The 57,378-nt window shown below is 71.4% G+C and carries 49 protein-coding genes and 2 pseudogenes (1 of these 51 cut by a window edge); 28 read left to right on the forward strand and 23 right to left on the reverse strand.

Annotated features, from left to right (window positions below; translation table 11 throughout):
• The first annotated feature begins 500 nt into the window (after positions 1-500).
• Positions 501-1,052: a winged helix-turn-helix domain-containing protein gene (locus OHA89_RS32335; protein WP_266611280.1), complete on the forward strand. Its 552-nt coding sequence runs from the start codon at positions 501-503 to the stop codon at positions 1,050-1,052.
• A 29-nt stretch (positions 1,053-1,081) separates the two neighbouring features.
• Here OHA89_RS32335 and OHA89_RS32340 read toward each other — a convergent pair whose 3' ends face one another.
• A complete protein-coding gene (locus OHA89_RS32340) occupies positions 1,082-1,657 on the reverse strand; it encodes a rhodanese-like domain-containing protein (RefSeq protein WP_406367721.1) in 576 nt (191 codons plus the stop codon).
• A gap of 391 nt (positions 1,658-2,048) precedes the next feature.
• On the opposite strand from OHA89_RS32340, the gene OHA89_RS32345 reads away from it, so the two are divergent.
• The 10 genes from OHA89_RS32345 (at position 2,049) to OHA89_RS32390 (ending at position 13,122) form a co-directional block, all read left to right on the forward strand.
• Complete coding sequence (locus tag OHA89_RS32345) at positions 2,049-3,011, forward strand: amino acid ABC transporter permease (RefSeq protein WP_266612538.1); 963 nt, start codon at positions 2,049-2,051, stop codon at positions 3,009-3,011.
• Positions 3,008-3,784: an amino acid ABC transporter ATP-binding protein gene (locus OHA89_RS32350; RefSeq protein WP_257557722.1), complete on the forward strand. Its 777-nt coding sequence runs from the start codon at positions 3,008-3,010 to the stop codon at positions 3,782-3,784. The genes OHA89_RS32345 and OHA89_RS32350 overlap by 4 nt, the downstream gene beginning before the upstream one ends.
• A gap of 65 nt (positions 3,785-3,849) precedes the next feature.
• Complete coding sequence (locus tag OHA89_RS32355) at positions 3,850-4,866, forward strand: ABC transporter substrate-binding protein (protein WP_257557724.1); 1,017 nt, start codon at positions 3,850-3,852, stop codon at positions 4,864-4,866.
• Between the two features lie 43 nt (positions 4,867-4,909).
• The gene (locus OHA89_RS32360) at positions 4,910-5,716 is read left to right on the forward strand and encodes a GNAT family N-acetyltransferase (protein ID WP_406367722.1); all 807 of its coding nucleotides are present in this window, start codon (positions 4,910-4,912) and stop codon (positions 5,714-5,716) included.
• Between the two features lie 152 nt (positions 5,717-5,868).
• Complete coding sequence (locus OHA89_RS32365) at positions 5,869-7,092, forward strand: LLM class flavin-dependent oxidoreductase (RefSeq protein ID WP_406367723.1); 1,224 nt, start codon at positions 5,869-5,871, stop codon at positions 7,090-7,092.
• Between the two features lie 23 nt (positions 7,093-7,115).
• Positions 7,116-8,498, forward strand: coding sequence for an NtaA/DmoA family FMN-dependent monooxygenase (locus tag OHA89_RS32370; RefSeq protein WP_406367724.1), 1,383 nt, complete (start codon positions 7,116-7,118; stop codon positions 8,496-8,498).
• On the forward strand, positions 8,495-9,541 hold the full coding sequence (locus tag OHA89_RS32375) for an LLM class flavin-dependent oxidoreductase (protein WP_266611290.1): 1,047 nt from the start codon (positions 8,495-8,497) through the stop codon (positions 9,539-9,541). The genes OHA89_RS32370 and OHA89_RS32375 overlap by 4 nt, the downstream gene beginning before the upstream one ends.
• Before the next feature lie 11 nt (positions 9,542-9,552).
• Complete coding sequence (locus OHA89_RS32380) at positions 9,553-10,665, forward strand: LLM class flavin-dependent oxidoreductase (RefSeq protein WP_406367725.1); 1,113 nt, start codon at positions 9,553-9,555, stop codon at positions 10,663-10,665.
• A gap of 65 nt (positions 10,666-10,730) precedes the next feature.
• Positions 10,731-10,943 (forward strand): hypothetical protein, encoded by a 213-nt coding sequence (locus OHA89_RS32385; protein ID WP_266611293.1) that lies wholly within the window; start codon positions 10,731-10,733, stop codon positions 10,941-10,943.
• 187 nt (positions 10,944-11,130) lie between these two features.
• On the forward strand, positions 11,131-13,122 hold the full coding sequence (locus OHA89_RS32390) for a collagenase (protein ID WP_406367726.1): 1,992 nt from the start codon (positions 11,131-11,133) through the stop codon (positions 13,120-13,122).
• A gap of 196 nt (positions 13,123-13,318) precedes the next feature.
• On the opposite strand, the gene OHA89_RS32395 is transcribed toward OHA89_RS32390, so the two are convergent.
• The gene (locus tag OHA89_RS32395) at positions 13,319-13,699 is read right to left on the reverse strand and encodes a LysR substrate-binding domain-containing protein (protein ID WP_406367727.1); all 381 of its coding nucleotides are present in this window, start codon (positions 13,697-13,699) and stop codon (positions 13,319-13,321) included.
• 144 nt (positions 13,700-13,843) lie between these two features.
• On the opposite strand from OHA89_RS32395, the gene OHA89_RS32400 reads away from it, so the two are divergent.
• From OHA89_RS32400 to OHA89_RS32415, 4 genes and pseudogenes are all read left to right on the forward strand, one after another.
• Positions 13,844-14,521 (forward strand): CatB-related O-acetyltransferase, encoded by a 678-nt coding sequence (locus OHA89_RS32400; RefSeq protein ID WP_406367728.1) that lies wholly within the window; start codon positions 13,844-13,846, stop codon positions 14,519-14,521.
• Positions 14,518-15,429, forward strand: coding sequence for a virginiamycin B lyase (locus OHA89_RS32405; RefSeq protein WP_406367729.1), 912 nt, complete (start codon positions 14,518-14,520; stop codon positions 15,427-15,429). The genes OHA89_RS32400 and OHA89_RS32405 overlap by 4 nt, the downstream gene beginning before the upstream one ends.
• Entirely contained in the window at positions 15,426-15,773 is a 348-nt protein-coding gene (locus OHA89_RS32410; protein WP_266946724.1) for a YciI family protein, read from the forward strand. Before OHA89_RS32405 ends, OHA89_RS32410 begins: the two co-directional genes overlap by 4 nt.
• Positions 15,774-15,786: 13 nt before the next feature.
• Positions 15,787-16,073, forward strand: a pseudogene (locus tag OHA89_RS32415) (GNAT family N-acetyltransferase); the annotation flags it as partial.
• Positions 16,074-16,373: 300 nt separating this feature from the next.
• On the opposite strand, the gene OHA89_RS32420 reads toward OHA89_RS32415, so the two are convergent.
• From OHA89_RS32420 to OHA89_RS32435, 4 genes are all read right to left on the reverse strand, one after another.
• Positions 16,374-16,781, reverse strand: coding sequence for an FKBP-type peptidyl-prolyl cis-trans isomerase (locus tag OHA89_RS32420; protein ID WP_406367730.1), 408 nt, complete (start codon positions 16,779-16,781; stop codon positions 16,374-16,376).
• 551 nt (positions 16,782-17,332) lie between these two features.
• Positions 17,333-18,208 (reverse strand): SAM-dependent methyltransferase, encoded by an 876-nt coding sequence (locus OHA89_RS32425; protein WP_406367731.1) that lies wholly within the window; start codon positions 18,206-18,208, stop codon positions 17,333-17,335.
• A 418-nt stretch (positions 18,209-18,626) separates the two neighbouring features.
• Positions 18,627-19,181 (reverse strand): EF-hand domain-containing protein, encoded by a 555-nt coding sequence (locus OHA89_RS32430; protein WP_406367732.1) that lies wholly within the window; start codon positions 19,179-19,181, stop codon positions 18,627-18,629.
• A 263-nt stretch (positions 19,182-19,444) separates the two neighbouring features.
• Positions 19,445-20,227 (reverse strand): hypothetical protein, encoded by a 783-nt coding sequence (locus tag OHA89_RS32435; protein ID WP_406367733.1) that lies wholly within the window; start codon positions 20,225-20,227, stop codon positions 19,445-19,447.
• Positions 20,228-20,385: 158 nt separating this feature from the next.
• On the opposite strand from OHA89_RS32435, the gene OHA89_RS32440 reads away from it, so the two are divergent.
• Together OHA89_RS32440 and OHA89_RS32445 are read left to right on the forward strand one after the other, a co-directional pair.
• Positions 20,386-21,864: a methyltransferase domain-containing protein gene (locus OHA89_RS32440; RefSeq protein ID WP_406367734.1), complete on the forward strand. Its 1,479-nt coding sequence runs from the start codon at positions 20,386-20,388 to the stop codon at positions 21,862-21,864.
• 35 nt (positions 21,865-21,899) lie between these two features.
• Positions 21,900-23,201 (forward strand): cytochrome P450, encoded by a 1,302-nt coding sequence (locus tag OHA89_RS32445; protein WP_406367735.1) that lies wholly within the window; start codon positions 21,900-21,902, stop codon positions 23,199-23,201.
• A 578-nt stretch (positions 23,202-23,779) separates the two neighbouring features.
• Here OHA89_RS32445 and OHA89_RS32450 read toward each other — a convergent pair.
• The 5 genes from OHA89_RS32450 to OHA89_RS32470 form a co-directional block, all read right to left on the reverse strand.
• Positions 23,780-24,184: an FKBP-type peptidyl-prolyl cis-trans isomerase gene (locus OHA89_RS32450; RefSeq protein WP_406367736.1), complete on the reverse strand. Its 405-nt coding sequence runs from the start codon at positions 24,182-24,184 to the stop codon at positions 23,780-23,782.
• A gap of 451 nt (positions 24,185-24,635) precedes the next feature.
• Positions 24,636-26,159 carry an aldehyde dehydrogenase family protein gene (locus tag OHA89_RS32455; protein WP_406367737.1) on the reverse strand — a complete coding sequence of 508 codons (1,524 nt, stop codon included), beginning with the start codon at positions 26,157-26,159 and terminating at the stop codon, positions 24,636-24,638.
• Between the two features lie 55 nt (positions 26,160-26,214).
• Positions 26,215-27,543: a GAF domain-containing protein gene (locus tag OHA89_RS32460; protein WP_406367738.1), complete on the reverse strand. Its 1,329-nt coding sequence runs from the start codon at positions 27,541-27,543 to the stop codon at positions 26,215-26,217.
• Between the two features lie 99 nt (positions 27,544-27,642).
• Positions 27,643-28,890, reverse strand: a complete 1,248-nt coding sequence (locus OHA89_RS32465) for an SWF or SNF family helicase (RefSeq protein WP_406367739.1) — start codon at positions 28,888-28,890, stop codon at positions 27,643-27,645.
• On the reverse strand, positions 28,887-31,838 hold the full coding sequence (locus OHA89_RS32470) for a DEAD/DEAH box helicase (RefSeq protein ID WP_406367740.1): 2,952 nt from the start codon (positions 31,836-31,838) through the stop codon (positions 28,887-28,889). Before OHA89_RS32470 ends, OHA89_RS32465 begins: the two co-directional genes overlap by 4 nt.
• Before the next feature lie 182 nt (positions 31,839-32,020).
• Between OHA89_RS32470 and OHA89_RS32475 the strand changes: the two genes are divergently transcribed.
• Complete coding sequence (locus OHA89_RS32475; protein WP_215150480.1) at positions 32,021-32,203, forward strand: hypothetical protein; 183 nt, start codon at positions 32,021-32,023, stop codon at positions 32,201-32,203.
• 97 nt (positions 32,204-32,300) lie between these two features.
• On the opposite strand, the gene OHA89_RS32480 is transcribed toward OHA89_RS32475, so the two are convergent.
• The 3 genes from OHA89_RS32480 to OHA89_RS32490 form a co-directional block, all read right to left on the reverse strand.
• Positions 32,301-33,332, reverse strand: a complete 1,032-nt coding sequence (locus tag OHA89_RS32480; protein ID WP_406367741.1) for a polyprenyl synthetase family protein — start codon at positions 33,330-33,332, stop codon at positions 32,301-32,303.
• A gap of 165 nt (positions 33,333-33,497) precedes the next feature.
• Positions 33,498-33,959: an SAM-dependent methyltransferase gene (locus OHA89_RS32485; protein WP_257559539.1), complete on the reverse strand. Its 462-nt coding sequence runs from the start codon at positions 33,957-33,959 to the stop codon at positions 33,498-33,500.
• 26 nt (positions 33,960-33,985) lie between these two features.
• Positions 33,986-34,765, reverse strand: a complete 780-nt coding sequence (locus OHA89_RS32490) for a hypothetical protein (RefSeq protein WP_215150478.1) — start codon at positions 34,763-34,765, stop codon at positions 33,986-33,988.
• Positions 34,766-34,899: 134 nt separating this feature from the next.
• Between OHA89_RS32490 and OHA89_RS32495 the strand changes: the two genes are divergently transcribed.
• A complete protein-coding gene (locus tag OHA89_RS32495; RefSeq protein ID WP_266611317.1) occupies positions 34,900-35,814 on the forward strand; it encodes an oxygenase MpaB family protein in 915 nt (304 codons plus the stop codon).
• A gap of 52 nt (positions 35,815-35,866) precedes the next feature.
• Here the strand turns inward: OHA89_RS32495 and OHA89_RS32500 are convergent.
• Positions 35,867-36,465: pseudogene (locus OHA89_RS32500) on the reverse strand (class I SAM-dependent methyltransferase).
• A 177-nt stretch (positions 36,466-36,642) separates the two neighbouring features.
• Here OHA89_RS32500 and OHA89_RS32505 point away from each other — a divergent pair.
• The 5 genes from OHA89_RS32505 (at position 36,643) to OHA89_RS32525 (ending at position 41,696) form a co-directional block, all read left to right on the forward strand.
• Entirely contained in the window at positions 36,643-37,422 is a 780-nt protein-coding gene (locus OHA89_RS32505; protein WP_215146927.1) for an MHYT domain-containing protein, read from the forward strand.
• 155 nt (positions 37,423-37,577) lie between these two features.
• Positions 37,578-40,211, forward strand: a complete 2,634-nt coding sequence (locus tag OHA89_RS32510) for a nitrate- and nitrite sensing domain-containing protein (protein WP_266611318.1) — start codon at positions 37,578-37,580, stop codon at positions 40,209-40,211.
• Complete coding sequence (locus OHA89_RS32515; protein ID WP_266611320.1) at positions 40,211-40,657, forward strand: roadblock/LC7 domain-containing protein; 447 nt, start codon at positions 40,211-40,213, stop codon at positions 40,655-40,657. Before OHA89_RS32510 ends, OHA89_RS32515 begins: the two co-directional genes overlap by 1 nt.
• 17 nt (positions 40,658-40,674) lie before the next feature.
• A complete protein-coding gene (locus tag OHA89_RS32520) occupies positions 40,675-41,055 on the forward strand; it encodes a DUF742 domain-containing protein (RefSeq protein ID WP_215146896.1) in 381 nt (126 codons plus the stop codon).
• Positions 41,055-41,696, forward strand: coding sequence for an ATP/GTP-binding protein (locus tag OHA89_RS32525; RefSeq protein WP_215146897.1), 642 nt, complete (start codon positions 41,055-41,057; stop codon positions 41,694-41,696). Before OHA89_RS32520 ends, OHA89_RS32525 begins: the two co-directional genes overlap by 1 nt.
• A 35-nt stretch (positions 41,697-41,731) precedes the next feature.
• Here OHA89_RS32525 and OHA89_RS32530 read toward each other — a convergent pair whose 3' ends face one another.
• Positions 41,732-42,169, reverse strand: coding sequence for a PPOX class F420-dependent oxidoreductase (locus OHA89_RS32530; protein ID WP_266611324.1), 438 nt, complete (start codon positions 42,167-42,169; stop codon positions 41,732-41,734).
• Positions 42,170-42,275: 106 nt separating this feature from the next.
• On the opposite strand from OHA89_RS32530, the gene OHA89_RS32535 reads away from it, so the two are divergent.
• Both OHA89_RS32535 and OHA89_RS32540 read left to right on the forward strand, forming a co-directional pair.
• Positions 42,276-42,674 carry a roadblock/LC7 domain-containing protein gene (locus tag OHA89_RS32535; protein WP_215146928.1) on the forward strand — a complete coding sequence of 133 codons (399 nt, stop codon included), beginning with the start codon at positions 42,276-42,278 and terminating at the stop codon, positions 42,672-42,674.
• A gap of 83 nt (positions 42,675-42,757) precedes the next feature.
• A complete protein-coding gene (locus tag OHA89_RS32540) occupies positions 42,758-43,648 on the forward strand; it encodes a DUF6397 family protein (protein ID WP_406367742.1) in 891 nt (296 codons plus the stop codon).
• Here OHA89_RS32540 and OHA89_RS32545 read toward each other — a convergent pair.
• From OHA89_RS32545 to OHA89_RS32555, 3 genes are all read right to left on the reverse strand, one after another.
• Positions 43,612-44,013, reverse strand: a complete 402-nt coding sequence (locus OHA89_RS32545) for a YchJ family protein (protein ID WP_215146900.1) — start codon at positions 44,011-44,013, stop codon at positions 43,612-43,614. The two genes, OHA89_RS32540 and OHA89_RS32545, sit on opposite strands and share 37 nt — an antisense overlap.
• A 50-nt stretch (positions 44,014-44,063) precedes the next feature.
• Complete coding sequence (locus OHA89_RS32550) at positions 44,064-44,972, reverse strand: acyl-CoA thioesterase II (RefSeq protein WP_257557772.1); 909 nt, start codon at positions 44,970-44,972, stop codon at positions 44,064-44,066.
• Between the two features lie 88 nt (positions 44,973-45,060).
• Entirely contained in the window at positions 45,061-47,583 is a 2,523-nt protein-coding gene (locus OHA89_RS32555) for an RNA helicase (protein WP_215146902.1), read from the reverse strand.
• A 157-nt stretch (positions 47,584-47,740) separates the two neighbouring features.
• Between OHA89_RS32555 and OHA89_RS32560 the strand changes: the two genes are divergently transcribed.
• On the forward strand, positions 47,741-48,532 hold the full coding sequence (locus OHA89_RS32560; RefSeq protein ID WP_215146903.1) for a metal-dependent hydrolase: 792 nt from the start codon (positions 47,741-47,743) through the stop codon (positions 48,530-48,532).
• A 75-nt stretch (positions 48,533-48,607) separates the two neighbouring features.
• Here OHA89_RS32560 and OHA89_RS32565 read toward each other — a convergent pair whose 3' ends face one another.
• The 4 genes from OHA89_RS32565 to OHA89_RS32580 all read right to left on the reverse strand — a co-directional run bounded on the left by OHA89_RS32565 (position 48,608) and on the right by OHA89_RS32580 (position 55,817).
• The gene (locus OHA89_RS32565; RefSeq protein WP_406367743.1) at positions 48,608-50,389 is read right to left on the reverse strand and encodes an ABC transporter ATP-binding protein; all 1,782 of its coding nucleotides are present in this window, start codon (positions 50,387-50,389) and stop codon (positions 48,608-48,610) included.
• Positions 50,386-52,218, reverse strand: coding sequence for an ABC transporter transmembrane domain-containing protein (locus OHA89_RS32570; protein WP_406367744.1), 1,833 nt, complete (start codon positions 52,216-52,218; stop codon positions 50,386-50,388). Before OHA89_RS32570 ends, OHA89_RS32565 begins: the two co-directional genes overlap by 4 nt.
• Positions 52,219-52,378: 160 nt before the next feature.
• On the reverse strand, positions 52,379-55,315 hold the full coding sequence (locus OHA89_RS32575; RefSeq protein ID WP_406367745.1) for an FAD-binding and (Fe-S)-binding domain-containing protein: 2,937 nt from the start codon (positions 55,313-55,315) through the stop codon (positions 52,379-52,381).
• 49 nt (positions 55,316-55,364) lie between these two features.
• Complete coding sequence (locus tag OHA89_RS32580) at positions 55,365-55,817, reverse strand: MarR family winged helix-turn-helix transcriptional regulator (protein WP_266611337.1); 453 nt, start codon at positions 55,815-55,817, stop codon at positions 55,365-55,367.
• A gap of 95 nt (positions 55,818-55,912) precedes the next feature.
• Here OHA89_RS32580 and OHA89_RS32585 point away from each other — a divergent pair, with 95 nt between their 5' ends.
• Positions 55,913-57,378 carry the 5' portion of an ABC transporter ATP-binding protein gene (locus tag OHA89_RS32585; RefSeq protein WP_266611338.1) on the forward strand. 400 nt of this gene lie beyond the right edge of the window, so the window shows 1,466 of its 1,866 coding nt (coding positions 1-1,466); it begins with the start codon at positions 55,913-55,915; its stop codon lies off the right edge, out of view.

Raw genomic sequence — 57,378 nt, forward strand, 5'->3', positions numbered from 1 at the left:
GGTCGCCGGCGGATCCTCTGTCAGGGAGTGCGTGCACTCAGGGGGTTCGCCTGATGTGATGCCTGTCGGCGAGCCTTCGCCGAGGCGGAGATCCGCTGTGGCGGCAGGGGTGGCCAGGCCCTCGCCCGGACATTCCCTATGTAATCAGTAGGGAAGTATTGACGCGTGCCCGCCGCGCACCTCACGATGTGACCATGTCCCCGTCGCAGCCATTGCTCGTACGCCGCAGGCACGTTGACTTCCGTCTCGTCGCCAGCGCCGTCTGCCGACCTGTTTAGGGCTTCTTCGCCAGGGCATTTCCTCGACGCGCTCCGGTGTTCCGGTTGCCGCTTCTCTCCGCGTCGCGCGTCTTCGTGCCCCCGGCCCTGTGAGCCGTACGGGTCCTCCCGGCCCGCGACGCGCCGACTCTCCCGGTCGAATCCGGCACGGAGACCCCATGCCCTGTCGTGTCCGAACACCCGGCATCCGTACCTCACTCCGAGCAGCCGAAGGGGCTCATCGTGACCACCGCAATTCCCGCACCCGCCGTCCGCCGTTCCCCAGCCCTCCGCCTCCAGCTGGTCGGCGACCGTCCGCCCGGTGTTCCCGCCGGCGGGACGGATGGCGGCCGCGTCGGATACCTCGTGTTCCTGCCGGCGAACGTCGACCCGGTGGCACTGATGACGGCGCACGGTGTGCGTCCGGAGGTCCACCCCCTCGAGCCCAGGACGCTTCCGGTTCCCGAGCCGGAACCGGCCCCGCACCCCGACCCCGTCCAGCTCGACGACGCCATCCGGGTCGACCGCGCACGTCGGCTGGTCGAGGTCGACGGGTGCGAACTGGATCTCACCTACCTGGAGTTCGACCTCCTGGCCCATCTCGTGGCCCATCCGTACACGGTTCACACGCGTGATGCCCTCATCTCGGGCATCTGGGGTTACGGGCACATCGGTGACGGCCGTACGGTCGATGTCCACGTAGCCCGGCTGCGCCGCAAGCTCGGTCCCGCCTACCGGGACCGCATCTCCACCGTGCGCCGCGTCGGCTACAAGTACGTTCCCGACCACCAGTAGCGCCCAGGGCCGGCTCGTTGGCGGCGGGGTCAGCCCCGCAGCGTTTCCCGTGCGGTGTCCAGGGCATCCTTCCCCCGCTGGTTGAACGGCAGTTTGCCGAGTACGACTGCCATGCCGCAGGTGTTGGTGAGGGCGGAGAACACCAGACCGGCCGCGATAGCGGCGGACAGCAGCTGGAACGCCGGACGGACGAACAGGCCCAGGGCCAAGCCCAGTAGCACGATACTGCCCGCGGTGAAGCGGACCTGGCGCTCCATGGCCCAGACGGCCCGCGGCCGGCCGTCCGGGTACTGAAGCCCGTGACCATCGGCAACCCAGGCCGTGGTGCCGCCGGTCAGACTCGCCGCGCGGATGCCATGGGAAGCCAGGGTCCCGGCGGCGTTGTCCGAGCGGGCGCCCGAGGCGCACACCAGGAGAAGCGGCTTGTGCCCGGCGGCCTGCCGGAGCTCCGGCAGCGCCCGCCCGATGCGGTCGAGAGGGACGTTGACGGCGTCCGGCAGATGGCCGGACGTGAACTCGGCCGGAGTGCGGACATCGACGACGGTCAGTTCGTGGAGGCGGGACTGCGCCTCGCTGACGCTCAGCGTGGTGACGGAGTCACTCATGGCGGATCAGATCCTTGGCAGAGGGGGGTAGCGAGGGTGGCACCGTCGACGGTCCGGGACCCGTCCGCGGTGCGGTGGGCCTGCTGCCGTCCCGCTTCGGCCCTGCCTCGGGCGTGGGTTCGGGGCGAGGCACGCTGGCGAACGTACCTCATCACCAATCAAGGATCGGGAGCCCCGGCGAGGTTTCGCACGGCTGCAACACACCCGTCATGAGCGTGCCAATTTCCGGTACTCCGCCGACCAGCTCTCCTGGCTGCGAACGGAACCCCGGATTTATTTCAACGGCAGGCGTTTTGTGTACGGCGGATGAAATTGCCGCACGCTTGTGTGGATATCGATATCGGGACCGTTGACAGCGATTCTTCGGTTTATCGAAGCTGCTCACGTGTCCGTGACCGAATCGAATGTCCTCACCGCGCCCGCAGGGTCCTCGGGACCGCCCGGGCCGGCCGAGCGGGTACTCCCGCTCCGCCGGCCCGGGCGGTGGATCGCCACGGCCATCGTGCTGGTGCTGGTCTCCCAGGCCGCCCACGGGCTGCTGACCAATCCCTTCTACCAGTGGGACCGGTTCGCGTACTGGTTCGTGCGGCCGGTCATCCTGGAGGGCCTGTTCATCACCCTCCAGGTGGCCGCGTACAGCGCGGTCCTGGGCCTCGCGGGCGGCATCCTGCTCGCCCTCGGCAGGCTGTCCACGAACCCCGTACTGCGGTCGGTGAGCTGGACGTACATCTGGCTGCTGCGCTCAGTGCCGCTGATCGTGGTCCTGCTGTTCCTCTACAACCTCAGCGCCCTCTACCCCACCCTGAGCATCGGGGTGCCCTTCGGGCCCGCCTTCTTCACCTTCGACGAGTCGCGGCTGGCCACCGACATCGTCGTGGCGGTCGTGGGACTGAGCCTGAACGAAGCGGCGTACGCGGCCGAGGTGGTACGGGCCGGTGTGCTCTCCGTCGACCAGGGCCAGCACGAGGCGGCGGCCGCGCTGGGGCTGCCCAAGCGGTACCAGTTCGCCCGGATCGTCCTCCCCCAGGCGCTGCGCTCCATCGTCCCTGCCTACGTCAACCAGCTGATCGGGCTGGTCAAGGCCACCTCGCTGGTCTTCTACGTGTCGCTGCTCGACCTGTTCGGCTCCGTGCAGAGCCTGGGCAGCACCTACCCGGGCGACGTGGTGCCGCTGCTGCTGGTGGCCACCTTCTGGTACGTGGTCCTCACCAGCGTCGTGTCGGTCATCCAGTTCTACGTCGAGCGGTACTACGCGCGCGGCGCGCTGCGCACCGTACCGCCCACCCCCCTGCAGCGGGCCCGGACGGGCCTGCGTGACCTCCGGGACCGCTTCCGAAAGGAGACGGCGCGATGACCACCATCACGCGGGCCGCCGCGATCGAGGTCCACGACGTGCACAAGTGGTACGGCGACCAGCAGGTCCTGGACGGGGTGAGCCTGACGCTGCGGCCGGGCACGGTCACCGCGATCCTCGGCCGCTCCGGCTCCGGCAAGTCCACCCTGCTGCGGGTCATCAACCACCTGGAGAAGCCGGAGGCCGGATACGTCAGCGTGGGCGGCGAGCTGATCGGCGTACAGCGGCACGGCGGGCGGCTGAAGGAGCTGAGCGAGCGGGCGATCCTCGCCCAGCGCGGCCGGATCGGCTTCGTCTTCCAGAACTTCAACCTCTTCCCGCACCTGACCGTGCTGGACAACGTCGCCGCGGCCCCGGTGGCCACCGGCAGGCTGCCGCGGCCGCAGGCCCGGGCCCTGGCGCGCGAACTCCTGGAGCGCGTCGGGCTCGGCGACCGGACCGGTGCCTATCCGCGGCAGCTGTCCGGCGGCCAGCAGCAGCGCGTGGCCATCGCCCGCGCCCTCGCGCTGCGGCCCGGCGTCATCCTCTTCGACGAACCCACCTCCGCGCTCGACCCCGAACTCGTCGGCGAGGTGCTGTCCGTGATCAAGGACCTGGCCACCGGCGGCACCACGCTGGTCATCGTCACGCACGAGATCGGCTTCGCCCGCGAGGTGGCCGACGAGGTCGTCTTCCTCGACGGCGGCCGCATCGTCGAACAGGGCCCGCCCGAGCAAGTGCTGGACCGGCCCGCCCATGCCCGTACGCGGGAGTTCCTGAGCAAGGTGCTCTGACTTCCACGCGCCCCACCCCATCCCATCCCGCCCCGCCCGCCCTTCCTGAACCGAAAAGGAACACCATGCAACGCCGACCCTCCCTGCGCACCAGATTCGTCCGCGGCCTCGGCGCCGCCACCGCCACCGTGGCGCTCGCCTCCGGCCTCACCGCGTGCGGCGGCGACGCCGAGGCCACCGGGGCAGGTGGGGACGTGGTCACCATCGGCGCGGTGTCCAACGGTGCCGCCCGGCAGACCGAGCTGACCGTCCCGGCCGTGGAGGCCCTGCGCGCGCAGCTGCCGGCGGCCGTCCGCGAACGCGGTGAGCTCGTCATCGGCGTGGGCGCGCTGCCCGCCGGCTTCCCGCCGCTGGCGTACGTCGGCACCGACCAGAAGACCCTGACCGGCGCGGAACCGGACCTCGGCCGGCTGGTGGCCGCCGTGCTCGGGCTCAAGCCGGTAGTGAAGAACTCCACCTGGGAGAACGTCTTCCTCGGTGTCGACAGTGGCAAGGTCGACGTCGCCTTCACGAACGTCACGGTCACCGAGGAGCGCAAGAAGAAGTACGAGTTCGCCTCCTACCGGCAGGACAACCTGGCCTTCGAGGTCCTGAAGGACAACCCCTGGAGCTTCGGCAACGACTTCCACAGCCTCGCGGGCAAGACGGTGGCGGTCAGTTCGGGCACCAACCAGGAGAAGATCCTGCTGGAGTGGCAGAAGAAGCTCCAGGCGGAGGGCAAGGACCTCACCGTCAAGTACTTCCCCGACGCCAACAGCACCGCCTTGGCGCTGAGCGGCAAGAAGATCGATCTCAGCTTCGGCCCGAACCCGTCCATCGCCTACCACATCACCCAGAGCGCGAGCGGCAACGCCCCCACGCGCAGCGCGGGTTCCTTCTCCGGGGCCGGGGAGTCGCTCCAAGGCCTGATCGCCGCGACCGCGAAGAAGGACAGCGGACTCGCCAAGCCGGTGGCCGAGGCGATCAACCATCTGATCAAGGACGGCCAGTACGCGCAGCTGCTCGCCGCCTGGAACCTGTCCAACGAGGCCGTCACCACCTCGGAGGTCGACCCGCCGGGCCTGCCGGTGACCAACTCCTGAATCCCCGGCCCCCGGGCCGCGCCACGGACGGAGAGCCCGCCCCATGAGCACGAACGCAGGTCCCAGCACCAGCATGACCACGAGCACGGGCACGGGCACGAGCAGGCGCCTGGGCACCGTGGTGTCCCCGCACGTCCTCGACAACCCCGCCTGGGCCTCGTTGTCCGGCGCGCACGCCGCCTTCGCCGAGCGGGCGGCCCGTCCCGAGGCCGATCCCTCCTCCTCCTCCCGCGCCGCCCGCTATCCATCGGACGTCTCGCCGTTCGCCGCCCTCGCGGACCCGGCCGACCCGGACTCGTGGGCCGACCTGCGCAGGCTGGTCGGCGACGGCGGGACCGCCGCGCTCGCCGGCGTACTGACCCCGCCCGACGGCTGGGAGACCGTTGGCTCGGTCCCCGGCGTCCAGCTGGTCGACACTTCGCTGCGCGCCGAACCCGCCCCCGAGGCGGTCAGGCTCGGCCCCCGTGACGTACCCGAGATCCTCGGTCTGATCGACCTCACCAAGCCCGGTCCGTTCCTGCCGCGCACCGTCGAGCTGGGCACGTACCTCGGCATCCGTCACCACGGCCGGCTGATCGCGATGGCCGGGGAGCGGCTGCGGCCGCCGGGCTGGACCGAGATCAGCGCGGTGTGCACCCATCCCGACCACCGGGGCGGGGGGCTGGCGACGCGGCTGGTCCGCGCCGTCGCCGCGGGAATCCGGGAGCGCGGCGACGTCCCGTTCCTCCACACCGCGGCGAGCAACACGACGGCGATTCGGCTGTACCAGTCGATCGGCTTCACCCTGCGCCGCCGCCCGTCCTTCATGGCGGTCCGCGCGCCCTGCAATACCGCTGCCAACTTCTCTTAATATTACGGTCATTGCATGGTACCGCTATCTGGCCTAGCGTTTCGAAGAGATATTGATGACGGGCCTCTTCCCCGCCCCTCTCGTACGCCCCCACATTCGCGACGCACATCGGCCTCCTTTTCACACGGCCGACCAGGAAGGCGTAATTCGACGTGTCCGCATTCCCGCCCGCATCCGCATTCACATCGGCATCTTCCGAAGCGCTGCACCTCGCCGTCGCGCTCGACGGCGCGGGCTGGCACCCTGCGGCCTGGCGCGAGCCGGGCGCGCGGCCCGGCGAACTCTTCACGGCCCGCTACTGGGCCGATGCCGTTGCCGAGGCCGAAGCCGGACTGCTCGACTTCGTCACCTTCGAGGACGCCCTCGCCCTCCAGTCGTCGTCGGCGGACGGGCCCGACGGGCGCACGGACCAGGTCCGCGGGCGGCTGGACGCGGTACTCACCGCCGCCCGCGTCGCACCGCTGACCCGGCACATCGGACTGGTCCCGGCCGTGACCGCCACCCACACCGAGCCCTTCCACATATCCAAGGCGATCGCCACCCTCGACCACGTCAGCCGCGGACGTGCGGGCCTGCGCATCCAGGTGTCACAACTGGCCCACGAGACCCGGCACTTCGGACGCCGGGCGGTCCCGCTCCCCGATGCGGAGTCCTACGAGGAGGCCGCCGACCACATCGAGGTGATCCGGCGGCTGTGGGACAGCTGGGACGACGACGCCGAGATCCGGGACGTGGCCACCGGCCGCTTCGTCGACCGCGACAAGCTGCACTACATCGACTTCGAGGGCCGTCACTTCAGCGTCAGGGGGCCGTCGATCACCCCCCGCCCGCCGCAGGGGCAACCCGTTGTAACCGCTGCGAGCGCTGCCGACGCCCTGGGCGACGGCAGCGCGGCGTACGGTCTCATCGCCCGGTCCACGGATGTCGGGTACGTCGCCGTGCGCGATGCCGACGGGGCCCGCGCCGCGGTCGCGGAGATCCGGCAGGCCCGGGAATCAGCCGGGCTCGCGGCGCAGCCGCTGCACCTCTTCGCGGACCTCACCGTGTTCCTGGACGAGGACGCTCCGGCGGCCGACGCGCGCCGCAGCCGCCTGGACGCGCTCGCGGGCGCCCCGTACAGCAGTGACACGGCGATCTTCACCGGCACCTCCGCGCAGCTGGCGGACCTGCTCCAGGACTGGCGGACGGCAGGCCTGTCGGGCTTCCGGCTGCGGCCGGGAGTGATCGCCCGCGACCTGCCCGCCATTACCCGGGGGCTGGTACCGGAGCTCCAGCGGCGCGGGGTCTTCCGCCGCGCGTACGAGGCGGACACCCTGCGCGGACTGCTGGGCCTGGAGCGCCCGGGCGGCCGCTATGCCGCCCACCCCGCCGCCTGATCCCGGACCCGGAAGGACCCACCATGAGCACCAAGCCGCTCAAGCAGATCCATCTCGCGGCCCACTTCCCCGGAGTCAACAACACCACCGTGTGGAGCGACCCGGCCGCCGGCAGCCACATCGACTTCGACTCGTTCGTCCACTTCGCGCGGACCGCCGAACGCGCCAAATTCGACTTCCTCTTCCTTGCCGAGGGTCTCAGGCTGCGCGAACAGGGCGGCCGGATATACGACTTGGACGTGGTCGGACGGCCCGACACCTTCACCGTGCTCGCCGCCCTGGCGGCCGTCACCGAGCGCCTCGGGCTGACCGGCACGATCAACTCCACCTTCAACGAGCCCTACGAGGTGGCCCGCCAGTTCGCCTCGCTGGACCATCTCTCCGAGGGCCGGGCCGCGTGGAACGTCGTCACCTCCTGGGACGCCTTCACCGGCGAGAACTTCCGGCGCGGCGGATTCCTGCCGCGCGAGGACCGCTACTCGCGCGCCCAGGAGTTCCTGGCCACCGCGACCGAGCTGTTCGACTCCTGGGACGGCTCGGAGATCGCCGCCGACGCCGGTTCGGGCACGTTCCTGCGGGGCGCGCGGGCCGGGGCCTTCGCCCACCAGGGGCGGCATTTCGACATCGAGGGCCACTTCAACGTGCCGCGCAGCCCGCAGGGCCGACCGGTGGTCTTCCAGGCGGGGGACTCCGACGAGGGCCGCGAGTTCGCCGCCTCCAGTGCCGACGCGATCTTCGGCCGGTACGGGACCCTCGACGAGGGCCGGGAGTTCTACGCCGACGTCAAGGGCCGCCTTCCCAAGTACGGGCGCTCACCGGACCAGTTGAAGATCCTGCCCGCGGCCACCTTCGTACTCGGCGACACCGATGCCGAGGCGCACGAGATCGCGCACGAGGTCCGCCGCCTGCAGGTCAGCGGGCAGACCGCGATCAAGTTCCTGGAGCACGTCTGGAACCGGGACCTGTCCGCCTACGACCCGGACGGCCCGCTGCCTGCCGTCGACCCGGAGGTCGGCGAGAACACGATCGCCCTCGGGCGTGCGAGCGTCCGCCAGTTCCGTGACCCGCTCGAAACCGCCCGCCAGTGGCGCGAGCTCGCCCAGGCCAAGAACCTCTCCATCCGCGAGCTCGTCATCGCGACCACCTCCCGCCAGACCTTCGTCGGCTCCGCCGCCACGGTCGCCGAGTCGATCAACGACCTGGTGCAGGCGGACGCGGCCGACGGGTTCATCCTGGTCCCCCACATCACGCCGGGCGGCCTGGACGGATTCGCGGACACCGTCGTCCCGCTGCTCCAGGAGCGTGGCGTCTTCCGCGCCGAGTACGAGGGCACCACCCTGCGCGAGCACCTCGGGCTCACGGTGCCCGGCGTCGGAGCGGCGGTCCGGCAGGTCGCGGTCTCGTGAAGTTCCTGGCCATCACCCTGATCACGGACTCCGCGGATCCGGTGACGGGCGCCCTCACACCCACCCGTGAGCGGTTCCGCGAGGTGGTCGCCGCCGCGCTGCTCGCGGAGGAGCTCGGCTTCGACGGCTTCGGGGTCGGCGAGCGCCACGAGCGGCCGTTCCTGTCCTCCTCACCGCCCGTGGTGCTCAGCCACATCGCCGCGCTGACCCGCCGGATCCGGCTGTTCACCGCCGTGACCACCCTGAGCCTGCTGGACCCGGTGCGGGCGTACGAGGACTACGCGACGCTCGACCACCTCTCCGACGGCCGCCTGGAGCTGATGATCGGCAAGGGCAACGGCACGGCCCAGCGCGAGCTGTTCCACGTGACCCCCGAGGACCAGTGGGAGCGCAACGCCGAGGGCTACGAGCTGTTCCGCCGCATCTGGCGCGAGGACAAGGTGACCGCCGAGCCGCGCTTCCGCCCCGCGCTGGCCGGCGCCGAGGTCCTGCCGAGGCCCTTCCAGCCGGCCCTGCGGGTCTGGCACGGCAGTGCGACCAGCCGGGAGTCCGTCGATCTCGCGGCGCGCTACGGAGACCCGCTCTTCTCGGCGAACGTCACCCACCCGATCGGCCCGTACGCCGAACTGATCCGCCACTACCGGGAGCGCTGGGAGCACTATGGGCACGATCCGGCCCACGCCGTCGTGGGTGCGGGTACGGCCGGCTACCACGCGGCCCCCACCTCGCAGCAGGCCGTGGCGGCGTACCGGCCGGCGTTCGCCCGGTACCTCGCCTTCCACAAGCGGCAGGGTCTGGATCCCGTCTTCCCGACGCTGGAGGACTTCGTCGAGCGCAGCTCGGCGCTCGTGGGCAGCCCCCAGCAGGTGATCGAGAAGGTCCACCGCTACCACGAGGCCTTCGGCCACACGGCCCTGCACCTCCAGGCGGAGCCGGGCGGGCTCACCCCCGCGGAGCACCGTGCCTCCCTCGAACTCTTCCAGTCGCAGATCGCCCCGGTGTTGCGCCGCGAGATCCCCGACCCCGCCTTCCCCGACCTGTAAGGAGCCCGGCCATGTCCGGCATCCCCCTCGGGGTCCTCGACCTCGTACCGGTTTCCTCCGGTTCCACCGCCGCCGAGGCCCTGCACCACAGCATCGACCTCGCCCGGCAGACCGAGGCCTTCGGCTACGCCCGCTACTGGTTCGCCGAGCACCACCTCAACCCGGGGGTCGCCGGGACCTCCCCCGCGGTCGTCCTCGCGCTGACCGCCTCCGTGACCAAGACCATCCGGCTCGGCTCAGGCGCCGTCCAGCTCGGACACCGCACCGCTCTGTCCACGGTCGAGGAGTTCGGGCTCATCGACGCACTGCACCCCGGCCGCCTCGACCTCGGCCTGGGCCGCTCGGCCGGCCGGCCACAGCAGCGGACTTCCCAGGCCCCTCCGTTCGAGGGGTACACCCCGAACGGGCTGCGCATCCCGGCCCGGTTCTCCTTCGCGCACCTGCTGGGTCATCCGCGGGTCGCGCTCCAGCAGAGGCTGCTGAACCTGCCGGGTGCCCAGCCGCAGGAGTACGCCGAGCAGGTCGACGACGTCCTCGCGCTGCTGCGGGGCGACTACCGCTCCCCGGAGGGGGTGGAGGCACATGCCGTCCCGGGCGAGGGGGCCGACGTACAGGTGTGGATCCTGGGCAGCAGCGGCGGGGTCAGCGCGGAGACCGCGGGCCGCAACGGGCTGCGGTTCGCCGCCAATTACCACGTCAGCCCGGCCTCGGTGCTGGAGGCGGCGGAGGGCTACCGGGCCGCCTTCAAGCCGTCCGCGGAGCTGGACCGGCCGTATCTGACGGTGTCCGCCGATGTCGTCGTGGCCGAGGACGACGAGACGGCTCGCGAGCTGGCCACCGGCTACGCGCCCTGGGTGCGCAGCATCCGCACCGCCGAGGGCGCCATCCCCTTCCCCACGCCTGCCGAGGCGCGCGCCCTGCCCTGGACGGACGCGGACCGGGAACTCGTCGCCGACCGGGTGGACACCCAGTTCGTCGGCTCGGCCCGGACCGTCGCCGACCACCTGGAACGGCTCCAGGAGGCCACCGGGGCCGACGAGTTGCTGATCACCACCATCACGCACGACCACGCCGACCGGGTCCGCTCCTACCGCCTGCTGGCCGAGGAGTGGCAGCGTCGTTGACGCGCCGGCCGAGCTGTCACACGCCTTAATGTCATGTGCATGGCCATCAGGCCGGTGCTCTCCGCGTGATCGAACCCCGCCGCGAGAGCCAAGGGGCCCCCGAAGCCCCACTTCCCGATCGCCGCCGCCACTACCGGGCCGCGGTGATCGGGAAGTGGGGCTTCGGGCCGGAGGAGGGCGACCGGCCCAGCCACCCGCGCGAGGAGATGATCGCCGCCAACGAGGACGGCGCGAAGGGGTCCGGGGGTCTCAAGGCCCCCGACAGGAACCGGCTTTGACGATCCATCAGTTCATTTCGTTGTGCGCAGCCCTCTTTCGCTGCCATGTGAACTGTGAAATTGTACGGTCACACTTTCCGTGGGCATGCCAGCTCCGGGAGTGCTCAACTTCCGTTGCCATCACGGTCCGCACCCCCCACCGCCGTGCCCCAACGCACGGCTGCCGACCGGCCTGGAGGCCATCGCCATGCGCAAACCCCCCACCCTCAGGAAACTCACCCAACTGCTGATACCCACCGTGGCCGTCGCCGGCCTGGGGCTCACCATGCTCGCCCCCAATGGCGCGGCGGCCCCGGCCGGCGCTGGGGCACCCAAGCCCGCACCGAGGTCGGCCCCCGCCCCACAGCCCGCCTCCGCCACGGTGCTTGCCGCCGATCTCGCACCCGGACACGCCGCCGACCCCGTGCGATCGGCCTCGAAGGACTCGAAGGCCTCGAAGGCCTCAAACCCCGCACAACGCCCTCCCCTCCCCGCGGCCCAGAACGCCGCAGAGCGCGAGCTGGCCCGCTCTGCGGCGAAGGCCGCGGCGAACTGCAACGTCAGCGACTTCACCTCGAAGACCGGCGCTGCCCTGGTCGAGCAGATCCAGAAGTCGGACACCACCTGCATCAACACGCTGTTCAGCGTGGCCGGTGAGGACTCCAAGGCCCTCTTCCGTGAGGAACAGATGGTCACGGTGGCGAACGCACTCAAGGGTGCCGCGACCAACTACCCGGGTGACAACAGCACTTTCGCAACCCAGGTGGTGCTGTACCTGCGCGCCGGCTACTACATCCAGTACAACCAGCCCGAGAACGTCGGCGAATACGGCCCGACGCTGAAGAGCGCCATTCAGGGCGCCCTGGATGCCTTCTTCGGCTCGTCCCACGCCTTCGACGTCACCGAGGCCAACGGAGAGACCCTGGCCGAGACGGTCACCCTGATCGACAGCTCCGGAGAGAACGCCCGCCACCTCAACGTGGTCAAGCGTCTGCAGAAGGACTACAACTCGTCGTACGACCAGTTCTACGGGATGCTCGCAGCGGTCAACAACACCTACACCGTGCTCTTCCGCGGCCACCAGCTGCCTGAGTTCGTGGCAGCCGTGAAGGCGGACCCGAGCGTCCTCACCGGACTGCGTGACTTCGCCGTGGCCCACGACGATCTGCTCGGCACGGACAAGTCCTACCTGGCCGGCAACGCCGGACGCGAACTCGGCCGCTTCCTGCGGCACGCCGACCTCAAGGACACCGTCAAGCCGTTGGTCAAAGAGCTGCTCGGCCGCAGCGAGATCACTGGCCGCACCGCCCCGCTCTGGGTCGGCCTTGCCGAGATGACGAATGAGTACGACAAGGAGAACTGCGCCGAGTACGAAACCTGTGACCTGCAGAACCGCGTGCGCGACGCCGTGCTGACGGTCAAGCACGCATGCGGTCCGAGCGTGAAGATCCTCGCGCAGGAGCTGACCGCGTCCGAGCTGTCGGCCACGTGCGACAGCGTCGTCAAGCAGGACCCGGTCTTCCACACCATCGTCAAGGACAACGGTCCGGTCAAGGACGACAACAACACCAGCATCGAGATCGTCGCCTTCAACTCCAGTACCGACTACAAGACCTACGCCGGTGTCGTCTTCGGCATCGACACCAACAACGGCGGCATGTACCTCGAGGGCGACCCGGCCGCTGAGGGCAACCAGCCGCGCTTCATCGCCTACGAGCAGCGGGCCCAGGACGGCGCCTTCCAGATCTGGAACCTCAACCACGAGTACACCCACTACCTCGACGGCCGCTACGACATGTACGGCGACTTCGCAGCCGGGCAGACCACCCCGACCGTGATGTGGATCGAGGGTTTCGCCGAGTACGTCTCCTACTCGTACCGCGGCATCACCTACGACAGGGCGATCGAGGAGGCGGGCAAGAACACCTACAAGCTCAGCCGGCTCTTCGAGACCACCTACGACAACGCCGACACCACCCGTGTCTACCAGTGGGGCTATCTGGGCGTCCGCTACATGCTCCAGTCGCACCCCGCGGACGTGGCAACCCTGCTCGGCCACTACCGCGCAGGCGAGTACGACGCGGCCCACAGCCTGCTCCGCGACACCATCGGCACCAGGTACGACGCCGACTTCGCCGACTGGCTGAGCAAGTGCGCAGGCGGCGACTGCGGCCGGCTGCAGGCCCGGAGCGGCCGGTGACAGGGGCCTCGGTCACCGGCAGGAAATGAGCCAAGAGAGCCTGGTGTCCCGTGCATCGACCGTGCGCGGGACACCAGGCTTCTCAACCAGGCCCGGCGGGATGGCAGAGCCCGGTCCTCCTCGCCCGTGCCGGACGCTCGCGGAGGAGCTGTTGCTCGGCAAAGGGGAACGGCACCGACGCCGGCGCATCCCATATCTACCGCCCAGTTGTGTCCGCGCAGTCCGTCACCGCCTCGGCGAGCGCGCGCACCAGCGGTGTCGCACGGCCCGTGCGCCAGATCAGGGCCCACTGGACAGGCGGGGCATCGCGGAGGGGGAGGTAGACGACGTCGGTCTGCGCGTTGTAGCGCCGCCCCTCGTCGGGGACTGTGCAGACCGCGTCGCCTGCCGCGACGAGGGCAAGGGTCTCGTGGAAGGTGGCGGCGGCCGGGCCCCGGCGGACGGGGCGTCCGGCCGGAGTGCGGGCCGGCAGGACGGCGGTCTCCCAGTAGGAGGGAATGGAGCCGTTCAGCCCGTAGGGCTCCGAACGGATTGCTGAAGAACACTTCCCGGAACCGGAGTTCGGCGGGCGGGTCAAGATCGGCTGTTGTGCCCGGGCTGTCCGGTACGCATGCTGGGTACCGGGCCGGGAGGCCGCCTCCCGCAGGTGACATGAGCCGGCATGAGGCTGCAGGACCGGCCCGCTCAATTCGGCCACGAACCCCCACGGAGAGATTCCCGCGTGACATCCGACCCGAGCATTGCCCAGGCACCTGACCCGGCCACCATCCATCCCCTGCCTGCCCACGAGCGGGTCGTCTTCCTCAAGCCACTGGTTGCCGGGACGAACGTCGTGGTGGGTGACTTCACCTACTACGACGACCCCGACGGGGCGACCGACTTCGCGCAGCGAAATGTGCTGTACGCCTACGGTCCGGAACGGCTGACCATCGGCAAGTACTGCGCGATCGCCACGGGCACCCGGTTCCTGATGGCGGGCGCGGACCACCCGTCGATGGGGGTGTCCACCTTCCCCTTCGCCATGTTCGGCGGCGAGTGGACCGAGCAGACCCTCGACCTCGTCACCGGCATGCCCAGCCGCGGGGACACGGTGGTCGGCAACGACGTGTGGTTCGGTTACGGAGCCACCGTGATGCCGGGGATTCGGATCGGCGACGGCGCGGTGATCGCGGCCGGAGCGGTGGTCACCGCCGACGTGCCGCCGTACACCATCGTGGGCGGGAACCCGGCCCGGACGATCAGACAGCGCTTCGACGACGGCGACATCGAACGGCTCACACGGGCCGCCTGGTGGGACTGGCCCGTCGAGCTGGTGACCGCGCACGCGCGCACCATCATGGCCGGATCCCCGCAGGACATCGAGCGCATCGCCACCGCCGAAGGTCTGGAGCAGCAGTGACGCCCCCGGCCATCGAGGAGTACACGGTGTCCGGTCGCGACAGCGGCCCGTACGCGGTCACCACCGGCCCGGACGGCGCGCTGTGGTTCACCATGGTGCACAGCGGCAGCATCGGCCGGCTGGTCCCGGGGCAGGAGCCGGCCAGTCATCAACTCGCCTCGGACAGCGGCCCGACTGTCATCTGTAACGGGCCGGACGGCGCGCTCTGGTTCACCGAGTACCGGGCGCACCGGATCGGGCGGATCACGACGGCCGGCCGGGTGACCGAGTTCACGCTGCCGACCGCGGAGTGCGGGCCTTTCGGTATCGCGGCGGGGCCGGACGGCGCGCTGTGGTTCACCGAGACCGCCGCCGACCGCATCGGGCGCCTCACCACCGACGGAACGGTCACGGAGTACCCGCTGCCACGCACGGGAGCGTTCCCCTCCGCGATCGCCGCGGCCGGGGACGCGATGTGGTTCACGATGAACCAGGCCAACGCCATCGGCCGTATCGGCATGAACGGCCGCATCACGGTGCACGAGCTGCCCACCGAGGCGGCCGCGCCGGTGGGTATCGCCGTGGGCCCGGACGGAAGCGTCTGGTTCACCGAGATCGCGGCAGGTCAGATCGGCCGGAGAGCGCCTGACGGCCGGGTCACCGAGTACCCGCTGCCCGACCGCTCGGCCCGGCCGCACGCCATCACAACCGACGCCGACGGCACGGCCTGGTTCACCGAGTGGGGCGGCAACCGCGTCGGCTCGGTCACCTCCGACGGCACGGTCACCGTCCACGACCTGCCCACCCCGGCCTCCGAGCCGCACGGGATCACGGTGGGCCCGGACGGCGCCCTGTGGACGGCCCTGGAGACAGGCGCACTGGCCCGCATCATCACCACCAAGAACATCGAACAGAGGAACGCCTCATGAAATACGCCCTCGTGATCTTCGAGACGCATGCGTCACGCGCCCGGATCCGGGCCGACCGCGACGGCTACCGGAAGGCTTACGAGACCTGGATCGGCGAGCTCGCGGCAGCGGGCAAGCTGGCCGGCGGCGACGCCCTTGACACCGAGCACCGGGGCCCCGTCACTGTGCGCAAGACGGCGGACGGGTCCGCAGCGGTGACCGAGGGGCCCGTGCACAGCGGCGAGGAGACCCTCGGCGGCTGGTTCGTACTGGAAGTTGCCGACCACGCCGAGGCCATCGAGCTGGCCCGCGGCTTCCCCACCCCGGAGGCGCTCGAAATCCGCCCGATCCTCGAATCGGCCTGAGACCCCCTTCACGGGCGCGAAGCTGCCGGAGTACGGCCGCTTCGTCCCGCCCGACTGGCACGAGGACCCCGCGGTGCGCGAGGTGGTCGGCTGCCGCACGCGCGTTCTAGAGAGCACCGGCGCGCGGCTGCTGGTCGAGCGGCTGCGGCTACAGTGGACCCCGTCGTCGACGAGGTCCTCGCCGAGGACACCCGCATCCTGGCGGCCGAGGGCGTCGACAGGATCAGGGCATCGACGGACCTCGGCAACGTGCCCATGGCGAAGTCCTTCGCCCGCGCCGGATACGTCAACTTCTGCCGGCCGGTCGCGCAATTACGGCCGTACCGGCGCCCGCTCTGCACGCCCGCCGTCCGCCGCCTGTCCCTCCGGCCCCGGGGGCTCGTGAACGCCCCCCGCGCGCAGCCCAACAGCTGCCGGCCTTGTGGCCTGGCCGGCAATGCCATCGCTTCCTACGGAATGCAGACTGGCGCCGACGAGCTGGATTCCGTCGAGGACCTTCCCCGTCCGCCGAGCGCCACCGCCGGGTTCAGGCGTCCGGCGGCGGCGCTGGGCAGGCCATTGAGGAAGTCGCAGAGCGTCGAAGGGGAGGAGCGGCCAGGTTTACTGGGCGTTGCTCCATCCGGCTGTGCCGGAATACGAGTCGAGCAGGTCCACAACGAAGATCAGGGTCGAGCCCGCCGGGATCAACGGCGAGGGCGACTGCTTGCCGTAGCCGAGACGCGGGGGAATGATGATCTCGCGCCGGCCGCCGACCTTCATCCCCCTCACCCCCCGGTCCCAGCCCTTGATGACCTTGCCGCTGCCCAGGGCGAACTTGAACGGCTGGCCCCGGTCCCAGGAGGCATCGAACTCCTTCCCGGACTCGAAGGTCACCCCGACATAGTGGACCCTGACCACCATGCCCGGCTTCACCTCGGCCCCGTCCCCGACGACCAGGTCCCGGATGGTCAGCTCGGTAGGAGCGTCACCCTCCGGAACGTCGACCTCGGGCTTCGTCAGTTCACTCATCGCCGCCTCATCACTCTCCGTCGAAAGCCCCCGCACGGACCATCCGGACACATGGACAACCCATGCAGCAGATGGTCACGCTACCGAGAACGCCGATCCCCGGAGCACACCAAATCCATCGGCCACACGTGATGATCTTTCACGCAGCCGATGAACGCGACCCCGCAGCCCGCCCCCTCAACTCCGCTGTCGGACGGCTTTGCCGCTCGCCTAGAAGAAGCCGAGCTGCTTGGGGGAGTACGAGACCAGAAGGTTCTTCGTCTGCTGGTGGTACAGGCGTCGCAGGCGCGGTGACCTGGAGAAACAGCTGTTGGGAGGTCTGATGTCGGCGTGCTGGTCCGGGAATGGTCCGGATTATGGTGGGCCGTCGCCTGCCGTCGGTCTGGTGGGTGGGAGGGCGCTGGATTCCCCTCCCGTACACGCGGCCGGACTCGCGGATGCCCAGGCCCCAGAGAAGTCGCCAGGTCTATCGCGGCGTGTGCCGGCCGCGTGGGGACCTGGTCTTCGAACTGCTGCGGCCCGTGACAGCTGGGGGTTGCACGCTCGCCAAATCAGGCTTCCGGGTTGCGCAGCAAGCAGGCCACGTATCCGGTCCGGTTCTTGAAGAAGTCGAGCAGTTGGGGAAGGGCCGTACCCATTTCCTCGGCGAGGTCGGGACCCAGCTCCGCGGCGATGGCCTGCCGGTTCTCCTGGGAGATGTGGGAGAAGAAGTCACTGCTGAGTGTGATGTGCGGAGTCAGGTCGCGGTACTGCTCCAGCTCCAGGCCGGCTTGGTGGATTTGGTCGATCACCTGGGAGACGGTCGGCAGCGGGCAGAAGGCGAAGCTACGAAACATGGCCAGTTCGGCGGCGGTGGCCGCCACCCGCTGTGTGTAGAAGGTGACCAGGACCGGCGCTCCCGGGCGAACCACGCGGCGCAGCTCGCGAAGCGCGCGAACGGGGTCACTGAGGTGGGGGAAGGCGTCCAGCGACCAGGCCGCATCGAAAGTGGATGACTCGTAAGGCAAGTTCATCGCGTCGGCATGCTCGAAACGTGCGCTGTCATTGATCCCGGCGATGGCAGCCCGGCGCGTGGCCTCCTGGACCTGGGCACGGCTGATGCTGCAGCCGGTGACGGTCGTGCGGGTGCGCTGGGCAGCTCGGATGGCGGGGGTGCCGTGGCCGCATCCGACGTCGAGCATGCTCTGACCGGGCTGCGGACGCAGAAGGTCGATGAAGAAGTCGGTCATCCGGTCCTGAGCCTGGGTCATCAGATCCCGGCTACGAGTGGCGGGGGTGCCGTCATCTTTCAGCCACATGCCGAAGTGAAAGCTGTCGCCGCTCATCAGCTGGCACAGGCTATCGGCGTTGTCGTACCACGCCCCGACCTCCTGCGGAGTGGGCAGAGCCGTGACGGTGGAGTCGATGGGCGGAGCCGAGGTGGCCATGGTGCTCTCCTGGATTCGAGTCGGCTGTGCTCCGGGGCCGGCAAGTCCCTCGATGATGCAGGGACGCGCAGGGAGCACTCTGAATGTGGTCGTTCGCATGACGTAGCGGGCCGGGTTGTGCCAGCCCCGGCCCCCGGCCGGCGTCTGGACCGGGGTGAGCCGCACAGCTCTGGAACTACTCGACCCCAGTCGGCGTCACACCACTGGCAGCCTCCGCCCGTCCGGCCGGGGTTCACCGGACTGCCAGGCAGCGCAGTGTAAGCAGCTCTGAGAGGGCGACCTGCGGCGCTGGCAACCTCTGACGTTGCAGGCGCTTGTGGGCGCACGCAGGGTGACGGCCGCCCGCTGGGGACTGGAGCCCAGGGGCGGCCGTGGGAGGTTCCCGGTGGAAGCTGGGGAACGCCTCGAAGCGGGTGGGTCAGACGTGCCCGAAGAACAGGCTGCCCGGTGCGTCCGGGTTGTCCGAGAGGAAGTACTCATGCGCCGCGCGGATGAATTCCTGGCGTGAGATCACGCCGTCCCCGTTGGTGTCCAGCTGGGTGAACGTGTCCATCGCGTCGGGCGCGTCGACCTTCCACACGTCCCTCAGGGCGCGGGCGAACTCGTCCTTGCTGATCTCGTTGTCGCCGTTGACGTCGATGACATCGAAGGTCACGTGGCCGATGCCATCGGCCACATTGAGTCGACTGGTGTCGACGGATGCGGCGCGGTTGGCCGCGACGAACTGCATCTTCGTGAGACGGTCCTCCTCCTGTACGCCTGAGTGACGCAGCAGCTCCAGCCAGTACGTCTGGTAGAAGGAGGTAAGAGCCCTGGCCCGGCGGTCGCCTTTGTCGATCTTGTAAGCCTTGAGGTAGCGGTCGGCGAGCTTCTGGTAGTCGGTCCAGTCCAGATAGCCGTCCTGGTTGGCATCGATGGTGTCGAACGCTCGTTCGAGCTTGCTAGTGATGACGTCGTGCGCCGTCGTGGTCAAGGGCTGAGCCTTTCTGTGATCTTGTTTCGGTGCTTCCTCAGCATGGGGTATGTCCTACTGAAGGCGTACAAAATTGGGTATATGGCACTCATTTTGGTGATCGTCCCTTCCGGGTTGCCGCACGCCGCGCCGCGAGCGGCTGAGCCTGCCGGTCACCTGTGCGGGGCAGTCAAAACCCCGGGGATTGCCGGGTGTTCGGGCCCGATGTCCCCCGGAAGGCCGCCTTCGGTAGGCGCTCGTGCCAGCTGAGCTGTCATGCGCCTCTAGAGCCGGTAGAGGTGGAAGTCCATGTTGGCGCCGTGGGGGAGCGTCGGGGTGGGGGTGACGCTCTGGAGGTGGTGGGCGCCGGTGAAGGAGCGGTTGAGGGAGTTGGACGCGATCTGGTCGTTGGTCTTGATCGCGATGTAGCAGGGCAGGCCGTCCCGGGAGCGGCGGATGTCATCGAGGATCTCCGGGACGGGGGGTGAGGTGCGGGTGAGGTCGAGGCCGTCAGCGGTGAAGGCCGGGCCCCACGGGGGTTCGACGACGTAGGTGTCGTGTGTGCTGCGGGCCGGGAGCTTTCCGAGCAGGTCGCGGTAGTCGATCAGGTGCAGGCTGATGGGCGAGTTGATGCGGTCGAGGTTGTTGCGGGCGGCGTCGTGGACGGCGGGGTCGAGTTCGGCGGCATGGACGGGGTGGCTCAGGCGGCGGCCGAGGTGGTGGCCGAAGTTGCCGGATCCGCAGAACAGATCGGTGATCATCGGGTTGTTCGCGTCGGGTCCTTGCGGTTCTGCCCGGGCCTGGATGTGTGCGAGGGCGTCGGCGACCGGGACGGTGTAGGCGTCGATGGAGCATTCGATGACGGTGCGGCCCAGCAGGGTGATCCCCTTGGCCGTCATGTCGGGGGCCGGGATGCCGTACAGCGAGAGCCCGTCGGGTCGGCCGTAGATGAGCCGGCCCGCCTCGCACAGCTGCTCGCCGGTGAGCATGGTCGTGCGCAGTTCGCCGAGGAGCCGGTCGCGGAAGGCGAAGTAGGCGGCGTGAGTGGAGTCGATGGTGGCGGTCATGGGGGAAGGGCTCCGCTCCAGTGGGGGCGTGCAGGAGAGATGCGTGCGCTGAAGAAGCGCTACGGCGCACTACGGTTGGTACGCGACTGTTCACGGAGTGTAGTGTCGCCGAATACTCCTTGATCACCACATCCGGAATAGAGCCTTCCGATATGACGATGCGCGCCGTAACCTTCCCTCCTCAGGGTGAGGGATCAACCGAACGGGCTGCCCGGCCGTTCGATGCCCTCGGCAAGACGTACGAAGACACCTACGCCCGCCTGCCCGAACAACTCGCGGCCATCGACTGGCTGTTGGGGCGCCTGCCCGAACGGGCGCAAGTGATGGACATCGGCTCCGGCACGGGCAGGCCGACCGCCGACCTCATCGCCGCGGCCGGGCACAGCGTCACCGGCTACGACGTGTCGCAGACGATGGTCGAGCTGGCGCGAGCCCAGGTGCCCGGTGCCCACTTCGCACTCGCCGACGTACGAGCCCTGCCGGACACGCCCGCACAGTGGGATGCGATCACCGCGTTCTTCCCCCTGCTGCAAATGCCCCGCGCCGACTTGGACGCCACCCTCACACGGATCGCGAACTGGCTCACCCCTGGCGGCCTGTTCGTCTTCGCCACGGTGCCCTTCGACGCCGAGGACACCGAGATCGAGTGGATGGGGCACACCATCCGCGCCACCAGCTACCCTGCCGAGGACTACGGCCGACTCCTGCGCGCCGCCGGACTGGAGGTCGTCCGCGAACAGCTGAGCGTGTTCCACCCCGACTTCCCCGGCATGGGACCCGAGGAGCACCTCTTCCTCTACGCCCGCAAGCCCGGCGGCGGTGCCGCGCCCGCGCACGCCCTGACCGGACCGTACCCGCTGCCCGCCTCCTACCGGGGGCCCCACGAGCTGAGCCAGCAGGGCTGGCTGGGCATGGAGGCACGCTTCGAACGCCACGACGTCCAGCCCGTCGTCGAAGCCCTTGCCTCCAACGACCGCGTCGCGGACGTCGGCGGCGGTACCGGCGCCGTCGTCCGGGCAATCGCCGCGCAGTTGGGCTCGTGCACCACGGTGGAGCCGCATGCGATGCGTGTGGAAGGCATGCGGACCCTCTCCAGCAGCGGCGTGACCGTCCTGCCCGGCCGCGCCGAGCAACTCCCGCTCGCCGACGGGAGCGTGGACGCGGCGGTGGCGACCTGGATGCTCCACTACACCGACGACCCGGCCGCGGCCGTCACGGAAATGGCCCGTGTCGTCGATACGACGCACCCGGAGGCGAAGGTTGTTCTCGTCCAGGGCTCACCCGACAACGAACTCATCGGCCTGTGGAACCGTATCTGCGCCCCGCTGACCGGTGAACGGCCCGACCATCAGGGCTACCTGCTGACACTGGCCGCCCGGACCCTGGCCGAGCACGGCTTCCAGGACATCGCCCTGCACCCGGTCGCCGTCCGCGTGGTGTTCCCCGAACCCGGGCCGCGGGCCAAGGCCGAAGCCGCCGCCAGCGCCCTCGCCGACTTCTGGCACACCGGCCACGTCCGACACGACGAACTGCGTGTAGCACTCCTGCCGGCGCTCCACGAGCATTTCGCCACCGGCACCGACCAGTTCAATGACAACGGCGTCATGCTCGTCGCCAGGCCCCGTCGCGGTCAGTGAGTCGATCCCCGCACAGCACCGAACAGGACGCCACCATGACCAGCAGCGTCACCGGCCCCGCCGTCACACCCCCCACCGGGCACAGCTGCCCGGCCGACTCCGGATGCCCGGTGGGCATCCCCGGCGCCGCCTTCGCCCACAGCGCGGGCGACCCCCGCCCCCGCTACGCGCACCTGCGCGGCAACCACCCCGTCTACCATGACGACGAGCTCGGACTGTGGGTCGTCTCCCGCCACCACGACATTGCCGAAGTCCTGCGCGACCAGCACGGCAACTACACCACCACCCTCAGCTACACCCCGGTCCAGCCCATGGCACCCGAAGCGCTGGCGATCCTGGAGCAGATGGACAGCTCCCTCATCTCCTCCATCGACCCGCCCGAACACACCCGGCGTCGCCGCGCCCTCAACGCGGTATGGCCCACCACCGTCCGACAGCTGGCCCCCCACACGCCGGCCATCGACGCGCAGGTGTCCCGGTTCGTCACCGCCCTGGCTGAACGCCCCGCCCGGACCTGCGACCTCGTCACCGACCTGGCCCGGCCACTGACCAGCGACATCATGGCCGACCTCATCGGCATCCCCCAGCCCGACCGCACCCGCATCGGCGCCCGCTCCGGCTGCCTGGCGGACCTCGTCTGGGGGCAACTCACCCCCACCGAACAGCAGGAAGCGGCCCGCGCACTCGACGAGATCTGGCACTACTGCAACCACCTCGTCGACCGCCACGCCGACCGTCCCGAGCCCGACCTCACCACCGCCATGCTCACCCACGAACCGAAGGACGGCGAACGCCTCACCCGACGCGAGATCGCCTCCACCCTCGTCGACGTCCTGCTCTCCAATGCCGAACTCACCTCACGCCTGATCGCCAACACCGTCTACCACGTCCTCGACAGCGGCACCTACCACCACCTGACGCGTCACCCCGACCAGATCCCCGCTGCAGTCCAGGAAACCCTGCGCCACGACACCCCCCTGACCGGCTGGCTCCGCGCCGCCACCCGCGACACCCAGCTCGCCGGCACCTTCCTCGCGGCCGGCGCCCGCCTCCTGCTGCTCCTCGGTTCAGCGCCCCACGACGAAGCCCACCACATCAGCAATCCGGCCCGCTTCGATCACCAGCGCACCGACACTCCGCCCACCCTTGCCTTCGGCTCCGGCATCCACTACTGCCCTGGCGCAGCCCTCTCGCTCCACACCACCACAGCCACACTCAGCGCCCTCACCCGCGCCATGCCCCAACTCACCCTCACCGACGACCCCTCCAGCCAGCCGGCAAAGTGGCCGACCAACCTCTCCGTTCGCAGCCCCCGCACCCTGAACGCCCACTGGTAGCGTCACCACCACCCGCCCTGGGCCGGGACTGTCCGGACTCCTCGGCGCCCCGACCCACATCGCCGCCGCCCTAGCCGGCCCTCCCGGTGGCTACCCCCAGCTCTGCGGGCTGCTCGCGATGCTCTCCGGGTGACAGCGCGCCCCGCAGTGTGGGGACGGGGTGACGCGACATCAGCTCCATGGGTCAGGAGGGCATGACGCGAGCATCGATGTGTGTCTGAGGCGGGCCGGGTGCCTGGAGGGCAACGGCCGCCCCAGGTGGCCGGGTTGGGGCTCTAGAAGAACCCGAGCTTCTTGGCGGAGTAGCTGGTCAATATGCTCTTCGTCTGCTGCTGGTACAGCAGTTGCACCCAAGCTGACCAGGGGAAACGGAAGTTGGTGCAGCCCCCTAGCGGGGCTGGTCCGGAGATGGTCCGTGTCTTGGTGCGTGCCTGCGCAGCTCGGCGACAGCGGTGACCGAGTCGCAGCGGAACCGTTCGGACGCTGCGGAGGCGGAAGCCGGAGCGGCAGCGAGGAGCCCGGCGGCACCGAGCCCGGGAGACGAGGCGGCGCGTCGTAGGGGAGGAGTGGCCAGGGCACTAGGCGTTGCTCCACCCGGCTGTGCTGGAATACGAGTCCAGCAGGTCCACAACGAAGATCAGGGTCGAGCCCGCCGGGATCAACGGCGAGGGCGACTGCTTGCCGTAGCCGAGACGCGGGGGAATGATGATCTCGCGCCGGCCGCCGACCTTCATCCCCCTCACCCCCCGGTCCCAGCCCTTGATGACCTTGCCGCTGCCCAGGGCGAACTTGAACGGCTGGCCCCGGTCCCAGGAGGCATCGAACTCCTTCCCGGACTCGAAGGTCACCCCGACATAGTGGACCCTGACCACCATGCCCGGCTTCACTTCGACCCCGTCCCCGACGACCAGGTCCCGGATGGTCAGCTCGGTAGGAGCGTCACCCTCCGGAACGTCGACCTCGGGCTTCGTCAGTTCACTCATCGCCGCCTCATCACTCTCCGTCGAAAGCCCCCGCACGGACCGGCCGGACACATGGACACCCCATGCAGTAGATGGTCACGCTACCGAGCGTGCCGATCCCACGCCCAGGGCAACTTCAAGGGCCGCTGGCCGGTGCGATGGCGCTCGCGCACCGAGGTGTCGAGACCTGCAACCACATGTGCACGGCAATCGGCCGTACCGGCGCGGCCGGTGAGCTCGACGCCTCATAGATCAAGGCCTCGTGGGCGCGCTCACCCAGCTCAAGAGCCAGGCGAAAAACAGCGGGCAGGTTCTATGAGGAGGTGTGCACGTCTTGGTCCGTGCCTGGTCCGGGAGGAGCGTCCCTAGATGCCTGAAGAGCACTCACCGTTGCCATCAGTCGCTTTCTGTGACTGCGGAGGGCGTTGTCTGAGGAAGACAACGCCGTTTCCCTGCATGGGACTTCACTTCTCTAGAAGAACCCGAGCTTCTTGGGGGAATAGCTGCAAAGAATGTTCTTCGTCTGCTGGTAGTGCTCCAGCATCATCTTGTGGGTTTCGCGGCCGATGCCCGACTGCTTGTAGCCGCCGAACGCCGCGTGTGCCGGGTACGCGTGGTAGCAGTTCGTCCACACGCGGCCCGCCTGGATCGCGCGCCCCGCGCGGTAGGCGGTGTTGATGTCGCGGGTCCAGACGCCCGCGCCCAGCCCGTACGCCGTGTCGTTCGCGATCCGCACCGCGTCGTCGAAGTCGTGGAACGAGGTCACCGACACGACCGGGCCGAAGATCTCCTCCTGGAAGATCCGCATGCGGTTGTCGCCCTCGAAGATGGTCGGCTGGACGTAGAAGCCGCCCGCCAGGTCCCCGTCGTGGTCGATGCGCTCGCCGCCGGTGAGGATCTTCGCACCCTCCTGACGGCCGATCTCCACGTACGACAGGACCTTCTTCAGCTGCTCCTCCGAGGCCTGCGCGCCGATCATCGTGTCCGTGTCCAGCGGATGCCCCGGCACGATCAGTTCCGTTCGCGCCACCGCCGCGTCGAGGAAGTCCCCGTACCGGCCCCGCTCGATCAGGGCGCGCGACGGACTCGTGCACACCTCGCCCTGGTTGAGAGCGAACATGGTGAACCCCTCCAGGGCCTTGTCGCGCAGGTCGTCCTCGGCCGTCCAGATGTCGTCGAAGAACAGGTTCGGGCTCTTGCCGCCGAGCTCCAGGGTGACCGGCTTCAGGTGCTCGGCCGCGTACTGCATGATCAGCCGACCGGTGGCGGTCTCCCCGGTGAAGGCGATCTTCGCGACGCGCGGGCTGGAGGCGAGCGGCTTTCCGGCCTCCTCGCCGAAGCCGTTGACGACGTTCACCACGCCCGGCGGCAGCAGGTCCGCCACCAGGCTCAGCCAGTAGTGCACCGACGCCGGGGTCTGCTCGGCGGGCTTCAGCACCACCGTGTTCCCCGCCGCCAGCGCCGGGGCCAGCTTCCACACCGCCATCAGGATCGGGAAGTTCCACGGGATGATCTGGCCGACCACGCCCAGCGGTTCGTGGAAGTGGTAGGCCACCGTGTCGTCGTCGAGCTGGCTCAGGGCACCCTCCTGCGCGCGCAGCGCACCCGCGAAGTAGCGGAACTGGTCGATCGCGAGGGGCATGTCCGCGGCGAGCGTCTCGCGGATCGGCTTGCCGTTCTCCCAGCTCTCCGCGACCGCGAGCGCCTCCAGGTTCTGCTCCATCCGGTCCGCGATGCGCAGCAGGATCGTCGACCGCTCGGCGACGGAGGTCCGCCCCCAGGCGGGCGCCGCCGCGTGCGCCGCGTCCAGCGCCCGCTCCACGTCCTCCGCCGTACCGCGCGCCACCTCCGTGAAGGTCTCCCCGGTGACGGGGGACGGGTTCGCGAAGTACCGGCCGAGGGCGGGCTCGACGTACTCGCCGCCGATGAAGTGGCCGTAGCGGGACGCGTACGACATGAGCGCCCCCTTGGTACCGGGCGCAGCGTAACGGGCCATGGGTGTCCTCCCCTTGCCGGGCGCCGGCCTCCGTCGGACAGCGCTCGGTGGGAGGCTAGGAGCGGGCAGGTTGCGGATACGTTGCACGCCCGCGGCCACCGGGCCACCCGAGCGGCCGTACGGCAACCCCGCGCGCGCCGAGCTCCCCGTCCAGGGCGCGTACGCGGGCCAGCGCGGCCGGCCGGCCCTCGGGAGGCAGCGCCGACGCCAGGGCCCGCCACGCCTCCGGGTCGTCCGCGCCCCACGGGCTGCACACCCAGTCGGTCAGCAGCCCGGCATCCGCGCGGGCGATCACGGCGGCCCGCGCCTGGTCCTCGATCCGCCGCCGCAGCCGGACGATGCCCGGCGCGGTGGACGCGGGCAGGAGGGGGCCGGGGTAGTGGTGGAGCGCGGCGGAGACCGCGCCGGCGGCCAGGTGCCGGGTCAGGGCCGTGAAGTCGGTGTCCAGCGGACCGGCCGTGCGGTAGGGCCGCGAGAGCGGGGCGGCGGGCCCCAGCAGGGCGCGCAGCCGGGAGATTTCGGCGCGTAACGTCACGGGTGACACCGACTCGTCCTCGTACAGCGCGATCGCCAGCTCCTCGCCCGACAACCCCGCGGGGTGGTGCGCCAGCAGCACCATGATCTCGCTGTGCCGCCGCCCCAGCCGTACCGGGCGGCCCCCCGTGACCAGCAGCGCCTCGTCCTGACCGAGCGCGGTGAGCGCGTCGCCCGCCGCCGGCGGCCCGGGATCGATCAGGGCCAACTGGGCCTCCGCCGCCCGCGCGACCGCCTGGACGAAGGCGAGGGAATGGGGGTGGGCGAGACCGTCGCCACCCGTGATGTCCACCGCGCCCAGCAGCCCGCCCGTGTGCGGATCGCGGACCGGGGCCGCCGCGCAGGTCCACGGATGGACCCGGCGGCTGAAGTGCTCGGCTCCGAAGACCTGAACGGGCTCGCCGACCGCCACGGCCGTACCCGGCGCGTTGGTTCCCATCGCCGTCTCCGCCCAGCGCGCGCCGGGGACGAAACCGAGCCCCTCCGCCCGCCGCAGCGTGCCCGGTTCGCCCTCCACCCACAGCAGCCTGCCCTGGGCGTCGCACACCGCCAGCAGGTGCGCCCCGTGCGCGGCGAACGTCCCGACCAAGTCCCGGAACAGCGGCATCACCCGGGCCAGCGGGTGCTCCTCGCGGTACGTCCGCAGCTGAGCCTCCGCCAGTTCCACCCGCGGGGCGCACTCCGGGCTGACCCGGGCCCGGGCGCACCGCCGCCAGGACCGCGCGATGACCGCGCGGACCGGGGCCTCGACCCGCCCGTCCCGGGTGAACGCGGCATGCGCCCGCCGCAGTTCGCGCGTGCGCTCGGCGGGATCGGCCCCGCCCGGCAGGGCCACCGAAGGATCGTCCATGTCACCCTCCCGTGGAGCCGCGGTACCCGCAGCGCCCCATCGTCGTCCCGCTACCGGCCCCCGACAAGCGCTACGTCGGCCAGTCCGCGCCGAAACCGGCTACGCGGGATCGGCCGCCAGCGCCGAGGCCGGGTCCGGGGCCGACGGGCCCGTCGGGATCCAGCGGCCCGCCTCGCGGTGGTACGGCCACCAGCGCCCCTCCCGGCCCAGCCGGAGCTGGCGCCCGGTGTCCGCCTCCGTCCAGCGGGCGCGGACCCGCCGCAGTGCCGGAGCCTGTTCGTCCGCCCAGGCCGCGGCCAGCGCCGCCCGGGCCCGGGTCAGCGTGGTCCGGTCCGGCGTCCAGTCGTCCTCCAGCGCCGCGAGGGCCGGAGCCCCGCCGAAGCCCCAGGCCAATACGGCCCGTTCCATGTCGGCCCCGTCGCGTCCGGAAGCCGCCGACAGGCGGGCGCGGAGCCGGATGTCACCGGCCTCGGCAGTGAGGCGTACGGCGTCCTCGGCAGCCGTGAGAGGAGCGGGAGGACGGCGATCGGCATGGCCCGGAGCCAGCGCTTCCGCGAGCTGCCGGTGCGCCGCCGACGCGGCCGCCTGCGCGAGGAACTCCACGGCCTCCACGTCCAGCCCCTCCGCTTCCGCCTCGGTGTCCAGCGTCGGCGGCTGGCCCGGCGCGTCCGGCAGCCCCGGCAGCGCGGGCAGCGGCGGGAGGGCCGCCCGTGCCGCGAAGGCATCCGCCGCCGGGACCCCCTCGTCGGCGGGTGCCCGCGGAGCTTCCGCTTCCGCGGTGCTCCGCGCCTCCAGCTCCTCGAGCAGCTGCCGTTCGCCGCGGCCCCGCAGGAGCAGCAGTACGAACGGGTCCTGGTCCAGCAGCCGGGCCACCTGGTAGCAGAGCGCCGCCGTGTGCGGGCAGTGGTCCCACTCGCCGCAGTCGCAGCGCGGGTCGAGGTCCCCGATGCCGGGCAGCGGATCCACCCCGGCCGCCGCCGCGTCCTCGGCCAGCTCCGGGGGCACCTCACGGTCCAGCAGTGCGGCGATGTACCCCGACTCCGCGGCCGCCAGCCCCAGCAGCCGGTCCCATTCCGCTTCGGTGAACTCCTGCACCAGCACGTCCGTCCGGTGCGCCGTCCCGTCCCGGTCGCGCACCACCGCGGTCAGCCCGCCCGGGCGCGCCGAGACGGCCCCGACCGCGCCCGCGCGCGCGTACCGGCGCCCCTGCCTGACCTGCTCCCCGTCGAGCGCGCTGTCCTCCAGGGCGCGCAGCCAGGCGTGGCCCCACCAGGTACGGGCGAAGCCGCGGCCGGGGGCCGGCGGGAGCGCCGGAAAGGTCTTCTCGTACGGGTCTCGGGTGCTCATCCGTCACTCCCGGGGGTCGGGCGCAGCGCCACGAGGTCGGCCAGTTCGGCATCGGTCAGTTCGGTCAGCGCGCTGTCGCCGCCCGCGAGGACGGCGTCCGCCAGGGCCCGCTTGCGCTCCAGGAGCTGCGCGATCCGGTCCTCCACGGTGCCTTCGGCGATGAGGCGGTGCACCTGCACGGGCTGGGTCTGCCCGATCCGGTAGGCACGGTCGGTGGCCTGCTCCTCGACGGCCGGGTTCCACCAGCGGTCGAAGTGGATGACATGGCCGGCCCGGGTGAGGTTCAGCCCGGTGCCCGCCGCCTTCAAGGACAGAAGGAAGACCGGGACTTCGCCCGCCTGGAAGCGGTCGACGAGCTCCTCGCGGCGCGCCACCGGCGTACCGCCGTGCAGGAGCTGCGAGGCGATCCCGCGTCCGGCGAGGTGCTTCTCCAGGATCCTGGCCATCGCCACGTACTGGGTGAAGACGAGGACCGAGCCGTCCTCGGCGAGGATGGTGTCGAGGAGCTCGTCGAGCAGGTCCAGTTTGCCGGAACGGGCGCCGGCCATCTCCTTCGAGTACTGCGCGGGGTGGTTGCAGATCTGCTTGAGGGAGGTCAGCAGTTTGACCACCAGGCCGCGCCGCTCCATCCCGTCCGACTCCGCGATCGCGGCGAGGGTCTCGCGTACGACGGCCTCGTACAGCACGGTCTGTTCGCGGCTGAGGGTGACGGGGTGGTTGGACTCGGTCTTGGGCGGCAGCTCGGGCGCGATGCCGGGGTCGGACTTCTTGCGGCGCAGCAGGAACGGGCGCACCAGGGCGCTCAGCCGGGCCGCCGCCTGCGGATCGCGGCCGCTCTCGACGGGCTCGGCGTAGCGGGTGCGGAAGGCGCCGAGGCGGCCGAGGAGTCCGGGTGTGGTCCAGTCGAGGACGGCCCACAGCTCGGAGAGGTTGTTCTCGACGGGGGTGCCGGTGAGTGCGACGCGCGCCGGGGCCGGGATGGTGCGCAGCGCCTTGGCGGTGGAGGAGTGCGGGTTCTTGACGTGCTGGGCCTCGTCGGCGACGACCATGCCCCAGCCGGTGGCGGCGAGCCGGGGCGCGTCCGCGCGCATCGTGCCGTAGGTGGTGAGGACGAAGCCGCCGGTGAGGTCCGCCAGGCTGCGGGCGGGGCCGTGATAGCGGCGCACGGGTGTGCCGGGGGCGAACTTCTCGATCTCCCGCTGCCAGTTGCCCAGCAGGGACGCGGGACAGACCACGAGCGTCGGCTCGGGGTGGGCACGGTCGCTGTCGCGGTTGCGGTGCAGGTGGAGCGCGATGAGGGTGACGGTCTTGCCGAGGCCCATGTCGTCGGCGAGGCAGGCGCCGAGGCCGAGCGAGGTCATGCGGTCCAGCCAGCGCAGGCCGCGCAGCTGGTAGTCGCGCAGGGTGGCGCGAAGCTCAGGGGGTGCGGCGGGGTCGTCGGGCTCTTGCGGATCGGCGGTCAGCCGCGCCCGCAGCCGCTCGAGGGGACCGGCGGCCTCTACGTCGACCCGCCGGCCGTCGATCTCCGCCGACCCGGTGAGTACGGCGGCCAGCGCGTCGGAGGCCGTGAGCTTGCTGCCTTGGCGGGCGCGGGCCCGGCGGGCCTCGGCCGGGTCGATCAGGACCCACTGGTCGCGCAGCCGGACCAGGGGGCGGTTCGCCTCGGCGAGGCGGTCGAGCTCGGCGCGGGTGAGGTCGTCCTGGCCGCCGAGGGCGTAGTGCCAGCTGAAGGAGAGCAGGGCGCCGGGGGAGAGCAGGCCGGAGGGGAGGGCGGATTCGGGGGACTGCGGGGATGACTGGGGGCCCGGGGAGCCTACGACGGCGCGGGCGGTGAGGGTACGGGCGAGCCCGCGCGGCCAGTGCACCTGCACCCCGTCGGCGGCCAGGGCGGCGGAGGCCTCGCCGAGCAGCTCGGCGACCTCCTCGTCGGCGAGTTCGACGGAGTCCGGTACGGCCGCGGCGAGCAGCGGGGTGAGCGGGGGCCACAGCCGGGCGGCGCGGCGCAGGGCGCGCAGGGCGTCCATCCGGGCTCCGGGCGGGAAGGCGGTCGCGGCCGCCCCGGATCCGGCCCAGACCTCGGCGGCGTCGGCGACCAGGGCGGCGTCGGCCAGGCCGTGCATCTGGAAGACGGCCCGGAAGGAGGACGCGGCGTCGGGGACGCCGTCGAGCTCGATCCGCAGGGAGATGCGCACGCCGGCGTCGTGTCCGGCGGCCACCTCGGCGGCCCAGTCCCGCAGTTCGGGGTGCGGCCGGGGCGGGCGGGCGGCGTAGGCGGACCCGGCGGCGGCCGCGGGGGCGGCGGGGGAGCGGGGCAGGGTGTCGGCGACGGCGTCCAGGAAGGCGCGCAGCAGCGGCTCCGGGGCGGGCAGCCGGGGCGGACCGTCCGAGCCCAGGGGTACGCAGTGGGCCTCGGGCGGCATGGCGGCGGCCAGCTGCCGGACCTCTTCGAGGTCGGTGGCGTCCAGGGGGCCGGTGCGCCAGGCGTCGTGGCCGGCGGGGCTCAGCCCGGGGAGGAGCTGCCCGCGGGCGAGGAAGCGCAGGGCCAGCAGGGCGGCGGCGCCCCAGAAGGCCGCACTCGCCGACGGGCCGCTTCCGCTGTCGGGACCGGCTGCGGGTTCGGTTGCCGGATCGGTTGCCGGGTCGGTTCCGGTGCCGGTTCCGGGGTGGGCGGCGGCCGTGCGGGCGCGCGTGAGCAGCGGCAGGGCTTCGTCGACGGGCAGCACGAGGGCGGTGACTGCGGTCCGCCGCAGGTCGGGGGTGACCACGAGGAGCTCCTCGTGGGCGCCGGTGCCGGTGCCGGTGCCGGCGCCGTGCGGGGCGCCGGCGCCGCTGCCGGCGCCTGGAGCCTGGCCGTCCGTTCGCCAGAGGGCGATCCGTCCGCCGCGGGCCGGGTCGGCGGGAAGGAAGACGGCCGAGCAGTGGATGAGGCCGGAGATCTCGGGGAGCACGCATTCCTCAAACTTGACTACCGGGGTTCAGGGCGGCCGAGGCTACCCCACCGCCGGCGTCGGGAGGCTCGGACCGAGCCGTGACCCGGGTCACTTCGCGAGCCGTTCCGGTGTCCGGGAACGCGCGGCCGCAGTGGTGCGTTGAGGGGGTAGTGGTCGACGACGGGTGGAGGTGTCCGCAGATGTCCACGAGCGGAAAGGTCGCGGTTGCCGGAGTCGTGGCAGCCATCGTGTTGTTCTGGGCGGTCGGGTTCTGGGCGGGGTTGCTGGTCCTGATCGGTGTGCCCGCGGCCGCCTATCTCCTGCTGGACTCCTCTCAGCGGCGTCGTCTGCGGGGTATATCCAGGAAGCAGATCGGCCGCTGACGTCGGCGGTGTCGGCCGTGCTCCGGCTTCGGCGCGGAGCCCGGCCGATTCGATGGCACGGCGGGGTGCTTCGACCCGTGACGCCCGGGCGCCGCGATCAGGAGGCGCCGGTGGTGGCGTCGGGGGCGCCGTCCCGCGCGTTGTCCGGCGCGAGGTCCGGTTCGAGCAGCATCCGGGCCGAATGGTCCACGAGCTCTCGGAGCATCGGCAGATAGACCTCGTCTCCGCCCAGTTCGTCCAGGAGGCGGTGCGCCTCGTCGCGGTAGCCGTCGATGTCCGCGCGGTACCGGTCGAGAAGGGTGGGTGCCCGCAGGAGGCCCGCGAGCTCTCCTCGTGCCTGCCGGGATCGTCCGGCGGCGGCGCACAGATCCAGAATGCGCCCACGGGATTCAGGAGCCGCGTCCTCGACGGCGCATGCGAGGAGATAGGTCACCGTGCCGTTGGCCAGGTCCTCGTTGCGGCCGGACAGGATGTCCTCCTGGTCGTTGAACAGCTGCCAGATGATGCCGAAGACATAGCCGAACTCACGCCACAGCTCCACCCTCTCGCACTTCGTTCCGGAGAGGATCGCGGCCATCGCGGTGATCATGCCGTAGGGTGCGCCGGATTTGCCGCGGTAGGTCTCGATCACCGAGCCGCGCGTGGCGCCGTCCGCGTCCCCGCGCATGTCCACCATCTGGCCGTCTGCGGCCGCGATCGAGCCGTTCACGATCTCGGTGAGGAGTTCGCCGTGCACGGATTCCGGAACTCGTTGCGACAGGATGATCTGGACGGGAAGTATGTTTCCCGCGATGACGGACGCGAGCAGTGTCTCGTTCTCGGTGAGCCCGTCGGGAGCCGCGCTGCCGTTCCCGTCGGCCAGGTCGTCGAGATGGCAGGCCGAAGTCCACCACAGCAGGTGCACGGCGGAAATCGGCACGGCCGGTTCGGGGAAGCCCGTCTCGGCACCGTGCACGAGCAAGGGCAGTACCGAGATCGGATATTTCAGTTTCCGCTGCTCCAGGAGTTCGGCGACGGCGGTCCGGGCCGTGGCCGAGGCGGGGTCGAGCCGTTCCAGCGCGGCCGCTATCTCCGCGTCGATGTCCTGAGAGAGTTCCCGGTGTAAGTCCAGGTGCGACAGGGAATTCACGAATGCCCTCCATCGTGAGAATGCGTCGAAGGGCGAACCACGCGCCCTTTGTGTCGCGTTACGTCACTGATTCGAACATTCTGGGCGGAGGGGATCCAGAGCCAATTCCCGCCGTGGCCGATCCCTTTCGGCCACCAAGCGTCGAGGCTTGGCCCGACGGCCGGCTCAGTAGTAGTCGCGCATCAACGCCGTCGCCCACTCCGGCTGCCGCAGCTCGCCGCGGGGACCGAACTCGGCCATGTACGGCTTCAGATCGAGTACGGGGGTGCCGTCCACCGCGTCGAGGCCCTCCACGTGGACGTCCAGGCCGTCCACCTTCACCACCCGGCACCGCGAGACGCCGAGCCGGTTCGGCCTGTTCTTGCCGCGCTGGGCGAAGATGCCGACCAGCGGCCAGTCCGGGTTGCCCCGGGGGCGCCGTGCGCCCGTCTCGACCTTCTCCACCGGCACCCGGTCGAAGTGGTAGACGACCTCGACGTGCGAGAACTCCTCCAGGCCGTACAACGCCTCCGGGCCGAACCGGCCGGCGTCCAGGCGGATCACCGCGGTCTCGCGCCCCCAGTCGTCGTCGACCGCCTCCGCGCGGCCACCCACGACCACGCCCACCGGCTCGCACTCCACCGTCATCGTTCCCCTCGGATGTCCGTTTGCGTTCACGCCGGGCGCACCGCGACGCGGTCGAGCGCCGCCAGCAGCTCCGGCAGATCGGTCTCCCCGTCGCGCGGGACCGCGAGCACCCCGCTCGGCTCCTCGTCGAGCAGGACGAAGGCGGCATCACCGGTACGGGCCACCAGCGACCAGCCGGGGCCGTCCACCCGCAGCGTCCGGGCCTCCTCACCCGCGAACGAGGAGCGCACCCGCCCGGGCGGCGGCGGGCTCAGCGTGTACTCCAGGGCCGCCTTCAGCGCCCGCGCGAGTCCGGGATGCGCGGCGGCCGCCGCCCCGCCGTCCGTCGCCTCGCGCTCGCGCCAGTCACCCCACTGCCGGGCGATCTGGTCCGCGGCCATCCGCCGCTGCACCGGCCCCCACGCCTCCGCCGAGGGCGGCGCCAGCGGAACCCGCCCGGTGCCGTCCGCGCCCTGCTCCGGATCGTGCGGTTCCGGGATGCCCGAGGCCGCCACCGACAACTCCAGCGGCCAGCCCGCCAGTGAGACCACGATCGACCGCTCGTCGGGGGACAGGTCGTAGTCCATCCCGCAGTCCCAGGAGGCGATGGCCGTGGCCACGAGCGAGACGTCGTCCACGACGACCGTCCACCGCGCGCCCTCCTCGTCCTGGCCGAGCACCAGCCCGTAGCCTTCCCCGTTCGGTGCCACACCCAGCAGGGAGCAGGCCTCGGGGAAGTCGTCGCCCAGGACACTGGGGAACTGCGCGGGGGTCAGCAGCACGGCGGTCAGCACGTACAGCGAGCCGCCACCCTCGTCGTCGGACACCTGGCCTCCCGGTAGCTCTCTTGTCGGCGCACCTTAACCAGCGGGTAACCCGCCCGTCGAGGGCCTGCGGCCCACGATTTCCAAGGCCGCTACCTGCACGTAGAGTTGGGAGCCCGCCACAGAAAGGGACACCGGTGCAGCGTTACGACCGGCTGAGGGAGATCCTCCGTCTCGATCCCGACAAGGACTTCCTCGCCATCTACCGGCTCACCGCCACCTATGAGTTCCCCTGGGACTTCACCCGCGCCCTGGAACTCGCCCTGTTCCGCACCTACGCCGTCCCCGCCATCGGCGGCCTGCTGGCCGACACCGCCGAGTTCACGGACCGCACCCAGAAGCGCTACGACGACACCGCGCTGCTCCTCGACGCCGTCGTGGAGCACGGCTTCGAGAGCGACACCGCGCGCACCGCGATCCGCCGCGTCAACCAGATGCACCGCAGTTACGACATCTCCAACGAGGACATGCGCTACGTCCTGTCCACTTTCGTGGTGATTCCGTCGCGCTGGCTGGACGCGTACGGCTGGCGTCCGCTGACCCACCACGAGCGCAGGGCCTCGGCGAACTACTACGCCACCTTGGGCCGCCACCTGGGCATCACGGACATTCCCGGCTCCTTCGAGGAGTTCGAGTCCACCCTGAACGCCTACGAGGAGGCCCACTTCGGCTGGGACGAGGGCGCCCGGCAGGTCGCGGACTCCACCCTCGACCTGATGGCCTCCTGGTACCCGGCGCCGCTCGCCCCCGCGGTCCGCGGCGCGAGCCTCGCCCTGCTCGACGAGCCGCTGCTGGACGCCTTCCGGTTCGCCCGCCCGCACCCCCGGGTCCAGCGGCTGGTCCAGGGCGCCCTGCGGCTGCGCGGGCGCGCGGTACGGCTGCTGCCCCCGCGCAAGGCCCCGCACTACGCCCGCCAGAACCCGGAGATCAAGAGCTACCCCGGTGGCTACGACGTGGGCGAGCTCGGCACGTTTCCCGTGCCCGGAACCGGCGGCTGCCCCGTTCCGCATCCTCGCCGGCCGGCCGGAGCAGAGGCTCAGCCTCCGGCGTGATCCCGGGTACCTCCGCGCGTCCCGGGCAAGGGGCCGACGTACAAGACGTGTGTCACCGGTGCCGTACGGCCAGCACCAGGAAGCGGGCGTCCTCGTCGGCGTACGAGGTCATCTCCCAGCCCGAACGGGCCAGCAGCGGGCCGAGGTTGTGCTCGGCCCGCAGGTCCTCCGGAGTCAGTTCCCGGCCGTGGCGGGCGGCGAGGGCCGCTCGCCCGATCGGGTGAAAGAGTGCGAGCCGGCCGCCGGGGCGGACCACCCGGGCCAGCTCGCGCAGGTTCGCGGCGGGGTCGGGTAGGTGCGCGATCAGCCCGGCGGCGAACACCGCGTCCAGCGCCCCGTCGCGCAGCGGCAGCCGGGCCACGTCCGTGAGCAGCAGTGCGCCCTGCGCGGCCCGCCCGCCCGCTGCGCGGCGGCCAGCATCTGCGGGGTGAGGTCGGCCCCGAGCACGATGCCGGCGGGTCCGACGGCGGCGCGCAGCGGGGTCAGGGCCCGCCCGGTGCCGCAGCCCGCGTCGAGCACGCGGTCCCCGGGCCGCAGTCCGAATTCGGCGACGGCGGTCGCGAAGGCGGGCGCGTCCTCGGGGAACTTGCGGTCCCAGCCGGCGGCGCGCGCTCCGAAGAACTCCTGCACGTGCGTGTGGTCTTCGCTCATGTGCCCATGATCCCCCACCGGCGAGGACACGTGGATCTGCGGACCGTGTGCAAGGTGGTACGCGGCGTGATCGAAGATGAACGTATCTCTGTCATATTCCAGCAGTTACAGCGGCTTTCGGAATGCGCCCCGTGTTCGCGCCCTCACCCGGACTAGCGTCCGGTGGCCATGGGACACCTGGGACATCTGGACCACGCCGCCTACGGCTGGCTGACACCCGTGCTGTCATACGTGATGGCATCCGTCGGCGCCGCCCTCGGGCTGCGCTGCACCGTCCGCGCGCTCGCCGCGACCGGCACCGCCCGGCGCAACTGGCTCCTGGCCGCGGCCTCGGCGATCGGCACCGGCATCTGGACGATGCACTTCGTCGCCATGCTCGGCTTCGACGTCACCGGCACCGAGATCCACTACAACGTGCCGATCACCATCCTCAGCCTGCTCGTCGCCATGCTGGTCGTCGGCGCGGGGGTGTTCGCCGTCGGCTACGGCAAGGACCGCGGCCGGGCCCTCGTCCTGGGCGGGCTCACCACCGGCCTCGGCGTCGCCAGCATGCACTACCTGGGCATGGCGGCCCTGCGCCTGCACGGTGACGTCTCCTACGACCCGCTCACCGTCGGACTCTCCGTCGTCATCGCCGTGGTCGCTGCCACCGCGGCCCTGTGGGCCGCGCTCAACATCAAGTCACCGGTGGCCGTGGCCGTCGCCTCGCTCGTCATGGGCGCCGCCGTCAGCAGCATGCACTACACCGGGATGACCGCCGTCGCCGTCAGCGTCAGTCCTTCGGACGCCGCCCTGCCCGGTGCGACGGCCATGCAGTTCATCTTCCCGCTCGCCGTCGGGCTGGGCTCCTACCTGTTCATCACCGCCGCCTTCGTCGCGCTGTCGCCGACCGCCGACGAGCGGGCCGCCTCCGACTCCGTACGGAAGCTGGGGGAACGGGCCGCGCCCGCCCACTGAGCACACCGGACGCACGGTACGTACGCACGGCACGCACGCACGGCACATACGCACCCACCTGCACCCGTATCTGTACCCGCACCCGAATCCGCCCTTGCAGAACACGCACGCCGAACGACCCGCACCTGTCGGTACCGCCCCGGAACGAGGAGTCCATGCGCACACCCCGCAGACAACCGGAAGCAGCGGCGCCGCGGCTCCCCGCGCCGGCGGGCGGCCACGGCCACGGCGCGGGAACGGGCCGCCGGGCCCACGCCGGGCCGCCGGCCGACGAACGCCCGGAACAGGCACTCCACCAGCCCGCCCCGGCCGCCCCGTCGCCGCACGAGCGGGGTCCCCGGCTGCGGCTGCGCCCCGCCACCGTCCGCGCGAAGATCGTTTCACTGCTGATGGTCCCCGTCGTCTCGCTGCTCGCCCTGTGGGCCTTCGCCACCGTCAGCACCGCCCAGGACATCGCCCGGCTCAGCCGCGTCCAGCAGGTCGACACCGAGATACGCACCCCCGTCGCCGCCGCCGTCACCGAGCTCCAGGCCGAACGGCGCGCCGCCGTCCGCCTCCTCGCCGACCCCGCCGCCGACCCGGCCGCCCTGGACCAGCAGGCCCGCCGCACCGACGCCGCCGTCCGGCGGCTGCGGCTCGGAGAGCGCAACACCGTCGCCGACTCCGGCGACTACGGCTCGGACGTCGTGGTCCGCCTGGGCGCGTTCGTCGTCGACGCCGAGGCGCTGGAATCCGCCCGCAAGGACATCACCGGACGCCGCGCCACCCCCGAGGCCGCCTACGAGATCTACACCCGCGTGGTCGACTCGGCCCTCGCCGTGGGCGGCGCCCTGACCGGCGGGGAGGACGCAGAACTCGGCCCCGCCTCCAGGGTCCTGCTGGAATTCGCCCGGGCCGGAGAGCTCCTCTCCCGGGAGGACGCGCTGCTCGCCGTACCGGGTCCGCGCAGCGCCGAAACGCTTCGGCAGCTGACCGGCACCATCGAGACCCGGCGCGCCCTCACCGCCGCCGCGGCCCGCGACCTCCCCCCTGCCCAGCAGTCCGCCTGGCAGTCCGTCGCCAAGAGCGCCGCCTACGCCGACCTCACCGCCGCCGAGGACCGGGCGCTGGCCGCCGGCGCGGCCAAGGAGGTGCGCGGGGTACCCGCCGGATGGGAGGCCGCGCACACCGGCATCGGCGCCTCGATGCGGGAGATCGAGGGAGCCGCGCACGCCGCGGCCGCCGACCGGGCCGACCCGTTCGCCGAGGGGGCGCTCAGCCCGGCCGGAGCCGCCGTGCTGCTGGGCCTGGCCGCCGTCGCCGCCTCGCTGGTCATCTCCGTCCGCATCGGGCGTGCCCTGGTCGTGGAGCTGGTCTCCCTGCGCAACACCGCGCTGGAGATCGCCCACCGCAAGCTCCCGTACGCCATGGAGCGGCTCCGCGCGGGCCGGGCCGACGAGATCGACGTCGCCGGCGAGACCCCGGACGGGCCGCCCGCCGACGACGAGATCACCCAGGTCGGCGAGGCGCTCGCCACCGTCCACCGGGCCGCGCTCAGCGCCGCCGTCGAACGGGCGGAGCTGGCCAGCGGGGTCTCCGGGGTCTTCGTCAACCTCGCCCGCCGCAGCCAGGTCCTCGTGCACAAGCAGCTCACCCTGCTCGACTCGATGGAACGGCGCGCGGACGACCCGAACGAGCTCGGCGACCTCTTCCGCCTCGACCACCTGACCACCCGGATGCGCCGGCACGCGGAGAGCCTGATCATCCTTTCGGGTGCGGCCCCCGGCCGGGCCTGGCGGATGCCGGTCCCGCTCACGAACGTCGTACGGGCCGCCGTCTCCGAGATCGAGGACTACCCCCGTGTCGAGGTGCGCCAGCTCGCGGAGGCCGCCGTGGTCGGCGGAGCCGTCGCCGACCTCACCCACCTGCTGGCCGAACTCATCGAGAACGCCGCCCAGTTCTCCCCGCCGCACACCAAGGTCCGCGTCAGCGGCGAGCCGGTCGGCGCCGGATACGTCCTGGAGATCGAGGACCGCGGGCTCGGCATGGGCCGCGAGACCCTGAGCGACGCCAACCGGCGCATCGAGCAGTCCGAGGCGCTCGACCTCTTCGACAGCGACCGGCTCGGGCTCTTCGTCGTCAGCCGTCTCTCGTCCCGGCACGGCGTGAAGGTGCACCTGCGGACGTCACCGTACGGGGGCACCACCGCCGTGGTGCTGCTGCCGAACTCCATGCTCCAGGGCGCGATCACGGCCGGCGCCCCCGGGCCGGAACCCAGGGCGGGGGCGACCGCCGAGGCACGGACCGCGGCATCGGTACCCGTACCGGTACCCGCACCCGTACCGGCTTCGGAGCCGGCCCCGGAGGCGGAGCAGCCACCCGCGATGACCGTCGTACGGGAGGACGCGCGCGGACTCCGGGACCCGGACCCCACCCCCGCCCGGGAAGAGCCGCGCCCCGCCCCGGTGGCCGCGCTGCGGCCGCGCGCTCCGGGCGGCGCGGTCCCCCGTACGCAGGTCGCCGCGGCCCCCGCCGCCTCGGTGACGGAACTGCCGCGCCGGGTCCGCCAGGCCAGCCTCGTCCCGCAGCTGCGCGAGACCCCCGCGCCCAAGGCCCCGGCGGGCGCGCGCCTCGCCGAGGAACCGCCGGGGCGCAGCCCCGAGCAGGCGCGGGACCGGATGGCCGCCTACCGGGCCGGATGGGTCCGCGGCGCCGAGGAGAACTCCCCTCACGCAGGCAGCGCGCGCGGCGAAGGCAGCGAAGGCCGCGAAGGCAGGCAAGGCAGCCAAGGCAGCAAAGGAGAAGTGTGATGATCGAACACCAGAGAACCGACCTCACCGGCGGCGTCCGCAGGTCCGGTGAACTGGACTGGCTCCTGGACGACCTGGTGGTCCGGGTCCGGGAGGTCCGGCACACCGTGGTGCTGTCCAACGACGGCCTGCCGGTCGGCGCTTCCAGCGCGCTGAGCCGGGAGGACGCGGAGCACCTGGCCGCCGTGGCCTCCGGCTTCCACAGCTTGGCCAAGGGCGCGGGACGGCATTTCCACGCCGGGGGCGTACGCCAGACGATGGTCGAGATGGACGAGGGCTTCCTCTTCGTCGCGGCCGCCGGGGACGGCTCCTGTCTGGCGGTGCTCAGCAGCGCCGGGGCCGACATCGGGCTGATCGCCTACGAGATGGCACGACTGGTGAAGCGGGTCGGCGAGCACCTGTACACCCCGCCCCGGTTCGCGGCACGGCCGCCGGCCGCCGGCTGAGGGCGGCGGTCCGGCACATGAACGGCCAGTGGTACGACGCCGACGCGGGCCCGCTCGTCCGTCCGTACGCGATGACCGGCGGGCGTACGAAGCCGGGACCCCACGGGGTCCGCTTCGACCTGATCGCGCTGGTCGTCGTGGATCCGGAGGGCGCCGACGCGGCCGCCGAGTCGCTGCTCGGACCGGAACACCGGGCACTGCTCGGACTCTGCCGGTCCGAAACCCAGTCGGTGGCGGAGCTCGCCGCCGACGCCGACCTGCCCGTGGGGGTGGTGCGGGTGCTGCTCGGCGACCTGCTGGAGGGCGGGCATGTCAAGGTCAGCAGGCCGGTACCGCCCGCACAGCTGCCGGACGAGCGGATTCTGCGGGAAGTCATCGAGGGATTGCGAGCGTTGTGATGGGACTGCATGACGACGGACCGGTGGATCCCGGTCCCGGGGACGACACCGAACTGGCCGCGCTCGCGCTGAAGATCCTCGTGGCGGGCGGCTTCGGGGTCGGCAAGACCACGCTGGTGGGCGCGGTGAGCGAGATCCGCCCGCTGCGGACGGAGGAGCTGCTGAGCGAGGCGGGCGAACTCGTCGACGACACGGGCGGGGTGGCCCAGAAGACGACCACGACCGTGGCCATGGACTTCGGGCGGATCACCATCCGGTCCGGGCTGTCCCTGTACCTGTTCGGCACACCGGGCCAGGACCGGTTCTGGTTCATGTGGGACGAACTGTCTCAAGGGGCGCTGGGCGCGGTGGTGCTCGCCGACACGAGGCGGCTGGAGGACTGCTTCCCGGCGGTGGACTACTTCGAGCACCGGCGCATCCCGTTCGTGGTGGCCGTCAACTGCTTCACCGACGCACGGCGTTACGGGGCCCACGACGTGTCGAGGGCGCTGGACCTGGACCAGGGGACCCCGGTGGTGCTGTGCGACGCGCGGGACAAGGACTCGGGGAAGGAAGTGCTGATCAGGCTGGTCGAGTACGCCGGGCGGGTGCACACCGCCCGGCTGCTGGACTCGGTGGAGCCGCAGGCCGATTCGGTGTGAACCGGCCGGCGAGGGACCTCGGACCGCGGGGTCGGTCAGTCCGCGATCCCGGCGATGGCGATCACCTTGTCGATCGGTACCCGGACGAGGAGTTCGCTCGGGACGGCGTTGCGACGGCCGAAGGCCTCCGCCCGCTCCTCGCCCATGTAGCGGGCACCGATCCTGGTCGCCCAGTGAAGGATCTCGTCCGGGTCGTCGGCGTGCTCGCTGATCTCGGCGCGGCCCTGGAGCACGACGTAGGAGAACGGCGGCCGGTCGTCGTCCACGCACAGCGCGACCCGGCCGTCGCGCGCCAGGTTCCGTGCCTTCACCGTGTCCTTGCCGGTGTTGAACACGAAGGAGTCGCCGTCGAGTACGAACCAGATGGGAGCGATGTGGGGGCTGCCGTCCTCGCGGACGGTGGAGAGCTTTCCGGTGCGGGTGGAGTGCGAGACGAACGCCCGCCATTCCTGTTGCGTCATCTTCTTCGCCATGGGGACATCCTCCTTGCCGGAAAGGCACTGGTGGGGAAGGCTTGCGGGACGACTACCGGGGGTGCGGCGCGGCCATGTGGGCGGCGTCGACGGGGAGGGGTTCGCAATGGCACTGGACAAGCAGCTCGACTGGCTGCTGGACGACCTGACGCGCAGGGTCCAACAGGTGCGGCATGCGGTGGTGCTGTCCAACGACGGCCTGGTGACGGGCGCGAGCGCCGGGCTGGCCCGGGAGGACGCGGAGCACCTGGCGGCCGTCGCGGCCGGGCTGCAGAGTCTGGCGAAGGGGTCGGGGCGGCACTTCAGGGCCGGGGAGGTCCGGCAGACGATGGTCGAGTACGACGAGGGGGTCCTCTTCGTCATGGCCGCGGGCGCGGGCAGCTGCCTGTGCGTGCTGAGCGCCTCCGAGGCGGACATCGGGCAGGTCGCGTACGAGATGACGCTGCTGGTCAACCGGGTGGGTGAGCACCTGGGCGTCGCGGAGCGGCGCGTCACCGGCGGCTGAGTTATCCACAGGCCTCGCAGGGTGTCGTCGCGCTGAGTTACGTTCTTCACACAGAGTAATCGATGCTCGTGGGGGAGACCGTGATGATGATGACGCAGATCGGGACCGCGCTGCGCGAGGCCGTGCCCGCCGATGTCGAGGTGCGTGCGGATACCGAGGTACTTGCGGATGTCGAGGTACGTGGGGATGCACGGGCCGAGGTGCTGGTGGGCGGTGTGCAGGCCGCCGGGGAACTGGGGCTGACCCGGGGGGAGTTCGCCCGGGCCGTCCAGCTGGGGATCGTGCGCGCCGGGCCGTCGGCATCCGGTGGGGCCGCCCGCTACACGCGGGCCGAGCTGGACCGGGTCAGGTCCACCGAGGGCCGCCCGGGCGAGGACGGGCCGGACGTGCTGCGCGAACGGGTGGCGAGCGTGGCCGGAGCGGAGGCGGCGGCCGCGGTGCTGGGGGTCGGGCCGAGCCGGTTCACCCGGCTCGCTCGTTGCGGGCACCTCACCCCGGTCGGCTACCGGATCAACCGGTACCGCGCGGTGGTGTGGCTCTACCTGGCCGCGGAGCTACGGGAGTTCGCGGCGCGGGAGCCGGCGCGGCTGCGCGGGGTCGCACCTCCGGCGGACCGGGAGCTTTTGGCGGCCAAGGCGGACCTGCGCCCGCGGAAGTGGCGCGGGCGGCACGTCGGGCTGCTGCTGAGACGGACCGCCGATCCCTGGGAGCGTGCCGCGGTACTGGCGTCCGTACTCCCGGAGGCAGAACTGCGGCAGGCCGTGCCCGACCCGGCGGAGCGGATCGTGCTGGCCGCCCTCGCTCCGCCCCCGCCGTACGGGCATCCGCAGGTGCCGGCGGCTGCGGCCGTGGCGCTGAGGCTGCTGAAGGCCGAACCGCCGGAGGAGATCCACTGGTACCGCACCAGCCTGGACTTCGCCCTGACCGGGGCGCGCGGTCAGTCGAAGTCGACGGGGGAGAGGGGGCCGACGTAGACCCAGGCCCCGCCCTCGCGGGAGAAGGCGCTGTGCTCGTGCAGCGAGCCCGTGTGCCCTCCCTCGCGGTAGTGCGCCCGGAACTCCACCGAACCTTCCGTCTCGAACATCCCGCCGCGCTCGGTGGCGAGGATCTCCAGCCGCTCCCAGCGCTGCCCTGGGTCCAGGTCGAGCCGGGCCGGACGGGTCGAGGGATGCCAGGAGCGCAGCAGGTAGGCCGTGTCGCCGACGGCGAAGGCGCTGAACCGGGAGCGCATCAGGCGTTCGGCGGTGGGTGCCTGCTGGGCACCGGAGTGGAAGCGGCCGCAGCACTCCGGGTAGGCGGCGGGCAGCCCGCAGGGACAGGGGAGGGCCGGGGTGGGCATGGGTGTGCTCGGTTCCTCGTGGAGGGCGGGGACGACGGGAGTCGCCCGGACTACTGGGCCGGCTTGGTCGGTTCGGCAGGCCGGGGAGGCTTGGCGGGATACGGGCGGAAGAGGCCTTCCTGGACCACGGAGACCAGCATCCTGCCCTCCAGGTCGTAGATGCGGCCCCGGGCCAGGCCCCGGCCGCCGTGCGCGATGGGGGACTCCTGGTCGTACAGGAACCACTCGTCCGCCCGGAACGGCCGGTGGAACCACATGGCGTGATCCAGGCTCGCCATGTCGAACCCGCGCATCCCCCACAGGGGTTCCACCGGGATGCGCACGGCATCGAGGAGGGTCATGTCACTGGCGTAGGTGAGGGCGCAGGTGTGCACGAGCGGGTCGTCGCCCAGCGGGCCGACCGCCCGCATCCACACCGCGCTGCGGGGATCGGCGTCCTTGAGCTCCTCGGGAGTCCAGCGGAGCCGGTTCACGTACCGGATGTCGAAGGGCTGGCGGCGGGCCATCCGCTCCAGCGCCTCCGGCAGCGCCCCGAGGTGCTCGCGGATCTCGTCCGCGACCTTGGGGAGCGTGTCGGGATGAGGGACGTGGTGAGGAGGCAGCTGGTGCTCGATGCTGCCCTCCTCCGGATGGTGGAAGGAGGCGGTGAGATTGAAGATCGTCTTGCCCTGCTGGACCGCGGTGACCCGGCGCGTGGTGAAGGACCGCCCGTCGCGCACCCGCTCCACCTGGTACACGATCGGCACCCCGGGGATGCCGGGGCGCAGGAAGTACGAGTGCAGCGAGTGGACCGGGCGGTCGCTGTCCACGGTACGGCCGGCGGCCACCAGCGCCTGGCCGGCGACCTGGCCGCCGAAGACGCGCTGGAGGGACTCCTGGGGGCTGGCGCCGCGGAAGATGTTGACCTCGATCTGCTCCAGATCGAGCAGGTCGACGAGTCTCTCGGCGGGGTTCGTCATCAGAGGTTCTCCACTGTCAGGTCCGGGCGGAGCGGGCGGGAAGCGGGAGCCGGCGGGGCCGGTGGATTGCCGGGGGTGGGCAGCGTGCTCAGAGCGCCCCGAGCTCGCCGACCGAGGTGACCCGGATGACGGCCCGGCCCTCCTCGTCGGAGGCCGCGAGGTCGACCTCGGCGCTGATGCCCCAGCCATGGTCGCCGTTCGGGTCGGCGAAGGTCTGGCGGACGCGCCACAGACCGTGCGCCGCGTCCTCCTCGATCTGGAGCAGCTTGGGGCCGCGTGCGTCGGGGCCGGTGCCGAGGTCGTCGTACTCGTCCCAGTAACCGTCCATGGCCTCGCCCCAGGCGTCCGCGTCCCAGCCGGATTCGGCGTCCAGCTCGCCCAGTACGTTGACGTGGTCGAGGGCGGCCAGCTCCACGCGGCGGAACATCGCGTTGCGGACCAGGACGCGGAAGGCGCGCGCGTTCGCGGTGACCGGCTTGACCTGGTCGGCCTTCTCCTGGGCCTGCTCCGCCGTCTCCACCTCGGGGTTCGCCAGCTGCTCCCATTCGTCCAGGAGGCTGGAGTCCACCTGGCGGACGAGTTCGCCGAGCCAGGCGATCAGGTCCTCGAGGTCCTCGGACTTGAGGTCGTCGGGGATGGTGTGGTCCAGCGCCTTGAACGCGCCGGCCAGGTAGCGCAGCACGATGCCCTCGGTACGGGCCAGCTCGTAGTAGGAGGTGAACTCGGTGAAGGTCATCGCGCGTTCGTACATGTCGCGGATGATCGACTTGGGGGAGACCGGGTGGTCGCGCACCCACGGGTGGCTCTTGGCGTACACGTCATAGGCGTGGAAGAGCAGTTCTTCGAGCGGCTTGGGATAGGTGACGTCCTGGAGTCGCTCCATCCGCTCCTCGTACTCGACCCCGTCGGCCTTCATCTGGCCGACCGCGATGCCGCGCTCCTTGTTCTGCTGCGCGGCCAGGATCTGGCGCGGGTCGTCCAGCGTGGACTCCACGACGGACACCATGTCCAGCGCGTAGGACGGGGACTCCGGGTCCAGCAGGTCGAAGGAGGCGAGCGCGAAGGTGGACAGCGGCTGGTTGAGCGCGAAGTCCTGCTGCAGGTCGACGGTGAGCCGGATGGTGCGGCCCTCCGCGTCCGGGGTGTCGAGCTTCTCGACCACACCGCCGTCGAGCAGCGAGCGGTAGATCGCGATGGCCCGGCGGATGTGCCGCAGCTGGGCCTTGCGCGGTTCGTGGTTGTCCTCGAGGAGGTGGCGCATCGCCTTGAAGGCATCGCCCGGACGGGCGATGACCGACAGCAGCATGATGTTGGTGACCTTGAAGCGCGAGGTCAGCGCCTCCGGGTCGGCGGCGATGAGCTTCTCGAAGGTGGTGTCCGACCAGGCGACGAAGCCCTCGGGAGCCTTCTTGCGCACCACCTTGCGGCGCTTCTTCGGGTCGTCGCCCGCCTTGGCGAGGGCCTTCTCGTTCTCGATCACGTGCTCGGGAGCCTGGGCGACCACATACCCCGCCGTGTCGAAGCCGGCCCGGCCGGCGCGGCCGGCGATCTGGTGGAACTCGCGGGCGCGCAGCGTGCGGACCCGGTTGCCGTCGTACTTGGTGAGCGCGGTGAACAGCACCGTACGGATCGGGACGTTGACACCGACGCCGAGGGTGTCGGTTCCGCAGATCACCTTCAGCAGACCGGCCTGCGCGAGCTTCTCGACCAGGCGACGGTACTTGGGCAGCATGCCCGCGTGGTGCACGCCGATGCCGTGCCGGACGTAGCGGGAGAGGTTCTGCCCGAACTTGGTGGTGAAGCGGAAGTTGCCGATGAGGTCGGCGATCTTGTCCTTCTCCTCGCGGGTGCACATGTTGATGCTCATGAGCGACTGCGCCCGCTCGACCGCCTGGGCCTGGGTGAAGTGCACGATGTAGACGGGCGCCTGCCGGGTCTCCAGCAGCTCCGTGATCGTGTCGGTGATCGGCGTGGTCACGTACTCGTACGACAGCGGGACGGGCCGCGTCGCGGAGCGGACCACCGAGGTGGGCCGGCCGGTGCGCCGGGTCAGGTCCTCCTCGAACCGCTTCATGTCGCCGAGGGTCGCCGACATCAGGATGAACTGGGCCTGCGGCAGCTCCAGCAGCGGGATCTGCCAGGCCCAGCCGCGGTCCGGCTCGGCATAGAAGTGGAACTCGTCCATGACGACCTGGCCGATGTCGGCGTGCTTGCCGTCGCGCAGGGCGATCGAGGCCAGCACCTCGGCGGTGCAGCAGATCACCGGCGCGTCCGCGTTCACCGAGGCGTCGCCGGTCAGCATGCCGACGTTCTCGGTGCCGAAGAGCTTGCACAGATCGAAGAACTTCTCCGACACCAGGGCCTTGATCGGGGCGGTGTAGAAGGTGACCTTGTCCTGGGCCAGCGCGGTGAAGTGCGCGCCCGCCGCGACCAGGCTCTTGCCCGAGCCGGTCGGGGTGGAAAGGATCACGTTCGCCCCGGAGACGACCTCGATCAGCGCCTCCTCCTGAGCCGGGTACAGGGTGATGCCCTGGTCCTCCGCCCACGAGGAGAAAGCCTCGAAGAGGGCATCGGGGTCGGCGTTCGGCGGGAGCTGATCAATGAGGGTCACACCCCCCATCTTGCCTGGCTTCCTCCCGGATGAGGGAACCGGCGGACGGGACGAAGATCACCGACGGTACGCTGTGCCGTCGAAACGGCCCGAACGAAACAGTCGGCAGGGCCCGAGCACGACACCACACACCACACCACCGGGGCGGGGAACGACCATGATGGGTCCGGCGCATTCACTCTCGGGGGCAGCGGCCTGGCTGGGGGTGGGCGCGGCGACCGCGGCGGCCGGGCACCCCATGCCGTGGCCGGTGCTCGTCGTCGGCGCGCTGATCTGCGCCGGGGCGGCCCTCGCCCCCGACCTCGACCACAAGTCGGCGACGATCTCGCGCGCCTTCGGGCCCCTCTCCCGGGGTCTGTGCGAGGTGGTCGACAAGATCTCCTACGCCGTCTACAAGGGGACCCGCTCGTCGAAGGACGCCCGCCGCACCGGGGGCCACCGCACCCTCACCCACACCTGGCTCTGGGCCGTCCTGATCGGCGGCGGCGCCTCCGCGCTCGCCGTGACCGCCGACCGCTGGGGCGTGCTCGCGCTGCTTTTCGTCCATCTGGTGCTGGCGGTGGAAGGCCTGCTGTGGCGGGCCGCCCGGATGTCCAGCGACGTCCTGGTCTGGCTGCTCGGCGCCACCAGCGCGTGGATCCTTGCCGGAGTGCTCGACCAGCCCGGCAACGGCGCGGGCTGGCTGTTCACCGGACCGGGCCAGGAGTACCTCTGGCTCGGCCTGCCGATCGTGCTCGGGGCCCTCGTCCACGACATCGGCGACGCCCTGACGGTCTCCGGCTGCCCGGTCCTGTGGCCCCTCCCGATCGCAGGCAAGCGCTGGTACCCGATCGGCCCGCCGAAGATGATGCGCTTCCGGGCCGGCAGCTGGGTGGAGCTCAAGGTCCTCATGCCGGTGTTCGTCCTGCTGGGCGGCTTCGGCGGAGCCTCGGCCCTCGGTTTCATCTAGGCCCGCGAGGAGCGGACCGGACCACCGGGTCCGGCCCGCCCCCTCCCTCTCCCCTACGCCCCCCGCACACCCGGGTCACCCGTGCCAGGAGCGCCACAGCGCCGCGTACGCGCCTTCGGCCGCGACCAGTTCGTCGTGCGAGCCGAGTTCGCTGATCCGGCCGCCCTCGACCACCGCGATCACGTCCGCGTCGTGCGCGGTGTGCAGCCGGTGGGCGATCGCGATGACCGTACGCCCGTCCAGTACCCGGGCCAGTGAACGTTCCAGGTGCCGTGCGGCCCGCGGGTCCAGCAGCGAGGTCGCCTCGTCCAGCACCAGCGTGTGCGGGTCCGCCAGCACCAGCCGGGCCAGCGCGATCTGCTGCGCCTGGGCCGGGGTCAGCGCCGTCCCGCCGGAACCGACCTCCGTGTCCAGACCGGACTCCAGGGCACGCGCCCAGCCGTCCGCGTCCACCGCGCCCAGCGCCGCCCACAACTCCGCGTCCCCGGCACCCGTCCTGGCCAGCCGCAGGTTGTCCCGCAGGGAGCCCACGAACACGTGGTGCTCCTGGTTGACCAGCGCCACGTGCTCGCGCACCCGCTCCGCCGGCATCTGCGACAGCCGCGCCCCGCCGAGGGTGATCTCTCCCGTCCGCGGTGCGTAAATGCCCGCGAGCAGCCGGCCCAGCGTGGACTTGCCCGCGCCCGAGGGGCCGACGAGCGCCATCCGCGTGCCCGGCGGTACGGACATCGACACCCGGTGCAGTACGTCCACGCCCTCCCGGTAGCCGAAGTGCACCTCGTCCGCCCGGACGTCCAGGCCCTCGGGCCCCACCTTCGGGTCCCCGGCGTCCGGCTCGATCTCCCGCACGCCGACCAGCCGGGCCAACGACACCTGGGCGATCTGCAGTTCGTCGTACCAGCGCAGGATCAGGCCGATCGGGTCGACCATCATCTGGGCCAGCAGCGCACCCGTGATCAGCTGCCCCACCGACATCCAGCCCCGCAGGACGCAGTACCCGCCGATCATCAGCACGGAGCCGAGGATCGTCACGTACGTGACGTTGACGACCGGGAACAGGACCGTCCGCAGGAACAGCGTGTACCGCTCCCACGCCGTCCACTCCTTGATCCGGCGCTCCGACAGCGCGATCCGGTCCGGCCCGAGGCGGTGCGCCTCGACCGTGCGGCCCGCGTCCACCGTCTCGGTGAGCGCGGCCGCGACCGCCGCGTACCCGGCCGCCTCCGAGCGGTACGCCGACGGCGCCCTCCGGAAGTACCAGCGGCAGCCGATCACCAGCACCGGCAGCGCCACCAGCGCGGCCAGCGCCAGCGGCGGCGCCGTCACGGCGAGCGCCCCGAAGAGCAGCCCCGCCCACACCACGCCGATGGCCAGCTGCGGCACGGCCTCGCGCATCGCGTTGGCCAGCCGGTCGATGTCGGTGGTGATCCGCGACAGCAGATCGCCCGTACCGGCCCGCTCCAGCACGCCCGGAGGCAGCCCCACCGACCGCACCAGGAAGTCCTCGCGCAGATCGGCGAGCATCTCCTCGCCGAGCATCGCCCCGCGCAGCCGGACCAGCCGGACGAAGAAGGTCTGCACGGCGAGCGCCAGCGCGAACAACAGCGCCACGCGCTCCAGATGGAGCTCGCGCGCCCCCGCCGCGAGATCGTCCACGACCCGGCCCAGCAGGTACGGGCCGACCATGGAGGCGATCACCGCGATCGCGTTGACCGTCACGAGCACCACGAAGGCCCGCCGGTGGCGCCGGAACAGGCCGCGCACATAGCCCCGTACGGTCACCGACGTGCCCACGGGCAGGGTCGCGGCCGACTCGGGGGCCGCCGGATCGTAATCCGGCGGTGCCACGCCGATCATGCGGATTCCTCGATTTCTGTGAGTGCTTCTTCCAGCTGTGCCAGTTCCACGCGGGCGATCCGCTGCTCGTCCTCGGTCTGGCGGGTGACGACCGCCCGGTAGAGCGGTTCGCCGTGCAGCAGCTCGCTGTGCGTTCCCGCCGCCGCCACCGTGCCCTCGTGGACGAGGACGACCCGGTCGGCGCGGTCCAGCAGCAGCGGCGAGGACGCCAGCACCACCGTGGTGCGCCCGGCCCGCAGCGCCGCGATCCCGTCCGCGATCCGCGCCTCGGTGTGCGAGTCGACCGCCGAGGTCGGCTCGTCCAGCACCAGCACCTCCGGGTCCGTGACCAGGGATCGCGCCAGCGCGAGCCGCTGGCGCTGCCCGCCGGACAGCGACCGTCCGCGCTCGGTGATCCGCGCATCCATCGGATCGTCCACCCCGTCCGGCGCCGACTGGAGCAGCGCTTCCAGCACGTCCGCGCACTGGGCCGCCGCCAGGGCGGCGCCGGACTCGACCGCCCCGGAGGACGGTACGGCGAACAGGTCGCGCAGGGTTCCGGACAGCAGCACCGGATCCTTGTCCTGTACGAGGACCAGCGTGCGCGCGGTGTCCAGTTCGAGCTCGTCCAGCGCGACTCCGCCGAGGAGCACCGAGGGCCCGTCGGCGGCCGCGTCCGTGGGATGGCCGCCGAGGCGCTCCGCGAGCCGTCCCGCCAGGTCCGGGTCCCCGCACACGACGGCCGTGAACCGGCCGGCCGGGGCCAGCAGTCCGGTCTCCGGGTCGTACAGGTCCCCGCCCGGGGCCGGAACCTTCGCGGTCACGGCCGCTGCCGGCCGCTCGGCGGCGTCTTCCGTACGGGTCAGCGACAGCACCCGGGCGGCCCGCTTGGCTGAGGGCCGTGAGAAGGAGTACGCCATGGCGATCTCCTCGAAGTGCCGCAGCGGGTAGAGCATCGTCGCCACCGCGCTGAACGCCGCGACGAGTTCACCCACCGCGATGCGCCCGTCCCCGACGAGGGTGGCGCCGTACCAGACCACCGTGATCAGCAGCACGCCCGGCAGGAGCACCTGGATCGCGGAGATCAGCGCCCACATCCGGGCGCTGCGCACGGCCGCCTCGCGGACCTCCTGCGAGGCCTCGCGGTAGCGGCCGAGGAACAGCTCCTCGCCGCCGATGCCGCGCAGCACCCGCAGGCCCGCGACGGTGTCGGAGGCCAGCTCGGTCGCCTTGCCCGCCTTCTCCCGCTGGACGTCCGCGCGTTGGGTGGCGCGGGGCAGCAGCGGCAGGGCCGCCAGGGCGACCAGCGGCACGCCGATCGCGACGACCACGCCCAGCTCGGGTGCGTAGAACAGCAGGCCGACGCAGACGAGGACGATGGCGAAGACGGCGGCCAGGAAGCGCGAGACGGCCTCGACGAACCAGCCGATCTTCTCCACGTCCCCGGTGGAGACCGCGACCACTTCGCCCGCGGCGACCCGGCGGGTCAGCGCGGAGCCCAGTTCGGCGGTCTTGCGCGCCAGCAGCTGCTGCACGCGTGCCGCGGCGGTGATCCAGTTGGTGACGGCGGTGCGGTGCAGCATGGCGTCGCCGAGCGAGATGGCGACGCCGAGCAGCGCGAGCAGTCCGCCGACGAGCAGCAGCCGGGTGGGGGCGCGGTCGACGACCGCGTCGACGCCCAGGCCCACCGCGTACGGGAGTCCGGCGACTCCGCCGAAGTGCACCATTCCCCAGCACAGGCTCTTGAACTGTCCGCCGAGCTGACCCCGGCCCAGCCACACCAGGAACCGAGGACCGGAACGAGCGTCAGGTACCCCGGGATCCGGATACGGAAGATCGCTGATCTGCATGACGCCCCATGACTGGTCGAGTGGTTCAAACCGTGCAAGGTTCGCCTTCCGGACTGGAGCCGGGCAATCGATTTTCCGTCGGCGGAGGCCTTCCGCAACGAGGTTTGCGGACGTGGCGGACGGCGTAGGACCTGGTCAGATGGGTCGCGCACACCGGCGCTCAGGGGCGGGTGGCGTGCTCCAGTTCGAGCACAACCGAATGGTAGGAACGCCCGGTCGCCCGGTCCATGGCCACCTCGCACATCCGGTTCGCCGACAGGTGCGCGTCGAAGGGCCGGGCCGTGACCTCGGCGGCCTCGCGCGCCGTCGCCGAGGCCGTCAGCTCGGGGTGCAGCATGCCCCGGTCGCCCGCGAAGGCGCAGCACCCCGCGTCGTCCGGGACCACCACCTCGTCGGCGCACGCCTCGGCGACGGCCCGCAGCTGCGCCTCGTCGCCCAAGTGCCGCATCGAGCAGGTCGGGTGGAGGACGGCGGATCCCACCGTGCGGCGGATCTCCAGGTGCGGCAGCAGTTCCTCGGCCGCCCAGACGACCGAGTCGACGATCCGCAGCTGCGCGTGCAGGGCCCGGTTCTCCTCCGTCAGGTAGGGGACCACCTCCTGTGCGATGCCCAGCGTGCAGGAGGAGGCGTCGACGACCAGCGGCAGCCGCCCGCCCCCGGTCCAGCCCCAGGCCGACTCGACGATGCGGTTGGCCATCAGCCGGGTCCCCGCCTCGTAGCCCTTGGATTGCCAGATCGTCGCGCAGCAGGTGCCGGTCACGTCCCGGGGGATCCACACGGGCTTGCCGGCCCGCTCCGACACGGCGACCACGGCCTCCGGCAGGGAGGGGCCGGGCTCGGCGCCGGGTCCGCCGAAGATCCGGTTGACGCAGGACGGGTAGTACACGGCCGAGGCGCCGGCCCGCCGGGTGGCGGGCGGTCTGCGGGCGGCGGCGCCGGGGAGCTCCGGCAGCCACCGCGGGACCAGGTCCGGTCGTACGGCCTTGCGCGCGGCCCCCGTGACCGCCGCGAGGAGCCCGTCCCCGACCCGGTCCGGCAGGTGGTGGGCGGCGGCCACGGCCAGCCGGGCGGCGGCCTCCACCGTCCCGAACCGCCGCGCGGCCAGTGCGGCGGCCCGCTCCTCGCGGGCGCTGTGCCGACGGTGGCGGAAGTCCTTCATCAGCGCGCCGGTGTCGATGCCGACCGGGCAGGCGAGCTTGCAGGTGGAATCGCCCGCGCAAGTGTCGACGGCGTCGTAGCCGTAGGCGTCGAGCAGCCCGTCCAGCACCCTGGAGCCGGGCTGCTGGCGCATCATCTCGCGGCGCAGCACGATCCGCTGGCGCGGAGTGGTCGTCAGGTCCTCGCTGGGGCAGGTCGGTTCGCAGAACCCGCACTCGATGCACGGGTCGGCCACCGCCTCCACCCGCGGAATCGTCTTCAGGCCGCGCAGGTGGGCCTTCGGATCGCGGTCGAGGAGGATGCGCGGGGCAAGCACCCCGTCCGGGTCGACGACGTGCTTCGTGCGCCACATCAGCTCGGTGGCCTTGGGGCCCCACTCCAGTTCCAGGAACGGCGCCATGTTGCGTCCGGTGGAGTGCTCGGCCTTCAGGGATCCGTCGAACCGCTCGACGGTGAGCCGGCAGAAGGCGTCCATGAAGGCCGCGTACCGCTCGACGTCGGCCGGGTTCGCGGCGTCGAAGGCGAGCAGGAAGTGCAGGTTGCCGTGGGCCGCGTGCCCGGCCACGGCCGCGTCGAAGCCGTGCTGCGCCTGGAGTTCGAGGAGCGCCTCACAGGCCTCGGCGAGGCGGGACGGCGGCACCGCGAAGTCCTCGGTGATCAGGGTGGTGCCGGAGGCGCGGGCGCCGCCCACGGCAGTGACGAAGGCCTTGCGGGCCGTCCAGTAGCCGTTGATGGTGTGCGCGTCCCGGGTGAAGGCGTTGGTGACCGAGGCCACCGGCGCCACCAGGTCGAGCCCGGGGAGCAGCTGCGCCGCCCGGCGTTCGTACGCGTCCCGGCCGGCCTCGTCCGGAGCGCGGAACTCCACCAGCAGGGCGGTGGTGTCCTTGGGCAGCTCGGCCCAGTCGGCGGGGACGCCCGCGACGCTGACCGAGGCGCGCAGGGTGTTGCCGTCCATCAGCTCCACGGCGAGGGCCCCGGCCTCGTTGAAGAGGGGCACGGCCGCGGCCGCGGCGGGCAGCGAGGGGAAGAACAGCAGGGCGGAGCAGAGTTCGCGGTCCAGCGGGAGGGTGTCGAAGACGACCTCGGAGATGAAGCCGAGGGTGCCCTCCGAGCCGACCATCAGCCCGCGCAGGATCTCCACGGGGGTGGTGCCGTCCAGGTAGGCGTCGAGGCGGTAGCCGGTGGTGTTCTTGATCTCGTACTTGGCCCGGATCCGGGCCACCAGTTCCGGGTCGGCCTCGATCTCCTTCTTGATCTCCATCAGCCCGTGGCACAGGGCGGGCTCGGCGCGTGCCAGCTCCTCGTCGGCCAGCGGGTCCGCCGTGTCGACGACGGTGCCGCCCGGGAGTACGAGGGTGAGTGAGGAGAGCGTGCGGTACGAGTTCCTCGTGGTGCCCGCCGTCATGCCCGAGGCGTTGTTGGCGACGACGCCGCCGAGGGTGCAGGCGAGGGCGCTGGCTGGATCCGGGCCGAGGACGCGGCCGTGCCGGGCGAGGGCGGCATTGGCCCGCAGGACGGTGGTTCCCGGCCGGATCCGGGCGCGCCGGCCCCCTTCCAGCACCTCGACGCCGGCCCAGTGGCGGCGTACGTCGACCAGGATGTCCTCGCCCTGGGCCTGGCCGTTGAGCGAGGTGCCGGCGGCGCGGAAGACGACCTCGCGCTGCCGGCCGTGGGCGTAGGAGAGGACGGCGGAGACGTCGTCGATGTCCTCGGCGATCACCACGACCTGGGGGACGAAGCGGTACGGGGAGGCGTCGGAGGCGTAGCGGACCAGGTCGGAGACCTTCCAGAGCACCTTCTCGGCGCCCAGCAGCCCGGTCAGTTCGGTGCGCAGCGGCTCCGGGGTGCCGGCCGCCCGGTGGTCCGGTACCCGGTCGTGGGCGGGGCCGCTGACGCTGCGCGGGCGCAGGGCCCCCGGCTTCGGTTCCAGCAGCGGCATGTGCGACCTCTCGCCTCACTCGCGGCCTGCGCAGTTGTGGCCGGCCTCGTCAGCAGCGGCGCTCCGCCGGGGCGTCCGACAGGGCGTTCAGCAGGCCGCCGAGCACCTCGCGCTGTTCGGCGGTCAATGGAGCCAGGATCTCCTCTGCCGCGTCGGTTCGCGCGTTGCGCAGACGGCGCAGCGTGGCGCGGCCGGTGTCGGTGAGCTCGATCCTGATGACCCGGCGGTTCGCGGGGTCGGGGGCGCGGCGTACGCACCCGGCCGTCTCCAGGCCGTCCACCAGGGTGGTCACGGCGCGGGGGACCACCTCCAGGCGGGCGGCGAGATCCGCCATCCGGGGTGCCTGGTCGCCCTCGTAGTGCGAGACCAGGCGCAGCAGCCGACCCTGGGCGGGAGTGATTCCGACCGGTTCCATGTGGCGCTTCTGGATCCGGTGGAGCCTGCGCGTCAGGCGCAGCAGCTGTTCGGCGAGGAGGCGATCGGTGTCGGAGGCGGAGCTCATGCCGGGAACAATATCAGGACCTTATTCATTGTGAGCATAGGTAACAATGACCTATGCTCCAATGGCCTTGATTTCCGAACCCCGAGAGGGTGCCCATGCGCGACGAACCGAAGTGGACCCCATCCAAAGACCCACTGGACCCCAACCGCCCCGCCCCGGCGGAGCAGCCGCGTGAGCTACGCCGCATCCTGGGCCTCTTCCGGCCCTACCGCGGTCGCCTCGCCGTCGTCGGCCTGCTGGTCGGCGCCTCCTCGCTGGTCGGCGTCGCCTCGCCGTTCCTGCTCAAGGAGATCCTCGACGTCGCGATCCCGCAGGGCCGCACCGGGCTGCTCAGCCTGCTCGCGCTCGGCATGATCCTCATCGCCGTCGTCACCAGCGTCTTCGGCGTGCTCCAGACCCTGATCTCCACCACGGTCGGCCAGCGCGTCATGCACGACCTGCGCACCGCCGTCTACGCGCAGCTCCAGCGGATGCCGCTGGCCTTCTTCACCCGGACTCGCACCGGCGAGGTGCAGTCCCGCATCGCCAACGACATCGGCGGCATGCAGGCCACCGTGACCTCCACCGCGACCTCCCTCGTCTCCAACCTGACGGCGGTCATCGCCACGGTCGTGGCCATGCTCGCGCTCGACTGGCGGCTCACCCTGGTCTCGCTGCTCCTGCTCCCGCTCTTCGTGTGGATCAGCCGGCGGGTCGGCCGCGAGCGCAAGAAGATCACCACCCAGCGGCAGAAGCAGATGGCCGCCATGGCCGCGACCGTCACCGAGTCGCTGTCGGTGAGCGGGATCCTGCTGGGCCGCACCATGGGCCGCTCCGAATCCCTCACCGCCGCGTTCTCCGAGGAGTCGGAGAGGCTCGTCGGCCTCGAAGTGCGCTCCAGCATGGCCGGGCGCTGGCGGATGTCCACCATCGGCATCGTCATGGCCGCCATGCCCGCGCTCATCTACTGGGCCGCGGGCATAGCCCTCCAGACGGGCGCCCCTTCGCTCTCCGTCGGCACCCTCGTCGCCTTCGTCACCCTTCAGCAGGGCCTGTTCCGGCCTGCCGTCAGCCTGCTGTCGACCGGTGTGCAGATCCAGACTTCGCTCGCCCTGTTCGCCCGCATCTTCGAGTACCTCGACCTGCCGGTGGACATCACCGAGCGGAAGGACCCGGTACGCCTGGACCGGGCCAAGGGCGAGATCCGGCTGGAGGACGTGCACTTCGCGTACGAAGCCAAGAGCGGCCCGACGCTCACGGGAATCGACATCACCGTCCCGGCCGGCGGCTCGCTCGCCGTGGTCGGCCCGACCGGCTCCGGCAAGAGCACGCTCAGCTACCTCGTGCCCCGGCTCTACGACGTCACCGGCGGACGGGTCGCCCTCGACGGGGTGGACGTGCGCGACCTCGACTTCGACTCGCTGGCCCGCTCGATCGGCGTGGTCTCGCAGGAGACGTACCTCTTCCACGCCTCGGTCGCGGATAACCTGCGCTTCGCCAAACCGGACGCGACGGACGAGGAGATCACCGAGGCGGCCCGCGCGGCCCAGATCCACGATCACATCGCGTCCCTGCCCGACGG

This window comes from Streptomyces sp. NBC_01546, from assembly GCF_045208355.1.
Classification (GTDB): Bacteria; Actinomycetota; Actinomycetes; order Streptomycetales; family Streptomycetaceae; genus Streptomyces.

Coding starts and splice junctions, on each gene's coding strand:
- OHA89_RS32340 (WP_406367721.1), bottom strand. CDS start 1,657: ATGAGTGACTCCGTCACCACGCTGAGCGTCAGCGAGGCGCAGTCCCGC.
- OHA89_RS32350 (WP_257557722.1), top strand. CDS start 3,008: ATGACCACCATCACGCGGGCCGCCGCGATCGAGGTCCACGACGTGCAC.
- OHA89_RS32355 (WP_257557724.1), top strand. CDS start 3,850: ATGCAACGCCGACCCTCCCTGCGCACCAGATTCGTCCGCGGCCTCGGC.
- OHA89_RS32360 (WP_406367722.1), top strand. CDS start 4,910: ATGAGCACGAACGCAGGTCCCAGCACCAGCATGACCACGAGCACGGGC.
- OHA89_RS32370 (WP_406367724.1), top strand. CDS start 7,116: ATGAGCACCAAGCCGCTCAAGCAGATCCATCTCGCGGCCCACTTCCCC.
- OHA89_RS32380 (WP_406367725.1), top strand. CDS start 9,553: ATGTCCGGCATCCCCCTCGGGGTCCTCGACCTCGTACCGGTTTCCTCC.
- OHA89_RS32390 (WP_406367726.1), top strand. CDS start 11,131: ATGCGCAAACCCCCCACCCTCAGGAAACTCACCCAACTGCTGATACCC.
- OHA89_RS32410 (WP_266946724.1), top strand. CDS start 15,426: ATGAAATACGCCCTCGTGATCTTCGAGACGCATGCGTCACGCGCCCGG.
- OHA89_RS32420 (WP_406367730.1), bottom strand. CDS start 16,781: ATGAGTGAACTGACGAAGCCCGAGGTCGACGTTCCGGAGGGTGACGCT.
- OHA89_RS32425 (WP_406367731.1), bottom strand. CDS start 18,208: ATGGCCACCTCGGCTCCGCCCATCGACTCCACCGTCACGGCTCTGCCC.
- OHA89_RS32435 (WP_406367733.1), bottom strand. CDS start 20,227: ATGACCGCCACCATCGACTCCACTCACGCCGCCTACTTCGCCTTCCGC.
- OHA89_RS32440 (WP_406367734.1), top strand. CDS start 20,386: ATGCGCGCCGTAACCTTCCCTCCTCAGGGTGAGGGATCAACCGAACGG.
- OHA89_RS32445 (WP_406367735.1), top strand. CDS start 21,900: ATGACCAGCAGCGTCACCGGCCCCGCCGTCACACCCCCCACCGGGCAC.
- OHA89_RS32450 (WP_406367736.1), bottom strand. CDS start 24,184: ATGAGTGAACTGACGAAGCCCGAGGTCGACGTTCCGGAGGGTGACGCT.
- OHA89_RS32455 (WP_406367737.1), bottom strand. CDS start 26,159: ATGGCCCGTTACGCTGCGCCCGGTACCAAGGGGGCGCTCATGTCGTAC.
- OHA89_RS32460 (WP_406367738.1), bottom strand. CDS start 27,543: ATGGACGATCCTTCGGTGGCCCTGCCGGGCGGGGCCGATCCCGCCGAG.
- OHA89_RS32465 (WP_406367739.1), bottom strand. CDS start 28,890: ATGAGCACCCGAGACCCGTACGAGAAGACCTTTCCGGCGCTCCCGCCG.
- OHA89_RS32475 (WP_215150480.1), top strand. CDS start 32,021: ATGTCCACGAGCGGAAAGGTCGCGGTTGCCGGAGTCGTGGCAGCCATC.
- OHA89_RS32485 (WP_257559539.1), bottom strand. CDS start 33,959: ATGACGGTGGAGTGCGAGCCGGTGGGCGTGGTCGTGGGTGGCCGCGCG.
- OHA89_RS32510 (WP_266611318.1), top strand. CDS start 37,578: ATGCGCACACCCCGCAGACAACCGGAAGCAGCGGCGCCGCGGCTCCCC.
- OHA89_RS32515 (WP_266611320.1), top strand. CDS start 40,211: ATGATCGAACACCAGAGAACCGACCTCACCGGCGGCGTCCGCAGGTCC.
- OHA89_RS32520 (WP_215146896.1), top strand. CDS start 40,675: ATGAACGGCCAGTGGTACGACGCCGACGCGGGCCCGCTCGTCCGTCCG.
- OHA89_RS32525 (WP_215146897.1), top strand. CDS start 41,055: ATGGGACTGCATGACGACGGACCGGTGGATCCCGGTCCCGGGGACGAC.
- OHA89_RS32530 (WP_266611324.1), bottom strand. CDS start 42,169: ATGGCGAAGAAGATGACGCAACAGGAATGGCGGGCGTTCGTCTCGCAC.
- OHA89_RS32535 (WP_215146928.1), top strand. CDS start 42,276: ATGGCACTGGACAAGCAGCTCGACTGGCTGCTGGACGACCTGACGCGC.
- OHA89_RS32540 (WP_406367742.1), top strand. CDS start 42,758: ATGATGATGACGCAGATCGGGACCGCGCTGCGCGAGGCCGTGCCCGCC.
- OHA89_RS32545 (WP_215146900.1), bottom strand. CDS start 44,013: ATGCCCACCCCGGCCCTCCCCTGTCCCTGCGGGCTGCCCGCCGCCTAC.
- OHA89_RS32550 (WP_257557772.1), bottom strand. CDS start 44,972: ATGACGAACCCCGCCGAGAGACTCGTCGACCTGCTCGATCTGGAGCAG.
- OHA89_RS32560 (WP_215146903.1), top strand. CDS start 47,741: ATGATGGGTCCGGCGCATTCACTCTCGGGGGCAGCGGCCTGGCTGGGG.
- OHA89_RS32565 (WP_406367743.1), bottom strand. CDS start 50,389: ATGATCGGCGTGGCACCGCCGGATTACGATCCGGCGGCCCCCGAGTCG.
- OHA89_RS32570 (WP_406367744.1), bottom strand. CDS start 52,218: ATGCAGATCAGCGATCTTCCGTATCCGGATCCCGGGGTACCTGACGCT.
- OHA89_RS32575 (WP_406367745.1), bottom strand. CDS start 55,315: ATGCCGCTGCTGGAACCGAAGCCGGGGGCCCTGCGCCCGCGCAGCGTC.
- OHA89_RS32580 (WP_266611337.1), bottom strand. CDS start 55,817: ATGAGCTCCGCCTCCGACACCGATCGCCTCCTCGCCGAACAGCTGCTG.